This window comes from Phaeobacter sp. CAU 1743, from assembly GCF_039839315.1.
GTDB classification, from domain to species: Bacteria; Pseudomonadota; Alphaproteobacteria; order Rhodobacterales; family Rhodobacteraceae; genus Phycobacter; species Phycobacter gallaeciensis_A.
In genome coordinates, this window is record NZ_JBDOQR010000012.1 from 56,789 (window position 1) to 100,803 (window position 44,015).

The window sequence follows — 44,015 nt, forward strand, 5'->3', positions numbered from 1 at the left end:
GCGGGCGGTTGAAAAGGCATGCCGACCGATCAACAGCGGTGGTCCTGTCGGGAGTGAAGTCGTATCACATCAATTTTCCTTATGTGTCTGCGCAGATTTCTTGAATTGACCCCGGGCGCGCAATGCCTACCGTCGCAGCTCTGACTTGGAGGACCCGGCATGAGCAGCGCAGCGGCACAGAAAACACCCTTGTTTACCCCCGTTTTGATCGTGGGCTGCGTGATTATCATGGTCAGCTTTGCGGTGCGCGCCTCGTTCGGGGTGTTCCAGATCCCCATCGCCGAGGAGTTCGGCTGGCTGCGCTCGGAATTCTCGCTGGCGATTGCGATCCAGAACCTCGCCTGGGGGATCGGGCAGCCAATCTTTGGCGCGGTGGCCGAGAAGATCGGCGACAGAAAGGCAATCATCCTTGGCGCGCTGACCTATGCGGCGGGGCTGGTGCTGAGTGCAGGGGCGGTGACGCCGTTTCAAATGCAGGCCTATGAATGGCTGGTGGGCTTTGGCATCGCGGGCACTGGCTTTGGCGTGGTTCTGGCTGTCGTGGGGCGGGCCAGCTCGGATGAAAACCGCTCAATGTCGCTGGCGATTGTCACGGCGGCAGGCTCTGCGGGCCAGATCTTTGGCGCGCCCTGGGCGGAATGGATGCTGTCCTTCATGACGTGGCAGACCGTGTTCCTGATCTTTGCAGCCGTGGTGCTGGCGCTGATCCTGACGCTGCCGCTGATGCGGGCGCCGCAGATGGCCAGCAAGTCGGAGCTCGAAGAGAGCATGGGCACCATCCTGATCAAGGCCTTCAAGGATCCGTCCTATACGCTGATCTTCCTCGGTTTTTTCAGTTGTGGCTATCAGCTGGCCTTTGTCACCGCGCATTTCCCGGCCTTCGTGACCGAGATGTGCGGGCCGATCATGCCGGGCGGGGCGCTCTATAGCCTCGGGATCACTTCGACCTCGGCGCTCGGGGCGGTTGCGATCTCGATGATCGGGGCGGCCAATGTGGGGGGCACCCTGCTGGCGGGATATCTGGGCAACCGCTACTCCAAGAAGTACCTGCTGGCGGCGATCTACACCGGGCGGACCATCGCGGCGGCGGCCTTTATCATGGTGCCAATCACGCCGACGTCGGTGATTGTCTTTTCCATCGTCATGGGGTCCCTGTGGCTGGCGACGGTGCCGCTGACCTCTGGCCTTGTCGCGCATATCTACGGCCTGCGCTATATGGGCACGCTTTACGGGATCGTGTTCTTCAGCCACCAGCTGGGCAGTTTCATGGGCGTCTGGCTGGGCGGGCGGATGTATGATGCCTATGGCGATTACACCTTCGTGTGGTGGATCGGTGTCGCCGTCGGTGCCTTCAGCGCCATCGTGCACCTGCCGGTACGGGAGCGGCCGCTGGGAAGTGTGGCGGCGTGAGACCAATCCAGCCGGTGCCGAATGCCGCAGCAGTGTCGGCTTCGCGGTGTAGCGTCCAAGAATGCCTCTTAGCTCCGCGATGATTTTTGAACCTGAGCGCTAGCCCTGAGCATCACGTGGTGTGACGGAAGCAGCCGCGCTGGCATGTCTCTTGTGACAGCTTTAACGATTGCGGCCTGCATCGTTTACCCGTTTTTATGAGTATCACTGTGATACAGTGGATGGGTCAATTCGAGGCCTGGCCGCCGTATTGTGAGGTAAACCATGCAAATCAATCATACTTTCAGCACTTACACGACTTCGCTATTTCAAGAGCCCAAGGCGGCTGATCCGGCGGGACAACCTGCTGCATCGCCCGGCCCGGCCAGTGTTTTTAGCCGTGGTGTCAATACAGACATGAACGGTTTCTATTCCGATCCAAGGGTTACGTCGGTCGGCCCGGCCACGCTGTCGCAGAAGACGCAAGATATCTTGGACACGATCCGATCCCTGGCCACGAATGAGTTGAAGACTATTGGCGCGGTTTTTCGCGGGCTGGCAAATCAGGATCTTGAACTTGAACCAGGACAGGGCCTGCCGGAGGACACGATACTGCCCGATCTGGAGCCTGAGCAATCTCAGAAGCTGTCCGATGAGACAAAAGCGGCCGGTCTTTTGCAGATGAAATTCAACCTGCAGTTATCCCTTGCGCCGCAGGGCGCAGAGATGCTCAGCAATGCCCGGTCGATTGTAATTGGTGAGCAGTACGTAGGCATGACCGAAGAAGAGCTCATTGATCATCAGATCAACGCGATGGTCGATATGCAAATGAATGCAATCAAAACCACGTTTGAGATGGCGCGCAGTGATGAGTTCGGGAAGTTCACGGGGGTTATCGCGGAGCGGACGGAGCTTGGCGAGCCGCTGCAGGAGGATAATTTGGAGGCAATACGCGCCGATTTGCTGGCCAAACGGCGGGACGAATTCCAGCGTGGCGAGTTGAGACTCCAGGTTGACGTCTTCTCCAGCGTACATGCCGCCAACTATGACAAAGGCTATGCGACACTGGATACTGCTGAAGAAGGGCTGGTCGTGCAGCCGGAAAACGTTGCCTTTGATGCTGACTGGACCATGTCAGAGGCAAGGCAAAGCCAATTCACTCGGATGTTTGATGGCATCACGGTGGTCGATGGTGAACCCGTCCTTGATCCAAGCAAGGAGAACCGTTTCACCCTTAGTGTCCTGAGCTTCCTTGAAAAGTCTGGTGAGATTGGGTTGGAGTACCTGCGAGACGCGCGTGCGTGATTTCCCGCGCCTTGGCCTCCAACCCTGATGTTGTTCGATCTTGACGCTCAAAGATGACTTGCATCAACAGGACGTCAGAAAACTGCGGCTCCTCTGGCCAGATCAAGAATTGATCAGGCTTGCTCCGTGTCCCTTCAAGATCTCATAGGCTTTGATTATTGGCCGTATTTCATCCCTTGGCGCGCCATTTGTCCAGAATGTGACGGCTCGTCATCAGGTCCATATGGGCGCCGCCGCCGTTCTTGAACAGGGTGATCGCCTCGGGGTCGTAGGCCGGGAAGTTGTCGAGGGAATAGAAATCCGCAAGCACATCGCCGCGCTGGATGACGCCCTCGGCCAACGGGATCTTGAATTCGCCGATGTGATCCAGCGTGGTGTCGAAACTGTCGCAATAGATGCGCGCGCGGCAGAGCGCCTCGTCATCGGTTTCGCGCATGTCGGGGCGGTAGGCGCCGATGAGGTTCAGATGCTGGCCGGGTTTCAGCCATGCGCCCTGAACCACCGGGGTCGATGACATGGTGGAGGTGACGATGATATCGGCCGAGCGCACGGCGGCTTCGAGATCGGCGGCCACCTCGATCTGCGGATAGCTGGCCTTCATGTCTTCGGCCTTGGACTGGGTGCGGTTCCAAACCCGGATCTGGGCGCGGGGGTAGGCGGCACCGAAGGCCTCGACCAGCGATCCGGCCACGGTGCCCGCGCCGACAATCAGGATGTCGCGGCTATCCGGGTTGGCCAGCCGCATGGCGCCCAGCAGGCTGTCGCCCGCGGTCTTCCACTTGGTCACCAGGTGGAAATCCACCAGCGCGTCCAGGGTACCGTCCTGATCGGAGTAAAGACAGACGGCGCCATTCACCATCGGCTTGCCCGCCTTGGGGTTGCCGGGAAAGATCGTCGCCGTTTTCACGGCCAGCCCCATGCCATCGATCCAGGCCGAGCGGCTGAGCAGCGTGTCGGGGTCGCGGTAGAGGAAGGTATCGCCGATTTCCGCCTTGGGCATGTCGTGCCCCTTGGCCAGCGCCTCGGCAAACGCGACCCAGTCCAGCAGGGCCTCGCCTTCTTTGAAGCCGATGGATGGAATGCTCATTGTGCCTCCTCTGGGGTCAAAAGCCCCTCTGCCACCAGGCGCGCGGCCCAGGTGTCGGGTGTGGTGAATAGATGGGTATGCCAGCCGCGCTGCGCGGCGGCGTCAATGTTTTCGGGGCGGTCATCGGTGCACAGCAGGCGCTCCGGCGCAATGCCTGTGTCGCGTTCCAGATGCGCATAGATCTCGGGCTCGGGCTTGATGGTGCGCAGATCGCCCGACACGAAGGCCCGATCGAATTCATCGAAAAACGGATAGACCCTGCGCGCCACCGCAAAGGTGCCGACGCCGAAATTGGTTAGGGCAAACACCGGCGTACCGCGCGCCTGCAGCGCCCGCATCAGTCGCACCGAATGCGGGATCTCGGGAGAGGCCATTTCGATCCAGCTGTCGTGCCAGTGGCGGATTTCCTCGGACCACTCCGGGTGACGCTCGGCCAGCCCGTAGACCGAGGCGCGGAAATCATCGCCGCGGTCCACGCCCAGGTTCATCCCGTGCAGATCGACCTCGGCAAACAGCCTCTTGCGGCGCTCGGGGCCAAGGCGGGCGTCAAAGAAAGCCTCGGGGTTCCATTCGATCAGCACGCGGCCAATGTCGAAAACGACGGCGTCAATGGGCATCTGCTGCTTCCTGTTCCGTTACATTACCCGGCCGAGCGTGGGCGAGGGCGGGCCACCGGGCGGCTGCGCCGGGTTTCCCGCCAGACTGAAACAAGGCCGGCGCCGATGATCAAGGCCGAACCGGCCCAGACCGGCAGATCGGGCCATTCATCGAACACCAGAACGCCCCAAAGCACGGCCATCGGCATGGCGATATACTCAAACGGCGCGGCAAGACCGGCCTCGTTCAGCCGGTAGGCCTGGCTGACCAGATAGCCGCCAACGGATCCGGCCAGTCCGACCCCGATGAACAGCCACCAGTCCTGAGGCGCGGGCCAGACCCAGGCGCGCAGGATGTAATCCACTGCGGCGTTGTCGCCGGTGGCAAACCGCCCGTCACCGGTGAAAAGGCCGACCAGCGCGCTGACCACAAGAAAGCCGAAGGTGGGGTAGAACGACAGGGTTGCTGCCTTGTCGGCGCCGCCCGCCCGGCGGGTAAGCACGTGCAGCGTGGCATAGCCGCAGGCGCCCAGGAATGGCAGGATCGCGGCGGCCTGGAAACTGCCGGGGCCGGGCCGCATGATGATCAGAATGCCAAGGAACCCCACCGCCACCGCACCCCAGCGCCAGGGACCGACGCGTTCCTTGAGCACGACGACCGACAGGGCAGTCACGATCAAGGGCGTGGCAAAGGCGATGGCGACAGCCTCGGCGATGGGCATGATGGCCAGCCCGGTGAAAAAGCAGATGTTGGCAAACAGCACCGCGCAGCAGCGCATCAGGTGCAGTTTCGGCTGCCGGGTGCGCAGGATGTTAAATCCCCCTTCGAGGGGAATAATCACCGCCGCCAGCACCAACAGCGCCACCACAGAGCGGACCATGACCACCTGGTAAAGCGGGTAATCCCCGGACAGGAATTTGAAGATCACGTCGATGACGGAGAAACTGATGGCCGATCCGGCGGCGGCCAGAAGCCCCAGAACGCTGACATTGATTTCCTGACTCATGGGCCCCCCTGCACGCTTGCCTGATCAGTGACGGAGTTGCCTCTCCGCCGCAAGGCTCTGGGTGAGACTTTGTTGCCGGAAAATTGTTTTCGTTCAGGACTGTTTGGCGGCCCGGATCTCGCGCTCCAGACTGTCCAGAAACCGCGAGCGGTCCGCTTTGGTGAAGCCCTTGCCGCTGCCGCCCGCGCCAAGCGGGTTGGCGGCGCGCAGATCGGCCATCAGGTCGCGCATGGCAAGCTGCTGGCCGATGTTGGCCTCGGTGAAGCGTTCGCCATTGTGGCGCAGAACCCGGGCGCCGGTCTCGATGCATTTGGCGGCGAGAGGGATATCGCCGGTCACCACCACATCGCCCGGTCCGCAGCGGTCGGCGATCCACATATCGGCCACATCGGCGCCTTCGGAGACGATCACGGTTTCCACCAGCGGATTGGCCGAGGGGCGCAAGCCGCCGTTGGATACCACGAACATCTTCAGCCCGTGACGGGTGGCGACCCGCTCAGCCTCTGCCTTGACCGGGCAGGCGTCGGCATCGATGTAAAGCGCGCTCACTCTTTCGCCTTTTTAGGCTCTGATGTCTCGGGCGCTTTGGTCGGCTGCTTCACCTTGAACTCATCCGGGATGGGCATCCGGTTGAAGGCATCCAGACCCGCGATCTTGTAGGCCTCGGCCAGGGTCGGGTAGTTGAAGGTGTTCTGGACGAAGTATTCCACCGTGCCCTGAAGGTTCAGCACCGCCTGCGCAATGTGAATAAGCTCGGTCGCGCCTTCGCCGACGATCTGCACGCCCAGCACCCGGCGGGTTTTCAGCGAGAACAGCATCTTCAGCATGCCGTGTTCCAGCCCCATGATATGCCCGCGGGAGGTTTCGCGGAACCGCGCGATTCCGACTTCATAGGGCACACCGCGCTCCTGCAACTCTTCCTCGGACATGCCGCAGGTGGAGATTTCCGGCACTGAGTAGATGCCATAGGGGAACCAGGGGCTTTCGGGGACGGTGGGCGTCTCCAGCGCGTGACAGGCGGCAACGCGCCCCTGCTGCAGGGATGTGGAGGCGAGCGAGGGGTGCCCGATCACATCGCCGGTGGCATATACATGCGGCACCGAGGTCTGGTAGGTCTTGCGCTCGACGCTGATGCGACCTCGGTGGTCGGTCTCCAGCCCCACGGCCTTGAGGTTCAGATTGTCGGTATTGCCCATGCGTCCGGCCGCGAACAGCAGCATTTCACCGCGCACATGGCGGCCATTGGCCATGCTGACCTCGATATGGCTGCCTTCGTCCTCGATCTTCTCGATGGCTGAGCCTAACCGCAGGTCGACACCGTTTTCGCGGATCTGATGGGTGAAGTCCTCGATGATGGTGCGGTCGATGAAATCCAGGAAGGTCTCGCGCGGCTCGATCAGGGTCACTCGCACATCAAGCGCCGAGAACATGGTGGCATATTCCACGCCGATGACCCCGGCGCCCACCACGATCAGCGAGCGCGGGATTTCCTCCATTTCCAGGAACTCGTCGCCATCGACCACGGTCTTGCCGTTAAAGGGCACGTCATCGGGGCGATAGGTGCGGGTGCCGGTAGCGATCAGGAATTTCTCGCCGGTGACCCGAGTGGTGTCGCCGGCCTCTGTCGCCACTTCAATCTCGTTTGGACCGGTAAAGCGCGCAAGCCCTGCCAGCCAGTCCACGTGGTTGCGGTTGAACTGGTGCTCCAGCACGTCCACCTCGTGGTCCAGCGTCATATGCAGGCGCGCCTTCAGGTCCTCGGCGTCGATCTGATCCTTCACCCGGTAGGCGCGGCCGTAGAAACTGCGCTCGCGCCAGCCAGTGAGGTTCAGCACCGTTTCTCGCAGGGTTTTCGACGGCACCGTGCCGGTGTGCACCGAAACGCCCCCCAGCCGGTCCTTGCGGTCGATGACCAGCACCCGCCGCTTGAGTTTCCCGGCCTGAATGGCGGCAGTCCGGCCCGAGGGGCCAGAGCCGATGATGACAAGATCGTAGTCGTACTGGCTCATGTGGTTCGGTCCTTTTGCGGATCAGTCCCGGTACAGCGCCTCGGCGTGAAACGAGACATGCTCTTCCATGAAGGTGGAGATGAAGAAATAGCTGTGGTCATAGCCCGGTTGCAGCCGCAGCGTGGCCTGCTGGCGGCGTTCGGCGACAGCCTGTGCCAGGGCTTCGGGGCGCAGCAGCTCATAGAACTGGTCGGCGGTGCCAGTGTCGACAAGAACCGGTCCGTCAAAACCGGTACCGCGCATCATCAGGCTGGCGTCATGTTTCGCCCATGCCGCCTCATCCGCGCCCAGATAGGCGGTCAGCTGCTTGCGGCCCCAGTCGCTGGCGGTCGGGTTGCAGATCGGCGCAAAGGCCGAGACCGAGCGGAACCGGCCCGGCAGGTTCATCGCCAGCGTCAGCGCGCCATGGCCGCCCATGGAGTGGCCGGAGATCGCTTGCCGCTCCAGATCGACCGAGAAGTTTGCGCCCAGAAAGGCGGGCAGTTCTTCGGCGATATAGTCCCACATCTGGTAATGCGGCGCCCAGGGATCCTGGGTTGCATTCACGTAGAACCCCGCGCCCTTGCCCAGGTCGTAGTTTTCATCGTCAGCCACATCGTCGCCGCGCGGCGAGGTGTCGGGGAAAACAATGGCGATGCCCTGCTCGGCGCACCAGGCCTGCGCGCCCGCCTTGGTCATGGCGTTTTCATGGGTGCAAGTCAGCCCCGACAGGAACCACAGGAGCGGCACCGGACCATCCTTTGCCTCTTCCGGCAGGAACAGGCCAAAGGTCATATCGCAGTTGGTGACCGTGCTCTTGTGCCGGTAGACGCCCTGCACGCCGCCAAAGCATTTGTTTTCCGATACGGTTTCCATGGTGAGGCTCCTTGCAAATGAGTGCCTATCAGCTACCCGCCGACGGGGGCCGGGTCCAGTGTTGCGGCGCCCTGTCGCAGCCTTTTTGCGTCAGAAGCTTTGCAAAAGACTGAATGCTGGCCGGTTGGTGGAGATTAAAGTCCAGACGCCCAGGCGATAGCCAGCGGTACGGTCAGGATCGACAGCGCGGTCGAAATCAGAATCGCCGCTGAAACCCGGTGCGGCGCGACGTTGTAATGCTGCGCCAGCATGTAGACATTGCCCGCCACCGGCAGCGAGGCTGCCGCGATGGCCACCGAGGCCGGAAAGCTGGCGACGGGCACCAGCCACAACACGCCAATGGCAACGCAGAGCGGATGCAGCACCAGCTTGGCAAAGCTAAGCCAGACGGCAACCTGCATGCGCTCGGCTGATTTCGAGGCCAGCGAGGCGCCGATGGCAAAAAGCGCGCCGGGGGTGGCGGCGCCGCCGAGGATCGACAGGAAATCATTGACCGGCGCCGGGATCGGCTGCGCCGAGGCGGACCAGGCCAGCCCGGCGACGATGGCCACGATCATCGGGTTGCGTACCAATCCCATTGCGACCAGTTTCAGGGTGCGCGGCCCCAGACCTGATCCGCGCCCGGCATTGATCAGGATGACGATCAGCGAGGAGAACACCACCAGATCGACGCTCAGCACCACCATCATCGGCCCGATGGAGGCTTCACCGAATAGGATCGCCATCATCGGCAGGCCAAGGAAACCGACGTTGCCGATGGCGGCGCATTGCGCCTCGACCGCTGCGGTGGGCACGTCCAACCCCCTGAGGGCCGCCACCGTCGTGGCGATAAGGTAGACCGCGACGGTGCCTGCCAGATAGCCGAGGATCAGGTTGGGATCGAAGACCTCGGCAAAGGACAGGTTGGCGGCAAAGCGGAAAATCATCGCCGAAAGTGGGAAGAAGAAGACAAATTTCGTCAGATAGGCCGTGGCCTCTTCGGTGAAGAACCGCGTGCGCCCGGCCCAGTAGCCAAGGCCAATGATCGCAAAGAAGGGCAGGGTTCTGAAGAATATGTCAGCCATCGCTGAACTGGTAACCTGATTTTACCAAAACGAAAAGCCTGATTGCGCTCGTGGGTGACCTGATTGGGCTGGCGGGAGGAAGAGATGAGCGCGCGCCTCCCGCCCGTCGCCTCTGCATGAAACCTGCAGGGCTCCCGTTGGGCCGCGCCGCGCTGGTGCGCGGCAGGGACATGATTTGGCTATGGTTTTGCCTGCTTCGACCTGTGCCCCGGTGGCGATGGTGCGCAACCCGCCGCGCGCCAGCGCGGCGCTACGCCCAACGGGAGGCGGCGGTCCCCGGGACCGCTTCCGACGGGCGGGAGTGCCGCCTCTGGATCTCAGAGGTCAGCCGCTGCCGATCAGGGCGCCCGCACCCAGAACCAGCGCGCCGCCCAGAACCACCTGTAGCGTGGCGCGCCAGAACGGTGTCTCCATGTATTTGTTCTGGATCCAGGCAATCGCCCAGAGTTCCACGAACACGATGAAAAAGGCGATGGTCGTCGCGGTCCAGAACTCGGGGATCAGATAGGGCAGGGCATGGCCAAGCCCGCCGAGCGTTGTCATCACCCCCGAGGCAATGCCCCGTTTCATCGGCGATCCGCGCCCCGACAGCTCGCCATCGTCCGAGGCCGCTTCGGTAAAGCCCATGGAAATGCCCGCCCCCACAGAGGCAGCAACGCCGACCAGGAAGGTCGTCCAGGTGTCCTGCGTGGCAAAGGCGGTGGCAAAGATCGGCGCCAGAGTGGAGACCGAACCATCCATCAGCCCGGCCAGCCCCGGCTGCACCCAGGTCAGCACGAACTGCCGGTGCGCGGTGCGGTCTTCCTCAGATCGCGCATCGCCCGTCAGATGCGCCTCTTCCAGCTCGGCGGCGGTGTCGCGGTGGCCTGCTTCGGCGGCGGCCAGATCACCCAGCAATTTGCGGGTGGCGGCGTCCTGGGTGCGGGCTGCTGCGGCGAGGTAGAAGCGTTCGGCCTCCGCCTCCATCGCCTTGGCTTCTTCGCGGATCCGCTCAAGGCTGAGGTTTTCCATCAGCCAGATCGGGCGGCGGTTGTAATAGCCTGCCACATGTTCCCGCCGGATCAGCGGGATCGCGGGGCCAAACCGCTGTTCATGCAGGGCGATCAATCGGGCGCGGTGCTCATCCTCTTCGGCGGCCATGCCATCGAACATCTTCGCGGTGGCAGGAAAATCCTCCCGCAGCCGCGCGGCATAGCCGCGATAGATCCGGGCGTCGTCTTCTTCGGATGAAATGGCCAGCGCCAGGATCTCCTGGCCGGTCAGGTCCGAAAACCGTTTTCGCTGTGGAAGAAAGCGCATTTGGGCCTCATCTTTTTAGAATGGTTCTAACCATATGGGCCTGAGGACAAAGCGCAAGACCCATCGGCAGAGGCGCGCTGCGGCAGAGTGCAGCATTTGTTGTTGCTCATGCTTTGACGTCGGGCGTTCCGGGTGCTGCTGGAGTGTTGATGACTGGGGAGTTGTTGAACAGCGGATGGGTAGGCTAAAGTGATCCGGTCATCCCGCCAGCGCCACGAGGACCGGTCATGAATGAGCAAGCCAGCATTGTCCGGACCGGACGCAAGTTTGACCAGGTTCTGGAAGGCGCGCGCGAGGTGTTCATGGCCGATGGCTTTGAAGGCGCCAGCGTCGACGATATCGCCCGTGCTGCGGGTGTGTCCAAGGCAACGCTCTATAGCTATTTCCCCGACAAGCGCCTGCTGTTCATGGAAGTTGCCCGCAACGAATGCGCCCGTCAGGCGGATGCGCCGATGGATCTGGCCGGGGCCTGCTGCACACCGCGTGATGTGCTTTGCGCTGCCGGGCGGCACATCCTGTCGGTCAGCCTGTCGGAATTCGGCCTGCGCATGTTCCGGATCTGCGTGGCTGAGGCAGATCGCTTCCCGGATCTTGGGCGCCAGTTCTATGAAAGTGGGCCGATGGTGGTCAGGGCCCGGCTGCGCGATTACCTGAAAGTCGCGGCTGCACGGGGGGAATTGCAGATCGAGGATTTCAACCTTGCCGCGGATCAGTTTGCCGAATTGTGCCGGGCCGATCTGGTGCCGCGTCTGATCTTCAACATCGATACCGAGTTTTCGGCCGAAGAGCGCGAGCGGGTGATCGCAGGGGCGGTGGAGCTGTTCTTGGCCCGTTATGGAGTCTGACCGGGACGAGCCTGTCCTTAGTCTGTGTCGCCTGCTCCGGCGCAGCGCAGTGCCGTTGATGGAGGCCCGCCCTTTGGGCGACCCTCCTGTGTCACGTCTCCCTCAGTGGGTGATGAAATCGTTGGGCGCATTCCGGTAGGTTTCGTGGCAGCTGAGGCAAGCCTGCACCATGCTCGGCACCGTCCGCAGCAGTCCGTTCAGGGTATATGCGTTCAGCTGTTTGGCGGCATCCTTGGCGGTCTCTGCCCGGGTTTCGAAATCATCCCATTGTTGCCAGATCAGCGGGTTGGCGTGTGAATTGGGATCCATGCGCGGTTTCTTGAACCGTTTGCGGATGTCGCCTGTTGTTTTCACCAGCGTGCGCCGGGCGGCCTTGGCCTTGGAGGCGTTAAAGCTGGTGCGCCCGGCCATCATGTCAGCCAGCGTGGTAATGGCCGCTTTCTGGGTGGCCATCAGCTCGACCCGCCGCTTGACGTGCTTGTCCGCGATCGGTGCGGCTGCATCCAGTTGCGCACCTGCCAGGGCCAGACCCAGCACCAGAAGGGCAGGAATGCTGCGCAGAGCGCGCGGCGAGACAGAGGGCATGAGCGGATGCGTCATGAGCGCGGCTCCTGTGTGTGGGGGTGGATTGACCGAATCGAATGATTGGAACAAATGTAGAACATAGGCGGTGCCGACTGCTTGTTTTCGAAAATTTTGGACCATCAAACCGGATCGTGTCATGTCCCATCGCCGCATATTGTCGCTCTGGTTTCCGCGTCTCGGAGCAGAGCGTGTGATGCGCGCGGGGCGTGGCAGTCTTGCCGGGCCTCTGGCCATTGTGGAGGAACTTTCCAACACACAGGTTATTTCTGCGTTAAATGAGGCGGCCGAGGCCGAGGGGCTTTTTGTTGGGCAACCGCTGCGTGATGCCCATGCCATTTGCGCTACGCTCTTGACTCGTAAGCGCAATATTCCGGCGGAAACGGCTTTTTTGATGGCTCTTGGGCGCTGGGCGGGCAAGTTCAGCCCCTGGGTTGCGCCGCAGGTCCCGGATGAAATCAATCTCGACATGACCGGCTGTTCACATCTTTTTGATGGCGAGGCGGCCCTGCTGACGCAGATCGATGCGGACTGCGCGGACATGGGGATCACGGTGCGGATGGGGCTGGCCGATACACTGGGCGCGGCCTGGGCGCTGGCGCGCTATGCAGGGCAGGGGGCCGGGTTGCCGGTGGACCGGTCCGGCGATGCCATCGATCAGGAGGCCCGCGCCACCCGCGCCCGCGCAGCCCGCATATCTGTACGCCCGGCGGCGCCGGGGCAAGGGGCGCCTTCGGGCAAGGCGGGGCGCAGGCACTGGACCCGGGGCGGTGCGGCACCGCAGGCGGTCGAGCTGTCGCAGCAGCCCGAACGGATCGCGCCGGTGGGGCAGGCGCACCGGGTTCTGGCGCCCCTGCCAGTGGCGGCCCTGCGGCTGGAGGCGTCAGCCGTGGCGCAGCTGGGCCGACTTGGCCTGCGGCAGATCGGCGATCTTCTGGATCAGCCCCGGGCCAGTCTGGCGCGGCGCTTTGGCCGGGGGCTGGTACTGCGCCTTGATCAGGCCATGGGCAGCACCCCGGAACCGGTCTCCCCGGCGGGGGTGCCTGACAGTTTTGCGGTGCGCCTGACCCTGCCCGAGCCGATTGGCCTGGTGGAGGATCTTCAGGCAGGGATCGATCGAATGCTGCCCCGGCTTTGCGCCTTGCTTGAGGAACGCGGCAAGGGCGCGCGTCTGCTGCGGCTTGAGGCGCACCGGGTCGATCAGGCAGCCCAGATCGTGACCGTCGGTCTGGCGCGACCCAGCCGGGACCCGGACCGCATCCGGCCGCTGCTGGCGATGAAGCTGGAGCAGATCGACGCGGGGTTTGGCATCGAGATGCTGCGTCTTGAGGCGATGCAGGCCGAGCCCATCCATGCCCGCACCCAGGCCGGTCATCTGGAGGCCACTGCCGCCGCCAGAACCCGGCAGGCGGGTGGGCAGACCGTGGCGCTGGAAGATCTGATCGGACGTATCGGCGCGCGGGTCGGGCTGGAGGCGATCACCCGGCGCCACCCGGTCGAGACGCATATCCCGGAAAAAACCGCCAAGGTGCTGGCCGCCGCCTGGTCAGAGCCTGCGCAGGACTGGCCCGCTTCGCTCCATGCGCGCCCCTTGTTGCTGTGGCGCCCGGAACTGGTGATGGCCCCGGATGTGCCCCGTGTGCCCGAACGGTTCCGCTGGCGTGGGCGCGACTGGGAGCTGGCCACCGCCGAAGGCCCCGAGCGGATCGCCCCGGAATGGTGGTTGGAGGATTCGAACTGGCGAACCGGAGTGCGCGATTACTGGGTGGTGGTGACTGCCTGTGGGGCCCGGTTGTGGTTGTTCTTTGCCCATGGCGCGGCGCTGTCGCGGGGGTGGTTCTGTCAGGGCAGCTTTGCCTGAGCGTGCCCCCGCCCGCAGGGGTGATCCTTCGCTCTGCGCCGAAGTCTTTGTCCTTGGGGCCGGGGGCAGCAGCGCCTAGGGTTATCAGATGAACAGACCAGACCCGCATAAGCCCCCGCAGACCCCGCGCTTTGACATTCTGGGGCAGGCCATCGGCGATGCCAGCCGCACCCGGATGCTGTGTGAGCTGATGGAGGGGCGGGCCTATACCAACAAAGAGCTTGCCGCAGCCGCCGGGATCATGCCGCAGACGGCGACCGCGCATTTGCGGATGTTGCAGGAGGCCGGGCTGGTGGTGGCGGAGAAACGGGGCCGCTGTGTTTATCACCGGCTGTCCGGGACCGAGGTTGCCCAAGCGCTGGAACAGCTGGCCGCAATCGCCCCTGCCGACAGTCTGTATCTGGCGCAGCGCCGCAAGGCGGGTGGACTGGCCGAGGTGCGCAGCTGCTATGATCATCTGGCCGGGCCGCTGGCGGTGGCGATGACGCAGGCCTTATTGCGCCGGGGGATGCTGGCAGAACGGGACGGCGGGTTCGATACGGTCCCATCCGATCTGTGGGCGCCGCTTGGGGTCACCCTGCCGGATCCGCAACGCAGCGCGCGCCAGCCCTTTGCCCGGCCCTGTCTCGACTGGACCGAACGGCGGCTGCATGTGGCGGGACCGCTGGGGCGGCAGCTGCTGTCTCATGCGCTGGAGCGCGGCTGGATGCTGCGCCGTCAACACAAGCGGGGGCTGACTCTCACCGCGCCGGGCCGCAGGGCGCTGCACCAGCTCCTGGGGCTGGAGCTGTCCGGGAGTGCGACGGAACTGAGTGAGGGAGGACCCCATGTCTGAGATCAGAACCGACACACAAGATGACCGCTACACCGTTCAGACCGGAACCCGGCTGCTGGTGCAGGTGCCAAAGGGTGACGCCGCCAAGGTGATGGATGCGATTGTCGCCTGTGATCCGCTGCGCTGGGGCGATTATGATCAGGTGGGGTTCACCACCGCGACGGGAGTGCAGCAGTTCCGCTCGCTTCCGGGCGGGGTCAACCGGGCCAGCGAAGCGGCGGTAGAGGTGCCTTGCGTCGAAGTGCAGGTCTTTGTGCCGCAAACTGGCGCTGATCTCGATCCGCTGTTGCGGGCGATCTATGACGTTCATCCCTATGAAGAGCCGGTGATCCAGCTGCTTGCGGCCAGCCGCACCCTGCATATCCGGGGACAAGACGAAGGCAATCCCAACCGGTTCTGGAACCGGTCGGATGCGGATTGGGTGCCCGAAGTGCATCGCAGCGATGGGGGCGTGCGCGCCGAAACCGCTTGATTCCCGCCCGGATTGACGCGAACCTGATATCATGAGCTTTCAAAACACGGCGTCATTCCCCGGGGCTGGCATCCCAGAACAGGTTTCATTCGACCGCAAGGAACTGTCGGTGATCCTTTCCCTTTACGGTCGCATGGTCGCTGCGGGGGAGTGGCGAGACTACGGGATTTCCTCGCTGCGGGAATGCGCCGTCTTTTCGGTGTTCCGGCGCACCGCTGAACACCCGCTTTACCGGATCGAAAAACGCCCCAAGCTGCGCAACCGTCAAGGGCAGTATTCGGTGGTGGGCATCGACGGCCAGATCCTGAAGCGCGGGCACGATCTGAAAACCGTGCTGCGGGTGCTGGAGCGCAAGCTGATCCGCGCCGTCGACTGAGCCTTTTACCGGCCCCCCAAACCAGGAGGCTCCTTTTCAGGATAAACGTTTGTGCGCAGTGACGGGGCCATCGCCCTGTTCGGCGATCCGGGTGATCGCGGCCTGCAGGCGTTCGATTGCCACGGCCATGTCATGGGCATTGGCGTGGATTATGCTATCGCCGTCGCGCACCAGGGCAACATGGCCTTTCCAGAACAACAGATCACCGCGCATATAGGTGCTGCCTTCGGGCAGGGCGCGGCCCAGATCCCGCTCTTGCGGGCCGCTGTCGCCGGGGCACGCAATGCCGCAGGCCATCAGCGCGGCTTGCACCAGCCCGGAACAGTCGATGCCAAAGCGGCTGTCGCCGCCCCAGAGGTAGGGCGTGCCAAGGAACCCTTCGGCCACCGTGACCGGATCCTGCATCAGGCTGCCGATGGGCATCAGATGCGTGGCGGGGACATGCCCCAGTTCAGTTGCCGCGAAACGCCCGGAGGTCTCGCTGACCCGCAGCAGGCTGCCAAAGCTGAGGCTGCATTGGTCCGCCGATTTGAAGTCGGGTTGCGCATAGGCATGGGTCGCCGGGGCGCTGACCCAATGGGTTGCTTCCAGCGGCGCGGACAGGGCCGCCGCGGGGACATAACCGGTATATTCATCCTTCTCGGCCCGGATCTGCGCCCAGCCATCCTGTGAGGAAAGGACCACGACCAGCGCCCCATAAAGAAACTGCCGGTCGCGCGGGCCATCGGGACGTCGCAGAACATCGACAACCGGAAGGGCGATTCGCGCGCGCTCCTGCGCAGCGGTGTCCATCACGGGGCCGCTCATAGGTTCAACATCTCCGGCAGCGCGGCAAAGATCGCCCGCGCGCCCTGACCGACACCGCCCTTGGGGCGGGCAGGGGCGGTGCTGGGCGTCCAGCCATAGATGTCAAAATGCATGTAGCGGCTGCTGCCTGCAAAGCGGCGCAGGAACAGCGCAGCGGTGATCGACCCGGCAAAGCCACCCGCAGGCGCATTGTCGAGATCGGCAATGCCGGGTTCGATCATCGCCTCATAGGGATCATGGAAGGGCATGCGCCAGACCGGATCGGCCATCGGCCCGGATGTGCCTGTGATGGCGGCGGCATCCGCATCGGCGCTGGCATAAAAGGGCGCCAGATCCGGCCCCACAGCCACCCGCGCGGCGCCGGTCAGGGTCGCCATGGAGATCAGCAGGTCAGGCGTATCCTCATCTGCCAGTGTCAGGGCATCGGCAAGCACCAGACGGCCCTCGGCGTCGGTGTTGTTGATCTCGACCGTCAGCCCCTTGCGGGAGGTCAGTACATCGCCGGGCCGGAAGGCATTGCCGGAAACCGCATTTTCCACCGCGGGGATCAGCACACGTAGCTGCACTGGCAATCCGGCGGCCATGATCATCCGCGCCAGCCCCAGCACGTTGGCAGAGCCGCCCATGTCCTTTTTCATCAACCCCATGCTGCTGCCGGGTTTGAGGTTGAGCCCGCCGGTGTCGAAGCAGACGCCCTTGCCCACCAGGGTCAGCTTTGGTCCGCTGTCGCCCCAGCGCAGGTCAATGAGGCGGGGGCGCGCCGTGGCGGCCCGGCCAACGGCATGAATCATCGGTAGGTTCTGTTCCAGAAGGTCCTGATCCAGCGTCACCTGTGCCGTGGCGCCGAATTCGCGGGCCAGATCTTCGGCTGCGGCCTGCAGCTGGTCAGGGCCCATATCGGCGGCGGGTGTATTGATCAGATCGCGGGTTAGGCATTCGGCGGCCACCAGCGATTCGACGGCTTTCGCATCGACACCTTCGGGTGCAACCAGAGCAGCACCGGGCGCCTTGGCCTCCTTGTAGCGATCAAAGCGATACTGCGTCATCAGCCAGCCGAAACATTCCTGTTCCAGAACAGCCTCGGGAATTGCGTTGCCGCCATCGCCCCCGCTTGCAAGTGTATAGGTCCCTTCGGGCAGCTTTTCGGCTGTTGCCGCCAGCGTAAACCGCTGACGCGCACGCTGTGCTGCGTTGCTGTATCCGGCCAGCGCCATTGCCGGGCCGTTTCCATCGGAGGCCGGAACCAGAAGCACCTGACCGATCGCTCCCTTGAACCCATTTGCCCGCGCCCATCCTGCGACCTGATCTGGCTGGGTTTGCAGCCAGGTTTCGCAGGACGCCTGATCAATAACATAAAGCACAATAGCATTATCGCAGGGTGCGGCAAAAACGGGGGTCATCGGGATACTCCGGTCATGGGGGCTTATTCAGCCGTCAGAGTATCCGTCACCGCGTTGCCTGCAAGCCCTGCGTGAATACAGCCTGTGGGTCGGATTTCGGATTTGGGTTCTGGTCGTGTCGGCTTCAGATAGAGAGGTCCTGCTGTTCCCAGACTGCGGTCAGGGATCTTTCGCCAACGCGCAGCAGGCGGAACACCGTTGCCGCAATGGCCGGCGAGTCCTTGCTGTCGACGGCGTCGGTCACATCGCCGGCGATGGCCGCCATCGCGGTCATGCCGATCTGATCCGAAATCGCGATCAGTGAGCGCGCGTTCTTGCGCAGATTTTCCATATCATTCTGACGCCACAAGCGTTCGCAATGCGAAAGGCGGACCGCCAGTTCTTCAATTGCACGGCAAACGACGTCTTCGGCTCCGGTTTCGCCCAGCTGTGAATACAGCTCGGACAGCTTTCCCGGATCCAGACGCACGTTTTCCTTATGCATGACAGTGAGTATATTGGTCACCACATTCACCCCAGTTCACTATGCCCCCACGGCACGATGACCAATTTGACCCTCAAGAGTTGTCAAAAGGTTTCCAGGCTGATGTTGGAATCTCTCGAATTTACTGACAATGCAGGCTATCACCACTGTCAGGGTTCAAATCAGGGAATGCACCATATGCAATACGCCAAGCCTCTGCCGAGCTATCTCGTGACGCGTTACCACGGCTGGAAAGCGACGGCTTATCAGGAAAACCAGGGCTGGTACCGGCGTCTGGCTTCCGAAGGGCAGCGCCCGCGCGCGATGGTGATTTCCTGCTGCGACAGCCGCGTTCACGTCACCTCGATCTTTGGCGCGGACCAGGGTGAGTTCTTTATTCATCGCAATATCGCGAATCTGGTGCCGCCCTATGCACCCGATGGCGACCACCACGGCACCAGTGCCACGATCGAATATGCGGTTACGGTTCTGAAGGTGGCGCATCTGATCGTGCTGGGTCATTCCCAATGCGGAGGCGTGCAAGGCTGTATCGATATGTGTAAGGGCCACGCGCCCGGGTTGGAGGCGAAGGAAAGTTTCGTCGGTCGCTGGATGGACATCCTGAAGCCGAAGTTCACTTTGGTCGAAGACATCGACGATGCAGAGAAACAGGCGCGTCAGTTCGAACGTCAGGCAGTTGTCGCATCGCTTGAGAATCTGATGACCTTTCCCTTCATCGAAGAGGCGGTCTCCGAAGGCTCGCTCAGCCTTCATGGTCTGTGGACGGACATCGGTGAAGGTGGTCTGGAATGCTATGATCCCAAAACTGGAGCATTCCAACAGGTCTGAACGGGACTCACATGGGGGGTAAGCTCAGGCCAGAGCCGGTTCAGGACTGGGTCCGGCGTTGCAGGTCAGCGGCGGCTTGGGTGTAGCCGCCCGAAGCCCCATCGACGAAATGCACATGATCATCCCGCATGGCAGATGGCACGATACAGGTCACCATGGCTGCGTCCTGTTCGTGCAGGCCGAAGCGAATCTGCCCGGCCTGTTGTGTTCTCTCCAACAGGTCCAGAACCCGGTCCCGCACGGCAGGGCTACAATCGACGGTCATCTTCAGCCCGTCATCGAATTTTCGGAAGTCAGAGTTGGCGCTGAGCACGGACAGATAGTGATCGGGATCAAAACTGCCGGTTGGTTTGTCGCGCCCAAACAGAAACCTTGCAATGGCGGACCCTGCGGTCAGCCACAGGGCGCGCAGAGACAGCGGGATATAGCCCCGCGAAAGACGCGCTTCGATCATCAGCCCCGGGGGCGGAAACCTCAGAGCGGGGCCGCTGACCGGGACCGGGTGTCCGCTGCGGTCCAGTTGTGCTGTCAGCTCCAGCAGTTCGGATGCAATCTGTGAAAACTGATGCGGTCCGGTGCCTGCAACGGGCAGGACAACCAGCGACATAATCAGCCCGTTGCGGGCGGGCGTATTGCTCCAGCGGCAGGACAGGCCGGTCAGGTCCGGAGGTTCCTCCGTCTCTGCCGCGCCGATGCTGTAGGCACCCGCCTTCATCTGCTGCTCGGCCCAGGCCAACCCCCCGCCCGAGAACATCGCATAATCGGCATCCTCGGACACTGCATAGCGGGCAACGGTCACGTTTAACCCCTCGGCGCGGATCCGTTCGATCGGCATCTGTGCCGCACGCAGGGTGATGCCGAATTCATCTCTGACCCAATCCCGCAGCCGCGCCAGCGTTTCGCGCGCGGTGCCCGCATGCTCAGGAGCGACCGCAAAGGATGCTCCATCGCCGCCGAAACTATAGGGAAAGGCGGTATCGCCGAGTGTGTTCATCATGGCGGCAATGACCGAGGCGCCCACCATGTTGACGGTCTTGTATTCCCCGGCGGCAATCAGGTCGGTAGAGGCTACGATGTCGGTGCAGCATACCACCCAGTGCTGCGGTAGCGGGACAAAGACCTCTGGACGGGCCAGGGCCGAGAAGGCTCCGTGTTTGGGGAGCTGTTCATAAAACCTGTCCTGCCGTGTCATCGCATCCTTGGCCGTTCCAATCGTTCCGAGGGATATCGGTCTCCAAAGGAATTGTAGTGATCTGGCAAACATGCAAGTTACACCAGCGTGATTTAATGCTCCTCTTGCGACGGGAATGATCCGCGCAACAGAAGCATCGGGGGGATATGAATGCAGGCGGGATTGATTCTGCTGTGCCTGGCCTATGTGCTGAGCCAGTTTTTCCGAGCTTTTCTGGCGGTTCTCACAGGGGTGCTGGACGCTGACCTTGGGGTGAAGCCGGACGATCTCGCCTTTGCGTCGGGGATGTGGTTCCTGGCCTTTGCGGCGATGCAACTGCCTGTGGGCTGGGCGCTGGATCATATCGGCCCAAGGCGCAGCGCGGCAGTTCTGCTGTTGCTGGGCGGTGGCGGCGGGGCGCTTGTGTTCGCCCTAGCAGGCGGGCCGTTTCACATTGCGGTCGCGATGTTCCTGATCGGGATCGGCTGTTCGCCAGTTCTGATGGCCTCCTATTTCATCTTTGCACAGACCTATCCGCCGGTGCGTTTCGCGACGCTGGCGGCGCTGATGCTTGGGGTTGGATCAGTTGGCAATCTGGTGGCCTCTTATCCCACGGCGCTGGCAGTAGAGCTGGTCGGCTGGCGCGCGACGCTGGTCGGGCTGGCCGCCGTTTCTGCCAGCGTGGCGGCGGGGATCTGGCTGACGGTCAAGGACCCGCCAAAGAGCCATACAGAGGTCAAAGGCTCGGTTCTCGACCTTTTGAAAATGCCGGTGCTCTGGGCAATTTTTCCTATCATGTTGGTCAGTTATGCCCCGGTCGCTGCGATCCGGGGATTGTGGATCGGTCCCTATTTTTCCGATGCCTACGGGATGGAGACCGGTCAGATCGGGCTGATCACCCTGATCATGGGTGTGGCGATGATCCTCGGCACCTTTGTCTACGGGCCATTGGACCGGATGCTGGGTACACGCAAATGGGTGATCTGGGGCGGCAGCATGGCGGTGGTTCTTGGCCTTGTGGCCCTGATTGTGCTGACCGGCGCGCCGGTCTGGGTGCCAGTCGCACTGATGGCGGGGATCGGCTTCTTCGGCGCCTCCTTCCCGGTGGTGATCGCCCATGGCCGGGCCTTCGTGCCTGCGCATCTGGTGGGGCGCGGTGTCACGCTCTTGAACTTTTTCGGCATCGGCGGCGTTGGGCTGATGCAATTTGCCAGCGGCCGCATTCACGCAGAGATGGCGCAAGGGAGCGATCCTGCTGCGCCGTACATTGCCCTGTTTGGGTTTTTCGCGGCCTCCCTGCTCCTTGGCTGTGTGATCTATCTGTTCAGCCGTGATAGCCTGGATTGATGGTGATGGTGTGATGGTGGCCCTTTAAATTCTGGCGCAATCCCTATATGACACCGCAGCCGGCCACGAGGCCGGGCAAAACTGGAGAAACTAATATGGGTTATCGCGTCGTTATCGCGGGCGCCACGGGTAACGTGGGCCGCGAAATGCTGAACATTCTGGCCGAGCGCCAGTTTCCGGTGGATGAGGTTGCCGTTCTGGCAAGCCGCAAATCCCTGGGAACCGAAGTGACATTTGGCGACAAGACCCTCACTACCCAGGATCTGGACACCTTCGATTTCACCGGCTGGGACATGGCGCTGTTCGCCATCGGCTCGGACGCGACCAAGAAGTATGCGCCCAAGGCGGCGGCTTCCGGTTGCGTGGTGATCGATAACTCCTCGTTGTACCGTTACGATCCGGACATCCCGCTGATCGTGCCCGAGGTGAATCCCGAGGCGGTGCACGGCTATTCCAAGAAAAACATCATCGCCAACCCGAACTGTTCGACCGCGCAGATGGTCGTCGCGCTGAAGCCGCTGCACGACCGCGCCAAGATCAAGCGCGTGATCGTCAGCACCTATCAGTCGGTGTCCGGTTCGGGCAAGGAAGCGATTGATGAGCTGTGGGACCAGACCAAGGCCGTCTACAATCCGACTCAGGATGTGCCGCCCAAGGTTTACCCCAAGCAGATCGCCTTTAACGTCATTCCGCATATCGACGTCTTCATGGAAGACGGATCGACCAAGGAAGAGTGGAAGATGGTCGCCGAGACCAAGAAGATCGTCGATCCCGCCATCAAGGTCACCGCGACCTGTGTGCGCGTGCCGGTCTTTGTTGGGCACTCCGAAGCGCTGAACGTCGAGTTCGAAGACCATCTGGACGAAGACGAAGCGCGCGACATCCTGCGCGAAGCGCCGGGCATCATGGTGATCGACAAGCGCGAAGACGGTGGCTACGTGACCCCGGTCGAATGTGTTGGCGACTATGCCACCTTCATCAGCCGGATCCGTCAGGACAGCACTATCGACAACGGTCTGAACCTGTGGTGCGTCAGCGACAACCTGCGCAAAGGCGCCGCGCTGAACGCCGTTCAGATCGCCGAACTCCTGGGCCGTGAGGTTCTGAAAAAGGGCTGAGTTGCAGCGCAACTTGCTCTAAAAACCAAATAAAACTGGGGCCATTTCGCAAGAAGTGGCCCCATTTGCATCCGGCAGCCGCCCCATTGTGGTCACAAACAAGACCATGCTGGTAAGGGCCAGAGAAAACGAGGAACGCTGCCATGTACTCCCATGATTTTGAACGTGAAACCGTGACGACCGGCGATGCAGCCATGGCCCAGACTGCCTGGTCCAGCGCCTGCGATCAAAGCCGCCTGGACACCGAGATGATGATCCAGCTGCGTATATCGCTGTGTCCGATTTTCGATGATGCGACCAGCTGGTCCGAGCTGCGCAGCGCCCTGCAGGCCAAGGGATTCTACATGAAGCGTGCCAAAGGCCACATGCATCTTTATGATGGTCACAGCCACGTGCAGATCTGCACCTGCAGCTTCCTCGGCTACCCTGCCGAAGAGCTGGAGCAGCGGTTCAAGAAAACCGCCCCGACCCGCGCAGTGCGCAAACTGCCGGTGCGCAACTAGCGCATTCAGAGCGGCGCCGAGAGAGAGCGGCTGTCCGGAGGGGGTGCTTCCTGTGGTGGCTGTGGTGAGAGGCGGACCGGCCCGCAACGTATCAGCCCCCAGCGCGTTGCCGCGTACCAGCAGCAACATCTATCCTTTTGGCTAGGTTAACGCAAAAATGGCCCGGCTGTTTGCCCCTTCGGGCAGATAGGCGCAGCCTCCGAAATACGGTAAGGTTTACTTATTCCCGCGGGGTCTTGAGATCCTGCACTGTCCCTGACGTCGCTGACAACCAGTCCCGTCCGGCCCGCCATCCTGCCCCCCCTTTGGCAGAGGTCGGACATTGCATCCCTACCTTGGGATTGGTGGTTGGCGGCGTTGACGGTGACGGGCTGATATTTGCGCAGTTTTTTGAACAGGGTGCCGCTCTCTCTCGGCGCCCTGTTTGTCTGTCCAGCCCCTAATGTCTCGATAGCGGTGCCTGAGTTCAGGCGGGCGAGCCGTGGGCTCCCGCCCACCATCGCCGGATCGAAGATCCGTCTCTGTTGGTTGGGCCTGGCGCCGCTTGCGCGGCGCAGGGATTTGCTGAGAGGCGCCTTGAGGGGCCATTCTGCCTCTCAAGACGCCAGATCGATTATTGGGTATGTATCCGCGTCAAGGGTGAACCGCACCTGTGGTGCGGCGGCTGCGCCGCCCTTGACCCGGGGACCCTATCCGCTGTTGCGCAAGCGGCCTACGATACCGGTCGGGAAGAAATAGACGCTGAGGATGAACAGGACGCCCAGCCACAACAGCCAGCGGTCCGCATTAAGCAGGTCCGGTAGCAGAGGCAGGGCGCTGGTCAGCTCGGACGCGGCGCCCATCAGGTTTTGCAGATAGTTCTGCGCCAGCACGAAGAGCGTTGCGCCAACGACTGCGCCATACATGGTTCCCATGCCGCCGATCACTACCATCAGCAGGATATCGATCATGATCTCCATCGACAGTGAGGTGTCCGGCCCCACGTAGCGCAGCCAGACGGCGTAGAGCGCGCCAGCGAGGGCAGCTGCTGCTGCCGAGAGGCAGGTGGCCGCTACCCGGTAGTAAACCACCTTGTAGCCGATTGCCTCGGCCCGGAAATCGTTTTCGCGGATTGCCTGCAGGACACGGCCAAAGGGTGAGTTCACCACCCGCAACAGGCCGAGGAACAGAACCAGCGCGCCAATGAAAACGAAGTAATAGGCCAGGAGCTTGCCGTTCAGTTTCACCCCGAACAGCTGGCCGTCGAAGGCTTCCTTGCCGAATTTGAAGGCCGGACCAAGTTCGCGCGGGGTCTTGAAGGTCAGCCCGTCTTCGCCGCCGGTCAGGCCCGAGAGCTGGCTTACCAGCACCGCGACAGCCGAAGCCACCGCCAGCGTGATCATGGCAAAGAAGATCGCCCGCACCCGCAGGGAGAACAGGCCGATCACCAGCGCCAGAAGCGCTGCAACGCCTGCTCCGGCGATGGCGCCGATGGCGATGGAGTCAAAGCCGCGCCCCAGATGGGTCGAGGCCAGCGCTACCCCGTAGGCGCCGATACCAAAGAACATCGTATGTGCGAAGCTGACGATACCGCCATAGCCGAGCAGCAGGTCGTAGCTGGCGACCAACACAATGAAGATGCAGATGCGTGCTGCCGTATCCACCGTGCGCACTCCGGGAAAGAGGAAGGGCGCCAGCGCCAGGCAGACAAGGATCACTCCAAGAATCAGCGCCAGCGGCACGGAGCGGGGCATATCGCCCGAAAGAAGGGTACGTATCATTTTGCTTTTACCACCGGGATCATGCCCATCGGGCGCCACATCAGGATGGTGACCATCAGGGCGATATTGGAAATCAGCGCCGCCTTGGGTTCGATGAAGGCGATGTAATTCTGCAAAAGCCCGACCAGCAGGGCGCCGATGAAACAGCCCTCGACCGAGCCAAGCCCGCCGATGATCACCACGATGAAGATCAGGATCATCGCCTGATTACCCATATGGGCGGTGACGACCTCCTGGTAGAGGCCCCACATCACGCCGCCCAGACCCGCGAGCGCGGACCCGGCGATGAAGACACCGACGAAGACCAGTCGCAGCCGATAGCCGAGGGCTTGCACCATCTCGCCATTCTCAACACCAGCGCGCACGATTAAGCCAATCTTGGTGCGCCGCAGCACCCAGCGCATCGCGAGGAACACCGCAAGGCCCACACCAACGGCGACCAGACGGTATTTCTCGATCGCGGCCCCGGCAAAGGTGATCGCGCCTTTCAGCGCCTCGGGACGCAGGATGTAGATTTCCTCGGGGCCCCAGAGCACGACGATCAGCTGTTCCACAACGATCAGCCCGCCCATGGTGACAAGGATCTGTTTCAGGTGGTGGCCATAGACCGGCTCCACGATCACCTTTTCAAAGGCCCAGCCCATGATGCCAGTGGCAATCATGGCGCCCAGCACCGCGACCAGCAGCGCCGCAAGGTTCAGGAGCAGCGAAGGCGCCTCGGTCATATGCCCAAGGAGCAGCAGCACCGAAATGCCGACAAAGGCCCCGACCGAGACAAAGGCACCATGGCCGAAATTGATCACATCCATCAGGCCAAAGACCAGCGTCAGGCCCGAAGCCATGATGAAAATCATCATCCCCATGGCGAGCCCTGACACCGTCAGTGTCAGCCAGCTGGAGGGGTTCTGGATGGCGAGGAACCCGGCGATGGCGATCAGCGGCACCAGCAGGACTGGCATATGCGGTGCGATACGGTCGCGCAGTGAAACGTCGGCCATCTTGGGGGCGTGTTCAGGTGCGGCGCTCATGGCTGGCCTCCCAATAGGTTTATCTGCTCTTCAGGGCGAATTGGCGTCAGGACAGTCATCAATGTGCCTCCAGACTGAGGCCCATCAGGCGTTCCTGCAGGGCCGCATCGGTTGCCAGCTCCTGCATTTCGCCGGACCAGATCATCCGCCCGTCGTCCATCACATTGGCACTGTCTCCCAGCGCCTTGGCGACGGCAAAGTTCTGTTCCACCAACAGCACCGAGGCGCCTTGATCTTTGAGATCCTTCAGAGCGCGTGCCATGGTCGAGATGATGGCGGGCGCCAGACCCTTGGTCGGCTCGTCGATGAGGTAAAGCTTGCGTTCCTCGACCATGGCGCGGGCAATCGACAGCATCTGTTTTTGCCCGCCCGACAGGTTCCCGGCCTCGGATTTCCAGAAGGTCTTGAGCGGCGGGAAGGCGGCAAAGATCCAGTCGAGCCGGGCCGAGTTGATCGGGCCGGAGACGGCGGCCAGCACCATGTTTTCCTCGACCGTGAGATCGGCGAAGATTCCCATGTCCTCAGGCACGAAGCCCAGCCCCATGCGGGCAATCGCCGGGGTGGGCAGTTTGGTGATATCCTCGCCATCGAACAGGATGCGGCCCTTATGGGCGCGCCAGTGGCCGATTATGGTGCGCAGGGTGGTGGTCTTACCGACCCCGTTGCGGCCCAGAAGCATGGTCACGGCAGCGCGCGGCACCTGCAGATCCACCCCTTGCAGGATGTGATATTGCGCGATGTTGGTATAGACGCCTTCGAGTTGCAGGATCGGATCAGACATCGGCCAGTACTCCTTCGAGACCGCGGCCCATATAGGCCTCCTGCACCACATCCGAGGCCATGACCTCGGCCGGGGGACCATCAGCGGCGAGGGCGCCGTTGTGCAAAACGATGATGCGGTCGGCGAGGGTGCGGATCACGTCCATCTTGTGTTCGACCAGCAAGATCGTGCGGTTCCGTTGGTCTTTCAGTTCCTCGATCAGGTCCAGCACCACCGGAGCCTCATCAACGCTCATGCCTGCGGTGGGTTCATCGAACATATAGACAGCGGGATCGAGCGCGATCAGCAGCGCGACTTCCAGTTTACGCTGATTGCCGTGGGACAGCTCTGAAACCACCTGTTCGCGCTGTTCCAGCAGGCGCACGCGCTGCAGGATCGCCTCGGCTTCGGCGGTTAGATCGCCGTGGCGCGAGACCATGGACCAGAGGTTGAAGCTGCGGCCCGATTTGGCCTGCACCACCAGACGCACGTTTTCCAGAACCGACAGGTTGGGAAACAGGTTGGTCAGCTGAAAGGCCCGGCCGATCCCGGCGCGGGTGCGGGCAGAGACCGACTGGCCGCTGATATCGCGGTCATGCAGGAAGACGCGCCCGGCGCTGGCAGGGATCTGGCCTGAAATCAGGTTGAAATAGGTCGTCTTGCCCGCGCCGTTGGGGCCGACAATCGCAGTCAGCTGACCGGGATGAAAATCGCAGGTCACCGCATCGACAGCCACGTGGCCGCCAAATCGGACCGTCAGATCACGGGTACTCAATATGGGAGAGGAAGTCATGTCAGTCTCTGGTCTGCCCGCGCCGGGGTGCCTGAAACAACGGGCCCCGGGACTGCGGAAATGGGCCATGCGATGGCCAGGCCGGACAAAGGGCGGTCCGGGGCATGGCGCCCCGGACCGCTGGTTCTGAAGGGTTACTGGTTGCGGATTGGGATCGGCAGCTCGTCGATGCTCAGCTCGCGCACCAGTTCCGGGACCGCCCATTCAACGCCGTCTTCGACCTTGATCTTGAAGTGATACATGGGCTGCAGAGCCTGGTGATCTTCGGCGCGGAACATCATGGTGCCCTTGGGGGTTTCCCATTCCATGCCTTCCATCGCGGTGATCAGCTCTTCGGTGTCGGTCGAACCGGCCTTCTTGATGGCCTCGACTGCGGCGATACCGGCGGTCATGCCACCTGCGGTGAAGAAATCCGGCGGCGCGCCAAAGCGGGCTTCGTGCTCTTTCACCAGCCAGTCGTTCACCGGGTTTTGCGGGATTTCATAGTAGTAGTAGGTGGCGCCTTCCATGCCGGGGAATTCCTTGTAGGCCTTCATCGCCGCCAGGATGTTGCCGCCCGTTGCCATTTCAATGCCGAACCGGCTGGGGGCCATGGCGTTGATCTTGCTCATTGGGTTGCCGCCACCGGCCCAGATCACGAACAGCTTCTTCTTGCCGTCCAGATCCTTCATCGCGTTGAAGATCCGCTCGGCGGCTGCAGTGAAGTCGGTGGTGTCGGTGGGCACGTATTCTTCGTGCGCAACGTCGCTGCCGACGCTTTCCAGCGCTTCCTTGAAGGCGGCGATGCCATCGCGGCCAAAGGCATAGTCCTGCGCCAGCGTGGCGATATGGGTGTCTTCACCGGCCAGTGCGATGGCGTTGGAGACCGCGTCCTGCGACGAGTTACGCCCGGTGCGGAAGATATAGCGGTTCCAGTTGGCGCCAGTGATGCTGTCGGCCACGGCGGGTTCCACGATCAGCAGCTTTTCGTATTCCTCGGCAACCGGCAGCATGGCCAATGCCACGCCCGAGCTGACCGGACCGATGGCCAGATCGACTTCGTCATCGCCGTAGGCCTCTTCCAGGAGGGCCTTGCCGTTTTCCGGCTTCAACTGGGTGTCCTTCTCGATCACGACGATCTTTTCGCCGTTGATCTCCATGGTGCCGCCGGTGGCATATTCCAGCCCCAGCATCAGCCCGTCATGGGATTGTTTGGCATAGGCCTCATAGGGGCCGGTTTTTCCGTAGATATGGGCGATCTTGATGTCTGCTGCTGCGGCCGAAGCCAAGGCAAGCGCCGACACCATACCCGCAAGAATAGCGCGTTTCATAGTTGTCCTCCCTGATGTCGCGCCGGTCTCTTTCGGGATGTTCCCTTGGTCCTGGCGCGCTCTCGCTCCTGTGATTGCAGGCTACTGGCGGAAGGTAAAACCGGTCAATTGCAGGGAAATACGTAGCAAGCCCGCAGCGGGGAAACCACTGCGGGCCTGCGAATGAAGAACCTCTGCGCCAATGGGGCTGACAGGGAGGCAATTGAGGCTTAGCGCGCCTTCCAGTCGGCGGCCAGCTTGCGGGCGTTCTGGGCCAGGATCAGCACATCCAGACCCACCGCAAGGAACTGTGCTCCCATGTCGAAATAGGCCTGTGTCGCCTCTTCGGTGACGCCAAGGATGCCGGGCGCCTTGCCTGCAGCGCGGATATGTTCCAGCGCGCCCGCGATCACCGCGCGCACTTCGGGGTGGGCGGCATTGCCCTGGTGGCCCATGTCGGTCGACAGATCTGCCGGGCCGATAAAGACGCCGTCGATGCCTTCGACCTGCAGGATATCATCCAGCGCGGCGATCCCAGCGCGGTTTTCCACCTGCACCAGCAGGCAGATCTCCTGATCTGCGGTCTGGATATACTCGCTGACCGATCCGAACCGGCTGGCCCGCGCCCCTGCTGCGCCGACACCGCGTGTGCCATGGGGCGGGTACTTGCAAGCGCGCACCAATTCCTCGGCCTGTTCGGCGCTTTCGACGATGGGCACCAGAACGGTCTGGGCGCCCGCATCCAACACCTGTTTGATGATCCAAGTTTCGCCAATCGGGACGCGCACCACCGGATGGCTGTCCGAGGCTTCAAGCGCCATCAGCTGATCCCGGATCGAGCGGATGTCGTTGGGCGCGTGTTCGCCATCCACCACCAGCCAGTCAAAGCCGCAGGTGCCCATGATCTCGGCCACGGAGGGTTCGGCAAAGCTCATCCAGCAGCCGATCTGGCGTTTGCCGTCGGCGAGGGCCTGTTTGAAGCTGTTCTTGGGTGCGGGCATGGAAAACCTCTTTGGTCAAATTGGGGCGGTCAGGTAAGGGCGGTCAGGCAAATGAAATGGCGACATGGCCGAAGGGGCCGAAATCGGCGGTGATCTCGCTGCCCGGCGGGCATTCGATGGGCCGGATGAAGGACCCCGAGAGAACGATATCCCCGGCTTCGATCTGTTGTCCATATTCCGCCATGCGGCGGGCCAACCACAGGACGGAGGTGGCGGGATCGTTCAGCACCCCGGCGCCTAGGCCGGTTTCCTCCACCGTGCCGTCGCGGGTGACGATGGCACCGACCCAGCGCAGGTCCTGGGCGTCGATGGCGTGGCGTGCCTCGCCCATTACAATGCCCGCATTGGCGGCATTGTCGCTGATGGTATCGGTGATGACGCGGGCCTGCCCGGTGTTGGGGGCGGCGCGCAGGATGCGCGTGTCGAGGATCTCCAGCGAGGGCGCCACATAGTCGGTGGCGGCAATCACGTCCTCGCGCGTGCAATCGACACCCGCGAGCGGCGCCTTCATGACAAATGCGATTTCCGCCTCGACCCGCGGCTGGATGAACCGCCCGGCGGGCACGGTGCTGCCATTGTCGAAAGCCATATCCTCCAGCAGCACGCCACTGTCGGGGGTGGTGATGTTCAGCGCCTGCTGCATGGCGCGGCTGGTGAGACCGATCTTCCAGCCGATCTTTTTCCGCCCGTTGGCCAGTTTCTGCGCTACCAGCGCCTTTTGCACCGCATAGGCATCCTCCAGCGTCATGCCGGGGTAGGCGAGGGACAGTAGCCCGCATTGCTGGCCGGTTTCTTCGGCGGTCAGCAGGCGCGCGGCGGCCTCATTGTGCTGATCCGGGGTCATGCTTCGTCCTCGACCGTATTGGTGAGCGTGCCGATGCCTTCGGCCCCGACCTTGATCTCATCGCCGGGTTTCAGGAAACGGGGCGGATCGAACCGCGCGCCTGCCCCGGTGGGGGTGCCGGTCACGATCACATCGCCGGGCACCAGCGTGGTGAAGGTGGAGATATATTCGATCTGGCGGCGGATCGGGAACAGCATCCGGCTGGTACGGTCGTCCTGGCGCAATTCGCCATTCACGTGGGTTGTGAGACGTACATCATCCAGTTGCGCGGCCGAGGTAAAGGGCACCAGCCACGGCCCCATGGCGCCGGAATTGTCCCAGTTCTTGCCTTGGGTCACGTTGAATTTCGCATGGCGCACCCAGTCGCGCAGGGTGCCCTCGTTGCAAAGGGTCAAGGCGGCGATGTGGTCATAGGCATCCTCGGCCTTGATGCGGCGGCCACCCTTGCCGATGACAATCGCGATCTCGCCTTCATAGTCCAGCTGCGGTGTTTCCGGCGGACGGATCAGCGGCTGGCCTTGCCCGCTGAAAGAGCGCGGGAAGCGGATGAACAGCGACATGTTCGGCGGCGCTTCCTGGCCGTCCTTGTATTCGGCATTGCGGTCAGGGAAGTTCACTCCGACGCAAATGATTTTTTCGGGGTTGGGCACCGGAATCTGGTAGGTGAATGTGCCATTCGGGTGGGTCACCGGGTGACCTTTGGCAGCCACTGCCAGATCGTGCAGCCCATCCGCTGCGATCACATCGCGCAGGGTCGGCCAATGGGCAAAGCCGGGCGACAGGGCGGCCATGCCCTCGTCCGTGACGGCGCCGTAATAAGTCTCGCCATTGGCGCTATAGGTGGCAAATCGCATCAATCGGCTCCTTCTGTCAGGCTGGCGGCGATTTCGGTGATGACATCATGGGCCATCATCACGTCGCCTTCCGTGGTTTCGAACTGCCCCGCTTGGAAGCGGATCACCAGATCGCCATCGACGCGGGTCTGCGTCAGGTAAATCCGCCCGTCATCATTGATGGCGTTGACCAGTGCAAGGTTCAGCGCGTCCAGATCCTTGGCGCCTTTGGGCGCATAGCGGAAGGTCCAGAGCGACCACATGGGCGGGGTCACGATCTCGAAATCCGGCGTCGCGGCGAGCTTGTCATGCAGCTGGACCGACCAGTTCACGTGGTTGCGCAGGCGGGTACGCAGCCCTTCAAGACCATAAGTGCGAATGAGGAACCAGATCTTCAGCGCCCGGAAGCGGCGGCCCAGTGGTACCGACCATTCGGAATAGTTGATGATGCCGTCCTTGCCGTGGGTCTTCAGATACTCGGGGCTGATTGCCAGCGTCTGCACCAGATCGTCGGGGTTCTTCAGGAAATGGGCCGAGCAATCGAACTGCGCCCCGAGCCATTTGTGCGGGTTGAAGACGATGCTATCGGCGCGATCAATGCCGGGCCAGTAGTGGCGGTACTCGGGGCAGATCATCGCGGATCCCGCCCAGGCCGCATCCACATGGGTATATAGGCCGTATTTCTCGGCCACATCCATTACCTTGTCGACGGGATCGGTGGCGCCGGTGCCGGTGCCGCCGACGCAGAGGATCACCCCTGCCGGCTGCAATCCTGCGGCGATGTCGGCCTTGATCGCCGCCTCCAGCGCTGCGGGATCCATACCGCGCCAATCACCCTTGATCGGCACCCGCACTAGGTTCTGCTGGCCAATGCCCGCGACCCAGATCGCGCGGTCGATCGAGGTATGCACTTCGGAAGAGCAATAGACACGCAGGGGTTTCTGGTTGAACAGGCCCTCTTCGTTGCCTTTCCAGTTCAGCGCCTTTTCCCGCATGGTCAGCACCGCCGCCAGCGTGGCCGAAGAGGCGCTGTCCTGAATGACACCTTGATATGGCTCCGGCAGGTCCAGCGCCTGACGCAGCCAATCCATCATCCGGGTTTCCATCTCGGTCGCCGCCGGAGAGGTCTGCCAGAGCATGCATTGCGGTGCGATGGCCGAGACCAAGAATTCCGCCAGTACCGAGGGCGCCGCGGCATTCGAGGTGAAATAGGCAAAGAAGCGCGGGTGTTGCCAATGGGTGATGCCGGGCATCACGATCTCTTCGAAATCGGCAAAGATCTTTTCCATGCCGATCCCAGCCTCGGGCGGGTGGCTGGGCAGAGCGTTCAGCACTTCGCCCGGCTCGGTGCGGGCGCGCACGGGTTTCTCGCCCACGGTCAGGTGGTAATCCTGTGCCCAGTCGGCGACCTTGCGGCCCCAGTCTGAGAATTCATCCCATTTCATAAGTTCAGCTCCAATGTACGGGCCTTGGCCCGGACAGCGCCTGACCTTCCCCTGGGAAGGCGCTTCTCGCCTCCCCAAGGTCAGACGCTGTCCTGATGTTGTGCTACGGTGCAATGATCGGCTGCGCGGTCAGGGCGCTGGGCTGTGGCTCTACCCCTTCAAAACTTGACCCTTCCTCGAACCAGCTGCGCGGCGCTGGCGCCCCCCAAAGGGTCTGGCGCTGCGGATCCGTGAGCGACCATTTGATCGGTTCAAGGTCGGGATCGCAAGTCTGGTAATCAGAGCAATAGATCTCGATCCGGTGCCCGTCCGGGTCGCGCACATACAGGAAGAACGCATTGGAGATCCCGTGCCGTCCGGGGCCACGCTCGATATTGTCCACGTAACCGGTGGTCGCCATCAGGTCGAGTAGGTCGATGATGGCCAGCGGGTTCGGCACCCAGAAGGCGGTGTGGTGCAGGCGCGGCCCGAGACCATTGGTAAAGGCCACGTCATGCACGCCGCCCTTGCGGTGCATCCAGGCGGCCCAGACTTTGCCGCTGTCGTCATCTTCGGTGTATTCGGTGACGCGGAAACCGATCTCGTTATAGAAGGCGACGCTGGCATCCACATCGGCCGAGAACATGTTGAAATGGTCGATGCGGAGCGGTTTTACCCCATTATAGAGCCTGTATTTCTGGTGGATCGGCTCCAGCCGGTCCATCTTGACGTAGAACTCCAGCGGAATGCCCCAGGGATCGCGGGTGCGCAATGTGCGGCCCATATGCGGGCGCTCCACCCAGTCGACCGGCAGCCCCTTGGCGGCGAAGAAATCCGCAGCCTTGTCCAGATCCGGCTCGTCAAACAGCTTGAACCCCAGAACCGCCACCGACGGCGTGTCGGCCTGCACCAGAACGATACAGTGATGACCGCGTTCCTCCATCGCGCGCAGATAGATGCGGTTTTCGTCCTCATGCGTCACCTGAAGGCCCAGCGTGTCCACGTAAAAGGCGCGGCTGGCGGCAAGGTCCGTCACCGCATATTCCACATGGCTGAGGCGGACGATGTTGAAGGGCGGGTATAGAACGGGGGCGGGAACGGGCATCTGTGCCTCCTTGTTGATCCGGCGTTCAGACCGGGAAAATCACGTTTGTCTGGCCGGTGCCGGAGCTGGGGAAATAGGGCGTCACCACCTCGCATTTGCCATCATAGGCATCCCATCCCAGCGCGCCATAGAGCATCGCCGTGTCATGCATCGAGCCTTCGCCGCAGCAGAATTGCGCATATTCGCTGAGCATTTTCAGGAAGGTCGCGTGATCGCCGTTCTTCCACATCTCCAGCACATGCAGGTCCATCTGGCGGTTGAACTCCGAACTGATGGTGAAGGTGCCATTGTTGGCGGCGTAGTCCTTGTTGGCCCAGATCTTGTGGGACAAGGAGCCGGAGGCAACCAGCAGCACCTTGCTGTTTGAGGCTTCAACGGCAGCGCGGATGGCTTCGCCCACGATACGGCTTTCGTCATGGCCATGAACCGTGGCCCAGGCCGCGACAGAGACGACCTTCATGTCGTGCTCGCGGCTCATGAACCGCATCGGGACAAGCGTGCCGTATTCCAGTTCCAGACTGTCTAGATGATGCGCCAGCGTATAGGCGCCCCGGTCCGAGGCTTCTTTCGCGATGGCATCACCCAGCTCCGGGTTGCCGTCATAGCCGTAAGGCAGATCCTGAATGAACTGCGGGAACTCGTTTGAGGTGAACAGCCCCTCGAAACGTGCGTTGGCGTTTATGTGAAAGCCCGCGTTGATCACCCAATGGGTGTCGCAGATCACCACCGTATCAGCGCCAAGCGCCTTGGCCCGGCGGGCGATCTCACGGTGCCCGTCGATGGCGGGCTGGCGGGTGCCTTTGATGGGGCCCTCCTGCTCGGACATGAGCATGGTGGGCACGTGGGTCATCTTGGCGGCAAGAACGATCTCTCCCATGGGTCTCTCTCCTCCCGAAAGGTTGCGCGCGTTTCCGAAAGGGTGATCAGGCGCCCAGACGCGCGATCTTGTGCTGGCCGGTGGCGAAACCGATATGTTTCTGTTCCATGTAGAACTCAAAGCTCCAGTCGCCGCCGTCGCGGCCGATGCCGGAGGCCTTGACCCCGCCAAAGGGGGTGGGCAGGTGGCGCACGTTTTCGCTGTTCACCCAGATCATCCCAGCTTCAAGCCGGTCGGTAAAACGCATCGCGCGCGTCAGATCGTTGGTCCAGACATAGCCGGTCAGCCCGTAGGGCGTGTCATTGGCGATCTCGAGCGCCTCTTCCTCGGTGTTGAAGGGGATTGAGGTCAGCACCGGGCCAAAGATCTCCTCGCGCGCGATGCGCATCTGGTTGTCGGCGCCGGTGAACAGTGTGGGGCGTACGAAATAGCCCTCGTCACCCACCGTCTCACCACCGGCGGCGACGGTTGCGCCATCTGCGCGAGCGATGTCGAAATAGGAGGTCACCTTGTCGAAATGCTCCTTGCTGATCAGCGGGCCGATTTCGGTTGTGGGATCGAGCGGATGGCCGACCTTGATGCGATTGACGCGCTCCACCAGCTTGGCCTCGAATTCGGCGCGGATGCTGTCCTGCACCAGAAGGCGCGAGGAAGAGGTGCAGCGTTCGCCGTTGATCGAATAGATCATGAAGATCACCGCATCCAGCGCGCGGTCCAGATCGGCGTCGTCAAAGACAATGACCGGGTTCTTGCCGCCCAGCTCCAGATGCACCCGCTTCAGCGTGTCGGCACCCTGTTTGGTGATGAGGCTCCCGGTGCGGCTTTCGCCAACAAAGGCGATGGCCTTGATGTCGGGATGTTCGGTCAGGCGCTTGCCGGCGTCTTCGCCATAGCCATTGACGGTGTTGAGGACACCCGGCGGCAGGCCTGCCTCCTCGGCTATCTCGACCAGAAGGCGCGCGGTGAGCGGCGAATCCTCGGCCGGTTTGTGGACCACGGTGCAGCCCGCCGCCAAGGCAGGCGCGATCTTCCAGGTGGACAGCATGAAGGGCGTGTTCCATGGCGTGATCACCCCGACCGGGCCGATCGGCACACGGGTGGTGATATTCATCAGGGTCGGTGATTTCAGGTGCTGGCCATCGCGGGCCTGCACCACCTGATCGGCGAAATAGCGGAAATTCTCAGCCCCGCGCAGGGCGGCCTTGGACATGAACCGCAGGGCCTGGCCGGTGTCCCAGCATTCGCAGAGCGCAATTTCCTCGGCGCGGGCCTCGATTGCATCGGCAATGCGCAAGAGGATCTTGCGCCGCTCGGTGGCGGGCGTGTCGCGCCAGGTGGGGAAAGCCGCCTTGGCAGCGGCAGCGGCTTGATCAACGTCTGCCTCAGAGCCGCGCGCCACATCGCAGATCACGCTCTTGTCCACCGGAGAGGTCGACTGGAACACACCGCCGGATCCGGTCACGTCCTGCCCGGCGATGCGGTTCTGGATGCCGGTGTCCTTGAATCGCGCCAGATAGCCACTGAGTTTCTCGATATTACTGGCCAGATCGCTCATCACTGCTCTGCCTTCTTCATATGATCGCGGATGGTGCCGCATTTGGGGGAAAGATCGGGGTCGATGTCGCGCATCTCGAACGACAGCGCGAGGGAGTGGGCCTGCATCGCGGGCTCCAGATAGTGCCGTGCAGCCTCGAAGATTTCAGCCGTGGCACGCTTGCGGGTTTCCAGATCGCGGCCGCCGCGCAGGCGGACTGCAATGTCCACATACCCGTGCTGCGGATCGCCATCGGCAATCGAGACATGGGTCGCGGCAAAGGCGCGCACCCGGATCCCGGCCAGGGGCAGCACGCCGGTGTCCGCCGCCGCAAGGCGCAGCCGGTTGCACAGACCGGCAATATCCGCATAGCCTGCGACATTCGGGGAATAGTCCACCGTGATATGGGGCATTGATCCGTGCTCCTCCCTAGATCATTAACATGTGTAACAAAATCCGCGCCGGTGGTCAACTGTGCGGGATATCGTCCATTCCAATTGCGTTTTGCCTGATTTTGAGGTGATAAACGCACATGACAAAAGCACTGCCATCCACCGACCGTTCGCTGCCGATTGCCTTGTTGCGGGCGCGTGAGCGGGTCATGGGCCCGATTCGAGCGCTCCTGAGCGACGTGAACCTCACTGAACAGCAGTGGCGGGTGCTGCGCGTGGTGCAGGAAAGCGGGCCTACAGACCCGACCCAGATTTCGGAAGAGGCCTGCCTGCTGCTGCCTAGCCTGACCCGCATTCTGCAAAAGCTTGAGGAAAAACAGCTGATCAGCCGCAGCCGCGACGAGAGCGACCGGCGCCGTCAGGTGATCACGATCACCGCAGCAGGAGAGCAGATCATCGATGACAATATCGGTGCCAGCATGGAACTGGCCGCCCGGACCCGGAACAAAATGGGTGAGGAGCGTTATGAGGCACTGCTCGACCTGCTGAACGATCTGGACAAGATCGACCTCTAGGGCGTCGTTAGGCCTTTGGGCCGAGGCTTAATCGGGCAGGCGCAGGAAGACCTGGACATCGGCGACATTGGTGCCGGTGCCGCCGGTCATCAGCAATGCATCTGCGGATTTGAGCGCGGCGTAGCTGTCGTTATTGGCCAGAAGCGCCTCGGGGTCCTGCCCGGCGTCCCGGATGGCCTGCCAAGTGCCGGGGCCGACAAGGCCGCCTGCTGCATCGGTCGGTCCATCGCGCCCATCGGTGCCGCCCGAGAGGAACAGCCAGTTGCCAGTGAGCTGCGCGGCGCCCAACTGCGCCACCCGCAGCGCGAGTTCTTGGTTGCGCCCGCCCAAGCCGTCACCGGCCAGCCGCACTGTGGTTTCCCCGCCAAAGATCAGCGCGACGGGCAGGTCAGTTGCGGCGTTGCGCGCGGCCGCGATCACGGTTTCGGCGGCTTCTGCCACGTCTCCGGTGAGGTGATCGCTGACGATCTCTGCCTGCCATCCCTCTGCCGCCTGTCTCATGGCAGCTAGGCTATGCTGGTTCGATCCGATCAGGATATTCTCAGCCTCTGGCAGGTTGGCAGGCGTTTCGGGAGCAGACAGATGCGCCTGTACCGCTGCTGGGCAATCCGTCCAGATGCCCGCCCGTTCCAGCACCGCGCGAGCGTCGCTCCGGGTGCCGATGGGGGAGACAGTCGGACCGGATGCAATGGCGCGCAGATCATCGCCAATGACATCCGACAGTAAGTAGGCCGTGACCAAGGCCGGGGACGCATGGCGCAATAGCCCGCCGCCCTTCAGGTCTGACAGCTGCTGGCGGACCAGGTTCATCTCGTTGATCTCAAGCCCCGAGGCAAGCAGCAGACGCCCGACCTCTGCCTTGTCCGCGAGGGTCAGACCCGGTGCAGGCGCCACCATCAGGGCGGAACCGCCGCCCGACATGAGGGCAATCACCCGATCCTGTGGGGTGGTGCCTGCAAGAAAGTCGATCACCGAGCGACCCGCTGCGGCGCTGGCCTCATCCGGGACGGGATGGCTGCCCGTCAGCACGCGCGCCCCGGGCAGATCGCAGATGTTTTCCGGGTTGGTCACCACAAGCGCCGCCCGGGGCTGCGGAATATGCTCCAGCGCCTCGCGCATCATCGGGATAGCGGCCTTGCCCACGGCGAGGATCAGGGTGCGCCCGCCCTCGGGGCAGGGCGGCAGCGGATGCGCGGTAATCTGACGGCGTAGGGCAAGCGCTGGATCGGCGCGTTCCACGGCGGCAGAGAACAGTTCCAGGGCGGTGTCACGCAGGTCGGTCATGGGCATCATCCCTGTCAGATCGCGGCATCCGGGCGGCACCGGGATGTTATCGCTGAATTCGCAAAATCTTCTGCCCGATAGATGCGGGCAGCGTCAACCGCCGGGGCGCTGGCGCCGGTGCGCGCGCGGCCCGTCGGTGGTGATCTCGTGCAGCGATAGCGTGTGGTCGGCGTTTCTCATCCGGTGGCGCAGCATGGTGCGGGTCAGCCGCGCCAGATCTGCCTGCAGGGCGGGATCCCCGGCGACATTTTCCATTTCCCCTGCGCCCTGGTGATCAAACAGGATGGGCGGCAGGTCGGCTGCGAACTCGACCAGCGTGAACCGCTCATCGCGCAGGATCGCGAGAGAGGCCTCCGATGGCCGGATGCCAAAGGCGCCTGCGCCGGTGGTGGCGGGGTCTGCGAAGTCCAGCTCGGAATAGGAGTAACGGCGCCAGTCCGTGGGTGCCTCACCCCGCAGCAGCGGCAACAGGGAGGTGCCGTCCATCGCATTCGGGATCTCCTGTCCGACCCAGTCCAGAATGGTGGGGGTCAGGTCGATCGACTCGGTGATCTCCTGCACCCTGCTCCCAGCGCGCGCCCCATTGCCCGGTAGGCGCACGATCAGCGGCGTCTGGTAGGCTGCGTCATAGACCGAGAACTTGCCCCAACTGTGGTGGTCGCCCAGCATCTCGCCATGATCGGCGCTGATGATGACGAGGGTGTTGTCCTCCTGGCCGCTGTCCTTCAGGAACTGCAGGACCCGTCCGATATGGGCGTCCACCTCGCTTGCCAGCCCCAGATAGATTGCGCGCAGGCTCTGCACCACCTCATCATCGGCGGTCAGATCGGGAAAGCCCAGCACGGTGGAGGCGGGCGTCACCGCGTCGATGGCCGGGCCGAAAAACGGATGCAGGGCGCGCTCGGCCGCCGCATCGGCCAGCCGGTCGGGCAGGGGCAGCGCGGCAGGGTCGTACATATCGTTATAGGGCGCAGGCGCCACCAGAGGTGGGTGCGGACGGATATAGGTCAGATGCGCGAACCAGCTTTGATCGCCATAGGCGGGCATGGTGGCCAGAAACCGGTCGGTCAGAAAGGCAGTGTCGCTGTCTTCGGCCCGGTAGGGGGCCGGATCGTTGAGGCGGGGCGCACCACCAGTGGGCGAGACGGGTTTGTAGAGATCCCAGTAGTCGTCAAAGGTGTAGCCCCTGTTCATCAGGTGGGAGCGCCACGGGTAGGACATTTCGAGCCGCATCTCCAACATCTCGTGGAAATCGGCCATGTGGTATTCATAGGTCTGTACCGCCGGGTCGTTCGGGTGATGCACCCGAGGATCGCGGGAGGTGTCGGTATAGCCGAACAGCATCGGCAGATAGCCTGTCTTGCGCATTTCTCCGGCCAGCGTAGGCGCATCGTGGCGCAGCGGCGTGCCATTGCGGACCGAGCGGTGGTTCATCGCGTATTGCCCGGTCAGGATCGAGGCGCGCGAAGGGCCGCAGGGGTTCACCACCGTGTAATTGCGCTCGAAGGTGACGGCGCTTTCCATGAAGGCGCGCAGGTTCGGCAGTTCTACATGCTCGGCCAGGGCGCCGGTCAGGCAATCGGCCCGCAGCTGGTCGATAAGGATGAACAGAACATTCTTCCGGGGTTGATCCGGTTGGGCCATGGCGCGTCTCTTTTCAGGCTGTCTTTTGCCAGATAATCCTGCCCTTCGGGGTTTGGAAAGTCTTTTCTGCACCACACAATTCTGTGACTGTTGACCGGTATTTGTGGATTTGTGTGGATTTAACTTGTGGTTTTGGCCATTTTGAGGTCTAAAACGCGCTCCATCTTGGGTATTGAGGCCGACCAGCATGCCGACTGCTCCGACTTTATCACGCCGCGAAGCCGAACTGATGGACGCCCTGCGCCATCTGGGCGGATCGGGGCGTAACGCTGAACTGGCGCGGGTGCTGGATGTGTCGGAAGAAACCGTGCGTCGCACGATCAAGGCGCTGGCCAAGGCGGGGTTGATCGGACGGGTGCATGGCGGGGCGCATCTGACAGGCGCGCAGGCAGGCGCCAGTTTTTTTCGCCGCATCGGTGAAAATCCGGAGGAAAAGCTCCGCATCGCCGAGGCCGCGGCTGCGGAGATCGGTGATGGCATGACGGTGTTTCTGGATGTCGGATCCACCACTGCCTTCGTGGCGGAGGCGTTGCGGCAGAAGGTGGGGTTGACGGTGGTGACCAATTCCATCGGCGTGGCGCAGGTCCTGTCGAACCACAATGGCAACCGGGTGCATGTTCTGGGCGGCGAAATGCAGGGCGATGAACGGGGAACCTTCGGACCGGTGACAGAGCAGCAGGCCGGTCGGTTCGCGTTCGATGTGGCGGTTCTGTCGGCGGATGCGCTGTCGGCCAAACACGGAGTTCTGTACCAGAACGCTCCCGAGGCACGGCTGGTTCAGGTGGCCGCAGAGGGTGCTGAACGGGTGATCGTGGTGCTGGCGCATCCCAAATTCGGCAAGACGGCCCCCCATCGCGGCCCGGCGCCGGAGGAACTGGACCTTCTCGTGACCGACCTGCCGCCGGGGAAGAAATTGACAAAGGCGCTGGCGGACTGGGGGATCAGCGCCGTCATCGCTGAGCAGGCAGATAATGAAAAAGAAGACTGAGGTACGAAGACAGACATGGCGATACTGACCTTTCTGATCAGCCTGGCCGGGGCGACGATGCTGCTGTTGTTTGCCGTGCGCATGGTGCGCACCGGTATCGAGCGCAGCTATGGCGCTTCTTTTCAGCGGCTGCTGACCGGCGCCGACAGTCAGGTGCAGGCCGGGCTGTCCGGGATCGGTTTGGCGCTGGTGCTGCAAAGCTCGGCTGCGGTGGCGCTCCTCGTGACGGGATTTGCCGCCAGTGGTTATCTCGCCTTTCCGGCGGGTCTGGCCATCGTGCTGGGCGGCGATCTCGGTTCGGCGGTGATCATTCAGATCCTGTCGTTCCGGCTGGATTGGCTGGTGCCGGTGCTGCTGGCCATCGGCGGCTATCTGTTCGTGAAGACCGAAGCCAAGAAACCCCGCCAGTTGGGGCGGATCCTGCTGGGGGTTGCCTTTATCTTGATCTCTCTGCGTTTCCTGCGCGAGGCGATGGACCCGATCCGCGACAGCGCCTTTCTGCCCGCCATCGCGGGCTATCTGGCGCGCGACTACATCACTGCCTTCCTTGTGGGTGGGGCGCTGGCATTCGTGATGCATTCTTCGGTCGCGGCCATCCTGATGTGCGTCACGCTGGTACAGATCGGAGCGCTGCCCTTTGCTGCCGGTCTGTCGCTGGTGCTGGGGGCGAACTTCGGCTCGGCCTTCATTCCGATCTGGCTGAGCCGGGGCATGGCGATCAAGGCCCGGCGGATCCCCTTTGCCAATCTCGGGCTGCGCGGCAGCTGGGCGGTGATCTGCCTTGTGGCCGCCAACGAAGCCCTGCGCGAGGGGATGTTGGGCGATCTGCAGGGCGGGCAGACGCTGGTATATGCGCATCTCGCCTTCAACGCATCACTCCTCTGCGTGGCCTTGCCGCTGTGCCGTCCCATGCAGGGCTTGATGATCCGGCTGCTGCCCGAACCTGCCGCGCCCGAGGACGTGGTGCCGGGCCGTCCGGTCAGCGCCTTGGTGCCGGGCGATTATGCTTCCCCGGCACAGGCGGTGGCCGACCTCAAGCGCGAGTTGCTGCGCATGTCTGGCCTGATCGAAGCGATGTTCCGCCCGCTGCCCGACCTGTATCGCAGTGGTGACGCTGCGCAGATCAAGGCGGTTCAGGCGCTCGATCATGAGGTCAACGCCTGCCTGTCCGGGATCCGCTCCTATGTGGCGGGCATCCCCGAGGACAGCTTTGACCGGGCCGAGCTGAAAACCGCACGGGAGATGGTCGAATACGCGATCCGTCTGGAAACAGCCGGGGATGTTGCTGCCGCGCGGCTGGCAGCGCTGGCCGGGGATCTGAACCGTAAGGGCCTACGGTTCTCCAGCGACGGTTGGAGCGAAATCACCCGCATGCACGAAGCCATCATGGCCAATCTGCGGCTGGCTTCGAACGTGCTGATCTCGGACGATCTGGAAAGCGCGCGGCTGCTCAACCTGGAAAAGACCGAGGTCAAGCGGATGGAGCGCGACAGCCGCAAACGGCACCTGAAGCGCCTGCAACGCGGAGTGGCGGACAGTTTTGAATCCTCGGACATCCATCTGGAGACGCTGCGGGCGCTGCGGGAGTTCAACAGTCATATCGCGGCGGTGTCCTATCCGGTGCTTTATCGCAACGGGCAGCTGCTGGAGACGCGTCTGATCGAGGACATGACACCGGAACCGGCGGGCTGACCGTGATCGCCGCCGGAAATGCCCTGAACTCTCCTGTCATGAAAGGTGCCCTGCGGCCGTGACCCTATTCGTCGTATCGATCATCCTGTCTGCCGCCATGCTGCACGCGGTCTGGAACGCAATTGTAAAAACCGCCGCCGACCGCACCACAATGCTCGGGCTGGTGGCGCTGGGCCATGTGATCCCCGGCGCGGCGATGGTGGTGCTCCTGCCCTTGCCCGCGCCGGAAAGCATGCCCTACGTGCTGGCCTCCACGCTGATACATTTTGGCTATTTCTACATGCTTGGGCGGGCCTATGCCCATGGCGATCTGAGCGTCGTCTATCCCATCGCCCGGGGCATTGTTCCGGCGCTGGTGGCGCTTTGGGCGATGATTTTTGCTGGGGAGGTGCTGCCGCTGCAGGCCTGGGGCGGTATTGCGCTGATCGCCCTGGGCATCCAGCTCAGCAGCTGGCAGGCGCTGCGCTCGGGTGTCGAAAGCGGCGTGGGGAGGGCAGCGCTTGGCTATGCCGTTGGTACCGGGTTTTGCATTTCGGCCTATTCGCTGACCGATGGTCTGGGGGTGCGCCTGTCTGGCAATACGCTCAGCTACTGGGCCTGGGGCGCCTTTCTGCATCTCTTCGTTGCCGGTTTCATCGGGCTGCGCAAGCGGAACACTCTGGCAGCCCTGCGCCCGCGCACCTGGATCATCGGGATCGGCGGCGGTCTGGTGTCGATGACAGCCTATGGTCTGGTTCTTTATGCCAAGAATTTCGCCCCCCTCGGGGCGGTCTCGGCGCTGCGTGAAACCTCGGTCATCTTTGCCGCGCTGATCGGATTCGTTTTCCTGAGAGTCTGATTCAAAACTTTTCGAGTGAATTCATTGTCTTGCGAGCATCCGCGTGACGCGGCGGATGTGTGCGATTGTGACCCAAGCTGCCGCGCTGGCGATGGATTTTTCCCAATCCTTCGA

The 44,015-nt window shown here is 62.6% G+C and carries 43 protein-coding genes and 1 pseudogene; 15 read left to right on the forward strand and 29 right to left on the reverse strand.

Annotation, left to right across the window (positions count from 1 at the left end; genetic code table 11):
- Positions 1-159 precede the first annotated feature (159 nt).
- Both AAFO90_RS07070 and AAFO90_RS07075 read left to right on the forward strand, forming a co-directional pair.
- On the forward strand, positions 160-1,410 hold the full coding sequence (locus AAFO90_RS07070; protein WP_347508925.1) for an MFS transporter: 1,251 nt from the start codon (positions 160-162) through the stop codon (positions 1,408-1,410).
- Positions 1,411-1,674: 264 nt separating this feature from the next.
- Entirely contained in the window at positions 1,675-2,694 is a 1,020-nt protein-coding gene (locus AAFO90_RS07075) for a hypothetical protein (RefSeq protein WP_347508926.1), read from the forward strand.
- A 169-nt stretch (positions 2,695-2,863) separates the two neighbouring features.
- On the opposite strand, the gene AAFO90_RS07080 is transcribed toward AAFO90_RS07075, so the two are convergent.
- The 8 genes from AAFO90_RS07080 to mbfA form a co-directional block, all read right to left on the reverse strand.
- The gene (locus AAFO90_RS07080; RefSeq protein WP_347508927.1) at positions 2,864-3,781 is read right to left on the reverse strand and encodes an NAD(P)-binding domain-containing protein; all 918 of its coding nucleotides are present in this window, start codon (positions 3,779-3,781) and stop codon (positions 2,864-2,866) included.
- Complete coding sequence (locus tag AAFO90_RS07085; RefSeq protein WP_347508928.1) at positions 3,778-4,398, reverse strand: HAD family phosphatase; 621 nt, start codon at positions 4,396-4,398, stop codon at positions 3,778-3,780. Before AAFO90_RS07085 ends, AAFO90_RS07080 begins: the two co-directional genes overlap by 4 nt.
- Positions 4,399-4,421: 23 nt before the next feature.
- The gene (locus AAFO90_RS07090; RefSeq protein ID WP_347508929.1) at positions 4,422-5,384 is read right to left on the reverse strand and encodes a DMT family transporter; all 963 of its coding nucleotides are present in this window, start codon (positions 5,382-5,384) and stop codon (positions 4,422-4,424) included.
- Between the two features lie 93 nt (positions 5,385-5,477).
- On the reverse strand, positions 5,478-5,933 hold the full coding sequence (locus AAFO90_RS07095) for a YaiI/YqxD family protein (RefSeq protein WP_274839998.1): 456 nt from the start codon (positions 5,931-5,933) through the stop codon (positions 5,478-5,480).
- Entirely contained in the window at positions 5,930-7,393 is a 1,464-nt protein-coding gene (gene sthA / locus AAFO90_RS07100; RefSeq protein WP_347508930.1) for a Si-specific NAD(P)(+) transhydrogenase, read from the reverse strand. Before sthA ends, AAFO90_RS07095 begins: the two co-directional genes overlap by 4 nt.
- 21 nt (positions 7,394-7,414) lie before the next feature.
- Positions 7,415-8,248: an S-formylglutathione hydrolase gene (gene fghA, locus AAFO90_RS07105; protein WP_274835567.1), complete on the reverse strand. Its 834-nt coding sequence runs from the start codon at positions 8,246-8,248 to the stop codon at positions 7,415-7,417.
- A 134-nt stretch (positions 8,249-8,382) separates the two neighbouring features.
- Positions 8,383-9,312 (reverse strand): AEC family transporter, encoded by a 930-nt coding sequence (locus tag AAFO90_RS07110; RefSeq protein WP_347508931.1) that lies wholly within the window; start codon positions 9,310-9,312, stop codon positions 8,383-8,385.
- Positions 9,313-9,636: 324 nt separating this feature from the next.
- Entirely contained in the window at positions 9,637-10,611 is a 975-nt protein-coding gene (mbfA, locus tag AAFO90_RS07115) for an iron exporter MbfA (RefSeq protein ID WP_274833282.1), read from the reverse strand.
- Positions 10,612-10,838: 227 nt separating this feature from the next.
- Here mbfA and AAFO90_RS07120 point away from each other — a divergent pair, with 227 nt between their 5' ends.
- Positions 10,839-11,456: a TetR/AcrR family transcriptional regulator gene (locus AAFO90_RS07120; protein WP_347508932.1), complete on the forward strand. Its 618-nt coding sequence runs from the start codon at positions 10,839-10,841 to the stop codon at positions 11,454-11,456.
- A gap of 102 nt (positions 11,457-11,558) precedes the next feature.
- Here AAFO90_RS07120 and AAFO90_RS07125 read toward each other — a convergent pair whose 3' ends face one another.
- Positions 11,559-12,056: a cytochrome c gene (locus tag AAFO90_RS07125; protein WP_347508933.1), complete on the reverse strand. Its 498-nt coding sequence runs from the start codon at positions 12,054-12,056 to the stop codon at positions 11,559-11,561.
- A gap of 121 nt (positions 12,057-12,177) precedes the next feature.
- Here AAFO90_RS07125 and AAFO90_RS07130 point away from each other — a divergent pair, with 121 nt between their 5' ends.
- The 4 genes from AAFO90_RS07130 to AAFO90_RS07145 all read left to right on the forward strand — a co-directional run bounded on the left by AAFO90_RS07130 (position 12,178) and on the right by AAFO90_RS07145 (position 15,582).
- Positions 12,178-13,899: a DNA polymerase Y family protein gene (locus AAFO90_RS07130; protein WP_347508934.1), complete on the forward strand. Its 1,722-nt coding sequence runs from the start codon at positions 12,178-12,180 to the stop codon at positions 13,897-13,899.
- Between the two features lie 88 nt (positions 13,900-13,987).
- Positions 13,988-14,734 (forward strand): helix-turn-helix domain-containing protein, encoded by a 747-nt coding sequence (locus AAFO90_RS07135; RefSeq protein WP_347508935.1) that lies wholly within the window; start codon positions 13,988-13,990, stop codon positions 14,732-14,734.
- Complete coding sequence (locus AAFO90_RS07140; RefSeq protein WP_347508936.1) at positions 14,727-15,206, forward strand: hypothetical protein; 480 nt, start codon at positions 14,727-14,729, stop codon at positions 15,204-15,206. Before AAFO90_RS07135 ends, AAFO90_RS07140 begins: the two co-directional genes overlap by 8 nt.
- A gap of 31 nt (positions 15,207-15,237) precedes the next feature.
- Complete coding sequence (locus AAFO90_RS07145) at positions 15,238-15,582, forward strand: DUF2794 domain-containing protein (RefSeq protein ID WP_065271626.1); 345 nt, start codon at positions 15,238-15,240, stop codon at positions 15,580-15,582.
- Between the two features lie 36 nt (positions 15,583-15,618).
- On the opposite strand, the gene AAFO90_RS07150 is transcribed toward AAFO90_RS07145, so the two are convergent.
- The 3 genes from AAFO90_RS07150 to AAFO90_RS07160 all read right to left on the reverse strand — a co-directional run bounded on the left by AAFO90_RS07150 (position 15,619) and on the right by AAFO90_RS07160 (position 18,273).
- Positions 15,619-16,389 (reverse strand): NlpC/P60 family protein, encoded by a 771-nt coding sequence (locus tag AAFO90_RS07150; protein WP_347508937.1) that lies wholly within the window; start codon positions 16,387-16,389, stop codon positions 15,619-15,621.
- On the reverse strand, positions 16,386-17,789 hold the full coding sequence (locus AAFO90_RS07155; RefSeq protein WP_347508938.1) for a leucyl aminopeptidase family protein: 1,404 nt from the start codon (positions 17,787-17,789) through the stop codon (positions 16,386-16,388). Before AAFO90_RS07155 ends, AAFO90_RS07150 begins: the two co-directional genes overlap by 4 nt.
- Positions 17,790-17,913: 124 nt before the next feature.
- Complete coding sequence (locus AAFO90_RS07160; protein WP_065271624.1) at positions 17,914-18,273, reverse strand: hypothetical protein; 360 nt, start codon at positions 18,271-18,273, stop codon at positions 17,914-17,916.
- A 177-nt stretch (positions 18,274-18,450) separates the two neighbouring features.
- Between AAFO90_RS07160 and AAFO90_RS07165 the strand changes: the two genes are divergently transcribed.
- Positions 18,451-19,101: a carbonic anhydrase gene (locus AAFO90_RS07165; protein ID WP_347508939.1), complete on the forward strand. Its 651-nt coding sequence runs from the start codon at positions 18,451-18,453 to the stop codon at positions 19,099-19,101.
- 40 nt (positions 19,102-19,141) lie between these two features.
- On the opposite strand, the gene AAFO90_RS07170 is transcribed toward AAFO90_RS07165, so the two are convergent.
- A complete protein-coding gene (locus AAFO90_RS07170; RefSeq protein ID WP_347508940.1) occupies positions 19,142-20,293 on the reverse strand; it encodes a DUF3095 domain-containing protein in 1,152 nt (383 codons plus the stop codon).
- A gap of 150 nt (positions 20,294-20,443) precedes the next feature.
- On the opposite strand from AAFO90_RS07170, the gene AAFO90_RS07175 reads away from it, so the two are divergent.
- From AAFO90_RS07175 to AAFO90_RS07185, 3 genes are all read left to right on the forward strand, one after another.
- Entirely contained in the window at positions 20,444-21,619 is a 1,176-nt protein-coding gene (locus AAFO90_RS07175) for an MFS transporter (RefSeq protein ID WP_347508941.1), read from the forward strand.
- A gap of 95 nt (positions 21,620-21,714) precedes the next feature.
- Positions 21,715-22,737 carry an aspartate-semialdehyde dehydrogenase gene (locus AAFO90_RS07180; RefSeq protein WP_274830360.1) on the forward strand — a complete coding sequence of 341 codons (1,023 nt, stop codon included), beginning with the start codon at positions 21,715-21,717 and terminating at the stop codon, positions 22,735-22,737.
- 143 nt (positions 22,738-22,880) lie between these two features.
- The gene (locus AAFO90_RS07185; RefSeq protein ID WP_274830359.1) at positions 22,881-23,240 is read left to right on the forward strand and encodes an aspartate-semialdehyde dehydrogenase; all 360 of its coding nucleotides are present in this window, start codon (positions 22,881-22,883) and stop codon (positions 23,238-23,240) included.
- Between the two features lie 689 nt (positions 23,241-23,929).
- Here AAFO90_RS07185 and AAFO90_RS07190 read toward each other — a convergent pair.
- The 13 genes from AAFO90_RS07190 to AAFO90_RS07250 all read right to left on the reverse strand — a co-directional run bounded on the left by AAFO90_RS07190 (position 23,930) and on the right by AAFO90_RS07250 (position 36,901).
- Positions 23,930-25,000, reverse strand: a complete 1,071-nt coding sequence (locus tag AAFO90_RS07190; RefSeq protein ID WP_065271619.1) for a branched-chain amino acid ABC transporter permease — start codon at positions 24,998-25,000, stop codon at positions 23,930-23,932.
- Positions 24,997-26,028: a branched-chain amino acid ABC transporter permease gene (locus AAFO90_RS07195; protein ID WP_274868382.1), complete on the reverse strand. Its 1,032-nt coding sequence runs from the start codon at positions 26,026-26,028 to the stop codon at positions 24,997-24,999. The genes AAFO90_RS07190 and AAFO90_RS07195 overlap by 4 nt, the downstream gene beginning before the upstream one ends.
- Positions 26,029-26,086: 58 nt before the next feature.
- Positions 26,087-26,809, reverse strand: a complete 723-nt coding sequence (locus AAFO90_RS07200) for an ABC transporter ATP-binding protein (RefSeq protein ID WP_274833291.1) — start codon at positions 26,807-26,809, stop codon at positions 26,087-26,089.
- Positions 26,802-27,581 (reverse strand): ABC transporter ATP-binding protein, encoded by a 780-nt coding sequence (locus AAFO90_RS07205; protein ID WP_065271616.1) that lies wholly within the window; start codon positions 27,579-27,581, stop codon positions 26,802-26,804. Before AAFO90_RS07205 ends, AAFO90_RS07200 begins: the two co-directional genes overlap by 8 nt.
- 134 nt (positions 27,582-27,715) lie before the next feature.
- Positions 27,716-28,891 carry a substrate-binding domain-containing protein gene (locus AAFO90_RS07210; RefSeq protein ID WP_347508943.1) on the reverse strand — a complete coding sequence of 392 codons (1,176 nt, stop codon included), beginning with the start codon at positions 28,889-28,891 and terminating at the stop codon, positions 27,716-27,718.
- 209 nt (positions 28,892-29,100) lie between these two features.
- The gene (locus AAFO90_RS07215; RefSeq protein ID WP_274835554.1) at positions 29,101-29,871 is read right to left on the reverse strand and encodes an HpcH/HpaI aldolase/citrate lyase family protein; all 771 of its coding nucleotides are present in this window, start codon (positions 29,869-29,871) and stop codon (positions 29,101-29,103) included.
- A 43-nt stretch (positions 29,872-29,914) separates the two neighbouring features.
- On the reverse strand, positions 29,915-30,715 hold the full coding sequence (gene hpaH / locus AAFO90_RS07220) for a 2-oxo-hept-4-ene-1,7-dioate hydratase (RefSeq protein WP_347508944.1): 801 nt from the start codon (positions 30,713-30,715) through the stop codon (positions 29,915-29,917).
- Positions 30,712-31,569, reverse strand: a complete 858-nt coding sequence (locus AAFO90_RS07225) for a fumarylacetoacetate hydrolase family protein (protein WP_347508945.1) — start codon at positions 31,567-31,569, stop codon at positions 30,712-30,714. Before AAFO90_RS07225 ends, hpaH begins: the two co-directional genes overlap by 4 nt.
- A complete protein-coding gene (locus AAFO90_RS07230) occupies positions 31,569-32,993 on the reverse strand; it encodes a pyridoxal-dependent decarboxylase (RefSeq protein ID WP_347508946.1) in 1,425 nt (474 codons plus the stop codon). The genes AAFO90_RS07225 and AAFO90_RS07230 overlap by 1 nt, the downstream gene beginning before the upstream one ends.
- Positions 32,994-33,096: 103 nt before the next feature.
- Positions 33,097-34,077 (reverse strand): 3,4-dihydroxyphenylacetate 2,3-dioxygenase, encoded by a 981-nt coding sequence (gene hpaD, locus AAFO90_RS07235; protein ID WP_347508947.1) that lies wholly within the window; start codon positions 34,075-34,077, stop codon positions 33,097-33,099.
- 25 nt (positions 34,078-34,102) lie between these two features.
- On the reverse strand, positions 34,103-34,954 hold the full coding sequence (gene hpaD, locus AAFO90_RS07240) for a 3,4-dihydroxyphenylacetate 2,3-dioxygenase (RefSeq protein WP_347508948.1): 852 nt from the start codon (positions 34,952-34,954) through the stop codon (positions 34,103-34,105).
- Between the two features lie 46 nt (positions 34,955-35,000).
- Positions 35,001-36,509: a 5-carboxymethyl-2-hydroxymuconate semialdehyde dehydrogenase gene (gene hpaE, locus AAFO90_RS07245; protein WP_347508949.1), complete on the reverse strand. Its 1,509-nt coding sequence runs from the start codon at positions 36,507-36,509 to the stop codon at positions 35,001-35,003.
- The gene (locus AAFO90_RS07250) at positions 36,509-36,901 is read right to left on the reverse strand and encodes a 5-carboxymethyl-2-hydroxymuconate isomerase (RefSeq protein WP_274830349.1); all 393 of its coding nucleotides are present in this window, start codon (positions 36,899-36,901) and stop codon (positions 36,509-36,511) included. The genes hpaE and AAFO90_RS07250 overlap by 1 nt, the downstream gene beginning before the upstream one ends.
- A 119-nt stretch (positions 36,902-37,020) precedes the next feature.
- On the opposite strand from AAFO90_RS07250, the gene hpaR reads away from it, so the two are divergent.
- Positions 37,021-37,455, forward strand: a complete 435-nt coding sequence (hpaR, locus tag AAFO90_RS07255; protein WP_065271606.1) for a homoprotocatechuate degradation operon regulator HpaR — start codon at positions 37,021-37,023, stop codon at positions 37,453-37,455.
- A 27-nt stretch (positions 37,456-37,482) separates the two neighbouring features.
- On the opposite strand, the gene AAFO90_RS07260 is transcribed toward hpaR, so the two are convergent.
- Together AAFO90_RS07260 and AAFO90_RS07265 are read right to left on the reverse strand one after the other, a co-directional pair.
- Complete coding sequence (locus AAFO90_RS07260) at positions 37,483-38,739, reverse strand: DUF4147 domain-containing protein (protein WP_347508950.1); 1,257 nt, start codon at positions 38,737-38,739, stop codon at positions 37,483-37,485.
- A 93-nt stretch (positions 38,740-38,832) separates the two neighbouring features.
- Positions 38,833-40,383, reverse strand: coding sequence for a sulfatase-like hydrolase/transferase (locus AAFO90_RS07265; protein WP_347508951.1), 1,551 nt, complete (start codon positions 40,381-40,383; stop codon positions 38,833-38,835).
- 187 nt (positions 40,384-40,570) lie between these two features.
- Here AAFO90_RS07265 and AAFO90_RS07270 point away from each other — a divergent pair, with 187 nt between their 5' ends.
- The 3 genes from AAFO90_RS07270 to AAFO90_RS07280 are packed head-to-tail and all read left to right on the forward strand — an operon-like array spanning position 40,571 to position 43,901.
- The gene (locus AAFO90_RS07270; protein WP_065271604.1) at positions 40,571-41,371 is read left to right on the forward strand and encodes a DeoR family transcriptional regulator; all 801 of its coding nucleotides are present in this window, start codon (positions 40,571-40,573) and stop codon (positions 41,369-41,371) included.
- Between the two features lie 15 nt (positions 41,372-41,386).
- On the forward strand, positions 41,387-43,063 hold the full coding sequence (locus tag AAFO90_RS07275) for a Na/Pi cotransporter family protein (protein ID WP_347508952.1): 1,677 nt from the start codon (positions 41,387-41,389) through the stop codon (positions 43,061-43,063).
- A gap of 58 nt (positions 43,064-43,121) precedes the next feature.
- On the forward strand, positions 43,122-43,901 hold the full coding sequence (locus AAFO90_RS07280; protein ID WP_347508953.1) for a DMT family transporter: 780 nt from the start codon (positions 43,122-43,124) through the stop codon (positions 43,899-43,901).
- A gap of 21 nt (positions 43,902-43,922) precedes the next feature.
- Here AAFO90_RS07280 and AAFO90_RS07285 read toward each other — a convergent pair.
- Positions 43,923-44,015: pseudogene (locus tag AAFO90_RS07285) on the reverse strand (IS5/IS1182 family transposase); the annotation flags it as partial.

Coding starts and splice junctions, on each gene's coding strand:
- AAFO90_RS07070 (WP_347508925.1), top strand. CDS start 160: ATGAGCAGCGCAGCGGCACAGAAAACACCCTTGTTTACCCCCGTTTTG.
- AAFO90_RS07075 (WP_347508926.1), top strand. CDS start 1,675: ATGCAAATCAATCATACTTTCAGCACTTACACGACTTCGCTATTTCAA.
- AAFO90_RS07080 (WP_347508927.1), bottom strand. CDS start 3,781: ATGAGCATTCCATCCATCGGCTTCAAAGAAGGCGAGGCCCTGCTGGAC.
- AAFO90_RS07085 (WP_347508928.1), bottom strand. CDS start 4,398: ATGCCCATTGACGCCGTCGTTTTCGACATTGGCCGCGTGCTGATCGAA.
- AAFO90_RS07090 (WP_347508929.1), bottom strand. CDS start 5,384: ATGAGTCAGGAAATCAATGTCAGCGTTCTGGGGCTTCTGGCCGCCGCC.
- sthA (WP_347508930.1), bottom strand. CDS start 7,393: ATGAGCCAGTACGACTACGATCTTGTCATCATCGGCTCTGGCCCCTCG.
- fghA (WP_274835567.1), bottom strand. CDS start 8,248: ATGGAAACCGTATCGGAAAACAAATGCTTTGGCGGCGTGCAGGGCGTC.
- AAFO90_RS07110 (WP_347508931.1), bottom strand. CDS start 9,312: ATGGCTGACATATTCTTCAGAACCCTGCCCTTCTTTGCGATCATTGGC.
- mbfA (WP_274833282.1), bottom strand. CDS start 10,611: ATGCGCTTTCTTCCACAGCGAAAACGGTTTTCGGACCTGACCGGCCAG.
- AAFO90_RS07120 (WP_347508932.1), top strand. CDS start 10,839: ATGAATGAGCAAGCCAGCATTGTCCGGACCGGACGCAAGTTTGACCAG.
- AAFO90_RS07125 (WP_347508933.1), bottom strand. CDS start 12,056: ATGACGCATCCGCTCATGCCCTCTGTCTCGCCGCGCGCTCTGCGCAGC.
- AAFO90_RS07130 (WP_347508934.1), top strand. CDS start 12,178: ATGTCCCATCGCCGCATATTGTCGCTCTGGTTTCCGCGTCTCGGAGCA.
- AAFO90_RS07135 (WP_347508935.1), top strand. CDS start 13,988: ATGAACAGACCAGACCCGCATAAGCCCCCGCAGACCCCGCGCTTTGAC.
- AAFO90_RS07140 (WP_347508936.1), top strand. CDS start 14,727: ATGTCTGAGATCAGAACCGACACACAAGATGACCGCTACACCGTTCAG.
- AAFO90_RS07145 (WP_065271626.1), top strand. CDS start 15,238: ATGAGCTTTCAAAACACGGCGTCATTCCCCGGGGCTGGCATCCCAGAA.
- AAFO90_RS07150 (WP_347508937.1), bottom strand. CDS start 16,389: ATGAGCGGCCCCGTGATGGACACCGCTGCGCAGGAGCGCGCGCGAATC.
- AAFO90_RS07155 (WP_347508938.1), bottom strand. CDS start 17,789: ATGACCCCCGTTTTTGCCGCACCCTGCGATAATGCTATTGTGCTTTAT.
- AAFO90_RS07160 (WP_065271624.1), bottom strand. CDS start 18,273: ATGCATAAGGAAAACGTGCGTCTGGATCCGGGAAAGCTGTCCGAGCTG.
- AAFO90_RS07165 (WP_347508939.1), top strand. CDS start 18,451: ATGCAATACGCCAAGCCTCTGCCGAGCTATCTCGTGACGCGTTACCAC.
- AAFO90_RS07170 (WP_347508940.1), bottom strand. CDS start 20,293: ATGACACGGCAGGACAGGTTTTATGAACAGCTCCCCAAACACGGAGCC.
- AAFO90_RS07175 (WP_347508941.1), top strand. CDS start 20,444: ATGCAGGCGGGATTGATTCTGCTGTGCCTGGCCTATGTGCTGAGCCAG.
- AAFO90_RS07180 (WP_274830360.1), top strand. CDS start 21,715: ATGGGTTATCGCGTCGTTATCGCGGGCGCCACGGGTAACGTGGGCCGC.
- AAFO90_RS07185 (WP_274830359.1), top strand. CDS start 22,881: ATGTACTCCCATGATTTTGAACGTGAAACCGTGACGACCGGCGATGCA.
- AAFO90_RS07190 (WP_065271619.1), bottom strand. CDS start 25,000: ATGATACGTACCCTTCTTTCGGGCGATATGCCCCGCTCCGTGCCGCTG.
- AAFO90_RS07195 (WP_274868382.1), bottom strand. CDS start 26,028: ATGAGCGCCGCACCTGAACACGCCCCCAAGATGGCCGACGTTTCACTG.
- AAFO90_RS07200 (WP_274833291.1), bottom strand. CDS start 26,809: ATGTCTGATCCGATCCTGCAACTCGAAGGCGTCTATACCAACATCGCG.
- AAFO90_RS07205 (WP_065271616.1), bottom strand. CDS start 27,581: ATGACTTCCTCTCCCATATTGAGTACCCGTGATCTGACGGTCCGATTT.
- AAFO90_RS07210 (WP_347508943.1), bottom strand. CDS start 28,891: ATGAAACGCGCTATTCTTGCGGGTATGGTGTCGGCGCTTGCCTTGGCT.
- AAFO90_RS07215 (WP_274835554.1), bottom strand. CDS start 29,871: ATGCCCGCACCCAAGAACAGCTTCAAACAGGCCCTCGCCGACGGCAAA.
- hpaH (WP_347508944.1), bottom strand. CDS start 30,715: ATGACCCCGGATCAGCACAATGAGGCCGCCGCGCGCCTGCTGACCGCC.
- AAFO90_RS07225 (WP_347508945.1), bottom strand. CDS start 31,569: ATGCGATTTGCCACCTATAGCGCCAATGGCGAGACTTATTACGGCGCC.
- AAFO90_RS07230 (WP_347508946.1), bottom strand. CDS start 32,993: ATGAAATGGGATGAATTCTCAGACTGGGGCCGCAAGGTCGCCGACTGG.
- hpaD (WP_347508947.1), bottom strand. CDS start 34,077: ATGCCCGTTCCCGCCCCCGTTCTATACCCGCCCTTCAACATCGTCCGC.
- hpaD (WP_347508948.1), bottom strand. CDS start 34,954: ATGGGAGAGATCGTTCTTGCCGCCAAGATGACCCACGTGCCCACCATG.
- hpaE (WP_347508949.1), bottom strand. CDS start 36,509: ATGAGCGATCTGGCCAGTAATATCGAGAAACTCAGTGGCTATCTGGCG.
- AAFO90_RS07250 (WP_274830349.1), bottom strand. CDS start 36,901: ATGCCCCATATCACGGTGGACTATTCCCCGAATGTCGCAGGCTATGCG.
- hpaR (WP_065271606.1), top strand. CDS start 37,021: ATGACAAAAGCACTGCCATCCACCGACCGTTCGCTGCCGATTGCCTTG.
- AAFO90_RS07260 (WP_347508950.1), bottom strand. CDS start 38,739: ATGACCGACCTGCGTGACACCGCCCTGGAACTGTTCTCTGCCGCCGTG.
- AAFO90_RS07265 (WP_347508951.1), bottom strand. CDS start 40,383: ATGGCCCAACCGGATCAACCCCGGAAGAATGTTCTGTTCATCCTTATC.
- AAFO90_RS07270 (WP_065271604.1), top strand. CDS start 40,571: ATGCCGACTGCTCCGACTTTATCACGCCGCGAAGCCGAACTGATGGAC.
- AAFO90_RS07275 (WP_347508952.1), top strand. CDS start 41,387: ATGGCGATACTGACCTTTCTGATCAGCCTGGCCGGGGCGACGATGCTG.